Here is a 57049-nt window from a genome sequence, read left to right on the forward strand (position 1 = left end):
GGATGTTGGAGCGTTCTTCGAGACTGAGTTCGTGGTAAGACATGGCGACACCGTACAGGAAAGGTCAGGTGTTGCACTCAGTTTTTGCGGCCGCCCTTACTGAATGAGGTAGTGAGTATAGGAATCCTATACTGTTGCAAAATTTAAAAAGTCAATTATGGATTACAAAAAAATACAATTCATGGCTTTGCGCAATTATGGCTGGCGATTAACGTATATATTGACAACTGAGAGAGGGTTGTCGGCATGTCAATTTATCAAATAAAGGTTAATAGATGAGTACTGCTGTTTTAAGTCGTAATGAAGATTCTTGTGTTTACATTAGCGCTAAAGAGGCATCTATGCGGTTGGGTGTTTCTCAGAACACACTGAGGCACTGGCGGTATACGGGGCTACGTGATGATCTGTTGCCGTATAAATCGCGTATTGATCGCCGAGTTGTTTACAAAGAAGATGACGTAGAGAACTTCAAGAAGCACTATTTGTTCCAGTAATTTTTTGTTCACTGCCCGCTGGGCAGCTTAGTTCTCTTCCCCCCTTGGGAAGCTTGGCTCACTGTTTGAGCTCAAACTCGCACTACCCCGCCCCTGAGCTTGTGCTACACAACTGTTTCGGCAGATAGAGGTAGCACAATGACACTCGCCCCATCAGAGCTGAACGAACACGCTCGACAAGAGATCCAGGCTTACTCACGTGGCGAACAGTCTGCTGAAGCTACTGGATACAATCTCAGGAACCGCAAGCTGACACTGCCAGGCGAACCCAACCGGCGAGCTGGTGACGTGATACCTGAACCTTCAGACGAGGTCGTTCAGGCAGAGCTCAAGGCGCTGGATGAGCACAGAGAAAGGTATGGTCTTCCGCGTCCAGGCTTGGACTGAATAGCTGCGGTCAGCTGGGAAAAGATTCCAGGAGCTGCTGAAAATCAGGTCGAAAGTTTCCAAAAAGTTTCCAAGCAGCTTGGCGGCGCGATGAGAAAAAAATTTTTCGCCGTAACTTACTGATTTTGATGGAGAAATTTGGTGCCCGGAGCCGGGGTCGAACCGGCACGGATTGCAATCCGAGGGATTTTAAGTCCCTTGCGTCTACCAATTTCGCCATCCGGGCGAAAGTAAAGATGGAGGCCGAGGTCGGAATCGAACCGGCGTACACGGATTTGCAATCCGCTGCATGACCACTCTGCCACCCGGCCTCATAAGGGGACTATTCTGCTGTGGATGACGTCAACAGAATATGAATCTGGAGCGGGAAACGAGACTCGAACTCGCGACCCCGACCTTGGCAAGGTCGTGCTCTACCAACTGAGCTATTCCCGCAATATACATCTACTTCATCTGACCCATCGGGTCGCGAGACCTCGCGAGGCTATGCGCCCCACCCCGACCTCGTAAGGTCGTGCTCTACCAACTGAGCTATTCCCGCAATATACATCTACTTCATCTGACCCGTCGGGTCGCGAGACCTCGCGAGGCTGTGCGCCTCACCCCGACCTCGTAAGGTCAGTGCTCGATCAATCGAGCTGTTCTCGCAAAATCCTTGCCGGCGAAAACCACCGTTGTGGAGGTGTTGACCGCATCGGACGGCGCTCATTCTATCCTTCTGCGCCGACCTGTCAAGTTATTGATTCAAAAAAACTTATTTGGCGGGATTTTGATCACTGTCGGGGCGCAGGTGCGGCCAGGCAGCAATCAGGTAGACCACCATGGACCAGAGCGTCAGTACAGCCGACAACGCCAGCAGCACATAGCCCAGCATCACCCATAGCGTAAACTCGGGCGGGTTGGCCAAAAGGACCACCAGTGCCACCATCTGCAGCGCCGTTTTGTACTTGCCGAGCTGCGACACCGCAACGTGGGCGCGTGCGCCCATCTCGGCCATCCACTCGCGCAGAGCGGAGATGACGATCTCACGGCCGATGATGATGGCGGCCGGTGCGGTAATCCAGAAGTTGGCGTGATGCTGAACCAGCAGCACTAGTGCAATCACCACCATTAGCTTGTCGGCAACCGGGTCGAGAAAGGCGCCAAAAGGTGTGCTCTGCTGTAGCTTGCGGGCCAGGTATCCATCCAGCCAGTCGGTAATGCTCGCCAGGGTGAACACCACCGCAGCCGCCAGATAGCTCCAGTGGAACGGCATATAGAACAGCAGGATAAAAATCGGAATCAGGGCAACCCGGATAAGGGTCAGGATATTTGGGATGTTCATGGTCTCGACCATTGTTTGCAACAGGCCATTCTAATCGCTATGCAGGGCGGCATAAATCTGTTCTGCAAGTTTTTTACTGATACCCGGCGCCTTGGCTATTTCGGCGGCGCTGGCGCGCTTCAGTTCCTGCAGGCCGCCAAAATGGCGCAGCAGTTCACGCCGACGCTTGGGGCCAACGCCGGCAATGCCTTCCAGACTGGAGCTGGTGCGTGCCTTGCCGCGCCGCTGGCGATGTCCGGTGATGGCAAAACGGTGGGCTTCATCCCGGATATGCTGGATCAAATGCAGCGCAGGGGAATGACCGGGCAGCACCAGTTCATTATGCGGGTCGTTGAGATACAGGGTTTCCATGCCAGCCTTGCGGGTAACGCCCTTGGCGACGCCCAGCAGGGTCAGGTCATGAATGGCCAGCTCCTGCAGCACTTCGATCGCCATGTTCATCTGGCCTTTGCCGCCGTCAACCAGCAGCACATCGGGCATCTTGCCCTCCCCCTCTTTCAGTCTGCTGAAACGACGGTGCAGCGCCTGGCGCATGGCTGCGTAATCATCGCCGGCGGTAACGCCCTCGATATTGAAGCGGCGATAGTCGCTTTTCAACGGCCCCTCTGGTCCAAACACTACGCAGGACGCGACAGTCGCCTCACCGCTGGAGTGACTGATGTCGTAGCACTCGAGGCGGGTGGGCAGCTCGTCCAGTTGCAGCGCCTGCTGCAACGCCTCGAACCGCTGATGCACGTGCTGGCGGTTGCTCAGCAGGCTGGCCAGAGACTGCTCGGCGTTACCCGCAGCCAGGTCTAGCCAGCGCTTGCGGTTGCCGCGTACCCGGCTGGTAATGCTGAGATTGTAGCCACGCGCCTGAGCCAGGGCCTCGGCAATAATGGCAAAGTCGGCATGCTCGGCGTTGACGATCAGTTCAGGTGGCAGCTCGCGTTCGGCGGTGCCCAGATAGTATTGCGGCAAAAAGGCAGCCAAGACTTCGCCAGGCTGCTGCTCAATTGGCACGCGGGGAAAGTGGTTCTTGCTGCCCAGCACGCGGCCGTTGCGAACCATGACTACATGCACGCAGGCACCGCCTGGTGCCACCGACGCCGCGATGATGTCCACGTTGCCCTGCTCGGTATCCATGCTTTGTTGGTCTTGCACTCGCCTCAGTAGCGCAATCTGGTCGCGCAGCTCGGCGGCCCGCTCAAAGTCCAGATTCATGGAAGCCTGTTCCATCGCATTGGTCAGCTCCGTATTGAGGGCGTTGCTGCGGCCCTCCAGAAACATGACCGAATGACGCACGTCTTCGGCGTACTCGTCGGCGTCTACCAGGCCGACGCAGGGCGCTTTGCAGCGCTTGATCTGGTATTGCAGGCAAGGTCGAGTGCGATTGCGGTAGTAGCTGTCTTCGCACTGGCGTACCAGAAAGGCCTTTTGCAACAGGCCGAGGCTTTCACGAATGGCGCCGGCACTCGGATAGGGTCCGAAATAACGCCCTTTGGCGCGCTTGGTGCCGCGGTGCAGGCCCAGGCGCGGAAAGTCGTCATTGCTGGACAGGAAAACGTAAGGGTACGACTTGTCGTCGCGCAGCAGGATGTTGTACGGCGGGCGATTAGCCTTGATCAGGCTTTGCTCCAGCAGCAGCGCCTCGGTTTCGTTGGCGGTGATGGTGGTGTCAATCTGCTGGATGCGGCTGACCAGTGCCTCGGTCTTGGGGCTCAGGCCGGTTTTGCGGAAGTAGCTTGACAGGCGCTTTTTAAGGTTGCTGGCCTTGCCGACGTACAGCAATGCGCCGTCGGCATCGAACATGCGATAGACCCCGGGTTTGCTGCTGGCCGAGGCGAGAAAGGCGCGCGGATCGAAGGGTGTTGACTGACTCACTGTTGGCTGGCGTCGACCATGCCGTGGCGTACCGCCAGCAAGGTCAGCTCGACGTCACTGGTAATGCCAAGCTTCTCGAAGATGCGGTAGCGATAGGTGTTGACTGTTTTCGGGCTCAGGCACAACTTGTCGGAAATGCTTTGTACCTTTTCGCAGCCGACGATCATCAGTGCGATCTGGATTTCACGCTCGGAAAGGCAGTCAAATGGCGAGTCGCCACCGGGATTGAAGCGTTTCAGTGCCAGCTGTTGGGCGACGGTTGGGCTGAGATAGCGTTGTCCGGCGTGAACCTGGCGAATGGCCGATACCATTTCATCCAGGGCTGCGCCCTTGGTGACGTAACCGGCTGCGCCGGCCTGCATCAGGCGTGTGGGGAACGGTTCTTCATCACAGACAGTGACTGCGATGACCTTGAGGTTACGGTCATGCTGGACCAGCTTGCGGGTCGCTTCCAGGCCGCCAATGCCCGGCATACGCACGTCCATCAGGACGACGTCAGGCTTGAGCTCGCGTGCCCGGGTTACAGCGCTTTCGCCGCAATCGGCCTCGCCCACAACGGACAGGCCCGGGACATCGCCCAGCATACGACTGATGCCCATGCGTACCAGGTCATGGTCATCAACCACCAGCACCTTGATCAAGCACTACCCCTTGAACACACCGAACATTGTTATTCCTCCGCAACGGGAGGTGGCATCCCAGCACGCTGCCTTTCTTCTATACTCAAATCGGCCCGGTCAATTGCCCAACGTGCCGTTTGCGTCACAATACCAAAACGGCCTGCCAGATGAAATGACTTGTCTGCGTCTGGCGCGCCAACTTGCTGGTTGAAAGGGGGCGACATAGGTCGAATAGAGGGTTATGTGGCGGCGGCAGACAATCACCTCAAAACAACAGCTGTAGCGCCATGAGCAAAGACGACAAATTCGCCGAGGCGGGTAAAACCGCTGTCATGCAGAACGTTCAGGGGCTGATCGGCTTCCTGCAGAGCTACCCTCCTTTCAACCTGATGGAGCCGGCGCATCTTGCTTGGTTGGTCGAACATGCCCAGTTGCGCTTCTTTGCCGCAGGCGAACCAATTCTGCAGCCGCAGGATGGTCCGGTGCAGCGCTTTTTTATCCTCAAGCAAGGGCTGGTTCGCGGGGAACGTGTGGTTGCCGATGCTGACCGGCCGGATACCACGTTCGAGATCGGCACCGGCGAGTGCTTCCCCCTGGCCGCGCTGCTGGGCGAGCGAGCTACCCGCACCCTGCACCGCGCAGCGCAGGACAGCTTCTGCCTGACTATCGAGCGAGATACCTTTGTCACCCTGTTCAGCCGCTCGCTGCCGTTCCGTGATTTCGCCCTGCGTGGTGTCAGCAGCCTGCTGGATCAGGTTAATCAGCAAGCGCAAAAGCAGGCCAGTGAAACCCTCGGGGCTCATTATTCGCTGGATGCCCGGCTCGATGAACTGGTAGGTCACTCGCCCGTGCACTGCCTCCCGGATACCTCAATACGCAGCGCGGTGCGCCAGATGCATGAGGCCAGTGTCGGCAGCATTGTGATCACGGATGAAGGACTGGCGCCGCTTGGCATCTTCACCCTGCGTGACTTGCGCGCGCTGATTGCCAGCGATGAGGTTGACCTCACCCGCCCCCTGAGTACCGTTATGACGCCGGAGCCGGCCGCCCTGCCCTCCAGCGCCAGCGCCTTCGATGCGGCCATCGCCATGACGCAGCGGCATATTGCGCATATCTGCGTGGTGGACGGCGGCCGCCTGAGTGGCGTGGTTTCGGAGCGGGATCTGTTCTCCCTGCAGCGAGTCAACCTGGTGCACCTGGCGCGCACCCTGCGCCAGGCCGAGAGCGTTGAGCGTCTGGTAGCACTGCGCAGCCACATTCACCAACTGGTCGACAGCATGTTGGCCCACGGCGCATCGTCAGGGCAGATCACCCGAATCATCACCCTGTTCAATGATCACACCGTATGCCGTGTGATCGAACTGTGTATTGCCGAGCATGGTGACCCGGGTGTGCCGTTCAGTTGGCTGTGTTTTGGCAGTGAGGGGCGTCAGGAGCAGACGCTGCACACCGATCAGGATAACGGCATCATGTTCTCCGCTGCCTCCCCCGAGCAGGCCGAGGAACGGCGCGCGGTGTTGCTGCCGTTGGCCGAGAAGATCAACCAGGCGCTGGCCCAATGCGGCTTTACCCTGTGCAAGGGCAATATCATGGCCAGCAATCCTGAACTGTGCCTCTCGGCGCGTGAATGGCAGGCTCGGTTCGATCGCATTATCGCCAGTACCACGCCAGCCAATCTGCTCAAGTCGGCGATCTACTTTGATTTTCGGGTGGTCTGGGGCGATCGGCGTGCTGCGGATCAGGTATTCTCGGGCGTGCTGCGCAAGATCGGCAGCAATACCCTGTTTCAGCAGCAGATGGCGCAGAACGCGCTGCAACACAGGCCGCCTATTGGCCGGCTGCGCGACTTTGTTGTTGCTCGCAGTGGCGCCGAGAAGGACACGCTGGACATAAAGGTCCAAGGGCTTGGCCCCTTTGTCGATGGCGCCCGGCTGCTTGCGCTGGCCAACGGTATCGCTGCGAGCAATACCCAGGAGCGGCTACAGCAGTTGCGTCAGCGCGGCGTGCTGGATCCGCTGGATGCCGACGCCTACATCGAGGGCTACCAGTTCATTCAGCTGGTGCGCATGCAGCAGCACCAGCAGCAGGACCGCGAGCAGCGCCCGTTCAGCAATCGGCTTGACCCTGACAGTCTCAACCAGCTGGACCGCCGTATCCTGCGCGAGTCCTTCCGTCAGGCCAAACGCCTGCAGGGTAGTCTCGCCCTGAGGTACAACCTGTGAATCCGTTGAGCTGGCTGGGTGCCCGGCGTCAGGTGCTGAACAGTGAGCAGCAGGCGCGCCTGGCACGTTTGTCGGCCCCTCAGGCACTGGATGACACTCCGCTGGAGGGGTGTCGCCTGGTCGTGGTGGATCTGGAGACCAGCGGACTCAACGTCAACCGAGACCGTATTTTGTCCGTGGGTGCGGTGGTGGTCGAGAACGGCTGCATTGACCTGGGTAGTCAGTACGAGTGCACGCTGTTTCAGGAAAACCACCGGGTGACCGAGTCGGTACTGATTCACGGTATTGCCCCCAGTGAGGTCGCGCGCGGGGTCGCTCCGGCTGATGCGCTGCTGGACTTCATGTCCTTTGCCGACAACGCCGTGTTTGTTGCCTTTCATGCCGCCTTTGACCAGCGGATGTTGCAGCGCGGCCTGCGACAGACCCTCAATACCCGCCTGCGCCATGTCTTCCTCGACGTGGCCGAGCTGGCTCCGATGCTCTACCCGGAGGTCACGGGCAGGAAGACGCTGGATGACTGGCAAGACTACTTTCAGTTGCGCAACAGCCAGCGCCATCACGCCGCCGCCGACGCCCTGGCGACGGCGGAGATCCTGTTGATCCTGCTCAGCCGGGCCCGTGCCCAGGGGATTGCAACCCTGGCAGAGCTGAACGGCCGCCTGCGGCATTGGCGCCGCCTGCGCCAGGCAAGGATCGGCAGTCTGTAGGCGTTGTATTCCTGATCGCCGAAGATTAGAGCGTTTGCTCTACTTTTGTTGGTTTATTTCTCCAAACTGTACTGGATGATCGGCGCAGATGCTGTTAGCTTGCGCTCTCGTTTCATCACCTTCGAGTCATTGCCACCTTTTGTATCAAACTGCTGTGACGATCAACTTCGAACACCCTGACAGCCTCAGTGCAACCTATTCAATGAAGCTGCTGTCGACTGAATGAGACGTTTTCCCAAGACAGACACTCCGGAGCCTTCCATGAACAGACACGCCTGGCTGAAGTCATCCATTGCCCTAGCCGTCACCCTCGCCGCTTCTGGCGTTAACGCCAACGGTCTTAGCATCAACGAGCAAAGCGCTAGCGGCATGGGGACTGGATTTGCAGGACGCTCATCCTCCGCGGAGGACGCCAGCACCTTGTTTGGCAACCCCGCCGGTATGTCAAGGCTGGACAGAACTGAAATCAGCGGTGGTTTTGCGACCATCTTCGCCGAGACCGATATCGACAACGCGCAAGGCTTTGCCGCCGGCAGCAATGACGGCGATATGGTGCCGAACGCGGTAGTACCCTTTGGCTACCTGGTAACCCCGCTCAACGACCGCTGGCATGCCGGTATCGGTATCTACGCGCCCTTCGGTGTCATCAGCGATTATGAAGACGCGTTCCAGGGCCGTACGCACGGCCTGTACAGCAAGGTGCAGGTTGTCACCTTGCAGCCCACCCTGAGCTATCAGATCAATGACCGTGTCTCGGTCGGTTTTGGCCCCACCATCAACCGCATCAGCGGCAAACTGACCAGCCAGCCCTTGGCAGCGCTGGGAAGCAACGCGGAGGTCAATATCAAGGGTGATGACACTGGCTACGGTTTCAACGCCGGTGTGTTGGTGCAGGTTACTGACCAGGTTCGCTGGGGCCTGACCTATCACTCGGCGATCGAGTTTGGACTTGAGGGCCGTACACGCTTCAGCGGGTTTGGCACCTTCCCGGGGCTGGATGGCAGCTACGATGCTGCTCTGGATATCACCATGCCGGAATCGGTTGATACCTCAATTACCTGGGAAATGGACGACCGCTGGACGCTGTACGCGGGCGGTACCTGGACGCGCTGGAGCCGCCTGGATGCTATCGAGGTCGAGAACGGCGGCCTGCTTGCGCCCTATCAGCCTACCTTTGGCACTATTGAAGAAGATATGCAGTGGGATGATGTGGTTTCCTGGGCAGTTGGTGCGGCCTATCAGTTGAACCCGCAGTGGGTGCTGCGTGCAGGCTTTACCGTTGACCCGTCACCGACCAATGACACCCACCGTACCGTGCGTGTGCCGGTCTCGGACCGCAAGGTCTTCTCGCTGGGCGCAGGCTGGGATGTAACGCCGGACCTGACCCTGGACTTCGCCTATTCGTACCTGCGCGAGTCCGAAGGCGAAATCAACTATGCCGACTATTCGGCGGATTTCCGCAACTCGGCCCACGGTCTGGCTACCCAGGCAACCTGGCGCTTCTGATTTGTTGCCGGAATAAAAAACGCCCCGCAGATGCGGGGCGTTTTTATTTGCGCGGGTGCTTAGTGATCTACTGCTGCACCGGCGCCACGCGGGATACGGATATCCTCGATCAGGTGCTGGATCTTCTCCGGCGGCGCCTTGGTGACAGAGGCCACCAGAATCGCTGCGATGAAGTTGAAGATCATACCCAGGGTACCGATACCTTCCGGCGAGATACCGAACCACCAGTCATCAGCCGTTGCTGCCGGGTTGATGAACTTGTAGTAGACGATATAACTGAAGGTGAAGGTCAGACCGACGACCATGCCGGCGATCGCCCCCTCCTTGTTCATCTTCTTGGAGAAAATCCCCATGACGATGACCGGGAAGAAGGATGCCGCCGCAAGACCGAAGGCAAAGGCGACCACCTGCGCCACAAAGGCCGGTGGGTAAATCCCGAACAGACCCGCAATCGCAATGGCTACACCAGCCGCAATCCGCGCTGCCAGCAGCTCGTTCTTCTCGCTGATGTTCGGTGCCATGTTGCTCTTGAGCAAGTCATGGGATACCGAGGTCGAGATAACCAGCAGCAGACCCGCAGCAGTCGACAAGGCGGCAGCCAGACCACCGGCAGCAATCAGTGCCACTACCCAGCCCGGCAGTTGTGCGATTTCCGGGTTGGCCAGAACCATGATGTCACGGTCAACGTACAGCTCGGTGGCTGCGTCGGTCGGCTCGTTGCTCAGCAGACGCTCGCCATTGGCGCCGCGCTCGTCAGTGAACTTGGGTGCGCCAACAAAGGGTGCGCCCGGGCCGTACTGGATGATGCCGTCGTTGTTCTTATCCTGCCATGCAATCAGGCCTGCATTTTCCCAGGTGTTCAGCCATGCCGGTACTTCCTGGTAGGCGGTGTTGGGCACCGAGGTCAGCAGGTTGGTACGGGCAAAGGCCGCAACCGCCGGCGCAGTGGTGTACAGAATCGCAATGAACAGCAGCGCGTAACCTGCTGATTTACGAGCGTCACGTACGGTCGGGGTGGTGAAGAAGCGAACGATTACGTGGGGCAGACCTGCAGTACCCACCATCAGCGCCATGGTGATGAAGAACACATCAATGGTCGATTTGGAGCCGTCGGTATAGGCGCCAAAACCGAGTTCTGCTCCAAGCCCGTTCAAGCGCTCAAGCACCGATTGGCCCGTGCCTATGACTTCGCTGCCAAAGCCCAACTGCGGGATCGGGTTGCCGGTAATCAGCATGGAGATGTAGATGGCCGGAACCATGTAGGCGAAGATCATCACGCAGTATTGCGCCACCTGGGTGTAGGTGATGCCCTTCATGCCGCCGAGTACGGCGTAGAAGAACACGATAGCCATACCGATGACGACGCCGGTGTTGATGTCCACTTCCAGGTAACGTGAGAACACGATGCCGACACCGCGCATCTGGCCCGCTACGTAGGTAAAGGAAATGAAGATCACGCAGATCACCGCCACAACCCGGGCAGTCTGTGAGTAGTAACGCTCACCGACAAACTCCGGCACAGTGAACTTGCCGAACTTGCGCAGGTACGGAGCCAGACACATTGCCAGCAGCACGTAGCCACCGGTCCAGCCCATCAGGTACACAGAGCCGTCGTACCCGGTAAAGGAAATGATACCGGCCATGGAGATGAAGGATGCGGCAGACATCCAGTCAGCACCAGTAGCCATGCCGTTGGCAATCGGGTGTACGCCCTTGCTGGCCACGTAATACTCGCTGGTGCTGCCAGCTCGTGACCAGATTGCGATACCGATATACAGGGCAAACGTCGCCCCGACGAACAGATAGATCAGAGTTTGGGTATCCATCGCTGGACTCCTGTTCTTATTCTTCGTGGAAGTCGTATTTGCGATCGAGCTGGTTCATCTTCCAGACGTACACAAAGATGAGCACCACGAAGGCATAGATGGAGCCCTGCTGGGCGAACCAGAACCCCAACGGGAATCCGAAGAAGGTAATGGCGTTGAGTTGGTCGACAAACAGCACACCGGCACCGAATGAGACCACAAACCACACGACCAGCAGCATCATCATGAGTTTGAGGTTTTCACGCCAGTAACCGCGCGCCGCCTCTTCTTTTGACATGGACATTAGCGTCTCCATTGTTGTTGTTATTACGGCAGTAACGGTAGCACCGCCAATGCTGGCTGATTAGTAAGACTTTGGTAGAACGCGGCGCAGGAGCCTGTTTCTTTGGCTCTGGTTAATATTTGAATATTCTTGCAAGGCCTTGTTTTTATTGGGATTTATTTTTAAATAAAGCGTGGCCAGGCGGTGCATTAGACTAAGGAAGCACGGGTGGCAGTTTTAACCGCAGCCGGAGGGTAGTCATCGAGGTTTTCTTGAGTTTAAATCCCTGCTGCCCCATCCAGGGTGTTCCACTCTGAACGTTGTGCAGTACATGACGCCGGCTCGCAAACTTAACAAGCGAGCCTCCCCCGTTGAGACGGGGGCGGACCATTTTCTGCTGCTCAACCGTGCTGTGCTCGCCGGCAACCCCGCCGACTGTTAATACCCCGTCATTTGCATCATGGATTGGTGTCGCCCCTCTCATACGACTGTTTGGCACGCGGACCACGCCGCCCGGCGGCTGCGCTGTTATGTCGGTCCAACTGCTGACACGGCCGGTCACAAAGATTCACCGGCGATGAGCCGCAGCCAAGCCAATTGTCGATATGCTGAGGAGCGTGCGGTTAAGCATCAGGTGCGCCTGACAGCAGCCGGCATCTTCTAATAACAAGATATTCAGCAGGGGGTTGACCATGAGTGCCGTCATTGGCGGAGAAAACAGGGGCCAAGGCCAGTTGGCCGGTTATGGGTCCAAGGCGTATCGCAATTATGTACTTTTGGCGTTAACCCTGATCTACATCCTCAATTTCGTGGACCGTGCGCTGCTCGCAGTCGTCGGTCCGGACCTGGTACCGGATCTCAAAATCACCGACACCCAGTTCGGCCTTCTTACCGGCTTTGGTTTTGCCCTGCTCTACACCGCCGTGGGGATTCCGCTGGCGCGCTTTGCCGATGTTGGCCATCGTGTCTGGATCATGACCATCTGCGTTGCGCTCTGGTCGCTGATGACCGCAGCCTGCGGTCTTGCAACAGAAGTGACTATCGGCTCGATAACCATAGGGGCGTTCTGGATTCTGCTGATCTGCCGCGTTGGCGTGGGCATCGGCGAGGCAGGCTGTACGCCGCCGGCCAACTCCCTGATTGCGGATTACTTTATTCCGCGTGAGCGATCCCAGGCGCTGGGTTTCTATGCCATGGGCGTCACCTTGGGCACCATGGTTGCAAACCTGATTGGCGGCTGGGTCACCGACGTATTTGACTGGCGCACCGCCTTTTTTGTTGTCGGTTTGCCGGGCTTGCTGGTCGCCCTTGTCTTCAAATTGACGGTCAAGGAACCCCCGCGCGGCTACACAGACCCGCCGGAAACCGAGAAGAAGGAACGCGCAGGCCTGAAGGAGGCAATCCATGAGCTGATGGGCAAGCCGGCATTCTGGTTGATGACCGCTGGCGCCACCATTGCCGCGTTTTGCGGGTACGGTATCTCCTCGTTCCAGTCGCTCTTTCTCGTTCGTACCTACGAAATCACCGCTGGTCAGGCAGCTATCTGGATCAACACCCCGGTCGCGTTGTCGGCTGCGGTTGGCACCTTTGCCACCGGCTGGCTGGCGACCAGGATGTACAAAAAACATCCCGGTGCCATCGCCTGGGTGCCAGCGGCAGGTCTGACGCTGTCGGTGCCCTTCTATATTTATGCCTTTACCACTGACAACCTGCTCTATGCAGCAATCGGCCTGGTCATCGGCGGTTTCGTGAAGTACGGCTATCTGGCGGCTCAGTACACCATCGGCCAGGGTGTGGTCAGCATGCGCGTGCGTGCCATGGCCACGGCAGTGATGCTGCTGCTGGTCAACCTGCTTGGCTATGGCTTTGGTCCGCTGTTCATCGGTGCGGTGTCCGACATTTTCTTCAACTCCGGCGTTGCCGAGCTGGGTGTTGGCGCAGGTGAACTGGCGCGCAACCAATGTCACCCCGCCGTGGTCGGCCAGCTGAGCGAGAATCTGCAGCAAGTCTGTGGGCAGGTCTATGCGCAAAGCCTGCAGACCTCCATGGTCATCATGGCCTGCCTCTACGCAGCCAGCGGCCTGTGCTTCCTGTTGACCTGGCGCCGCCTGGACAAGGATATGGTGGACAGACAGGGTGAGACGCCAGCCACCGCGTAAATAACCAACCAGAGGGCGCATTGCGCCCTCTTTTGTATGCGGGTTAATTCGCGGCATGCGCGTAGCTGGACTACAGTGGTACAGATATCTATCACTGGAGAGCCCTGACCATGAAGCGCCTGCTAACCTTTGGTTCTGCCCTACTTATGGCCGGCAATGCGCTGGCGCTGTCCTTGTCGGACCTCAGCCAGCAGGACACCGCCCAGGCGCTGAAGGAAGCCCTGACTCAAGGTGCCAGGGTGGCGGTAACCGAGCTGGGCCAGCCCGGCGGCTTCAGCGATAACCCGGATGTGCGCATCGAGTTGCCGGGCAAGCTGGGCAGTGCTGCACGCACCCTCAAGATGATGGGAATGGGTAGTCAGATTACGGCGCTTGAGAACAGCATGAATCAGGCAGCGGAAGCTGCTGCACCCCAGGCAGAGACCATTCTGGTCAATGCGATCAGCTCCATGAGCCTCACCGACGCCAAGGACATCCTCACCGGCGGCAACGATTCGGCAACCCGCTACCTTGAGCGCAGCAGCCGGGATCAGATTCGGGCGTTGTTCATGCCTGTCGTCAAGCAGGCTACCGATCAGGTCGGTGTTGCTCAGCAGTACAACGCCTTTGCCGGACAGGCGGCGAGCTTTGGTGTGGTCGAGCCCAACGCCACCAATGTTGAAACCTACGTAACCGAGCAGGCACTGGATGGGTTGTTCGAGATGATTGCGCAACAGGAGGCGACTATCCGCGATGATCCAGCCGCTGCAGCCAGCAGCCTGGTGCAAAAGGTATTTGGGGCGCTCTGAGCCGGACTTATACTCGGTTGCCGCGCCCCACCTGTTTCATGTGCGATACCAGCCGCGCGGCCACGCCATCCAGTGGCAGCACTTCGCTCACGCCGCACAGCCGGATTACTTGCTTGGGCATGCCAAAGACCACGCAGCTAGCCTCATCCTGGGCAATGGTCAGGGCGCCGTGCTGTTGCATGGTTAGCATGCCCTGCCCGCCATCCTTACCCATGTCGGTCAGCAACACGCCTGTAGCACTGGCGCCGCACGTGGGCGCCACCGAATCAAACATCACATCGACTGCCGGCTAATGCCGGTTAACTGGTTCTGCATCGGATAGCTTGTACACCAGGTCTGCGCCGTAGCACTCCACCAGCAGGTGTTTGTCGTCAGGGGCAAGATAGGCATGGCCAGGCAGTATCCGCTCGCCGCCCTTGACCTCCTGCACTCGCAAGCGAGACAGCCGGTCCAGCCTGGCTGCATAGGACGTGGTAAAGCCCGGCGGTGACGCCGGATGCCGTCACCATGGCGACCCAGTCAGGCCAGACCAGTAGCACAAGGCGGCCACTGACAAGACCGATGTGAGCAGCGACCAGCACAGGTATCCGGAATGCAGGATTGGTTCTTGTACTCATGCAGCGCTCCCTGTTCTGGCGGATACACCAGGACTGTTGCGCCTGCATGCATCAAATATAGATAGACCAAGGTCCAAGACGGGAAGCGAACGATCTGGTCGGATAGTGGGCAGCTCAGGGGCCGCCCGGACCGGGGTTAGCGCGGGAGGTGTCTGGCCAGCGCTTCGAGTGCTGCGCGGGTCATTTCGTAGGTGAATTCGTTGCTGGCGATCGGGTGTGAGGCGGTGCGCACGACGGTCAGCTCGGCCGCCGGGTTGATATGAATCAGCTGCCCGTGCACGCCCATGGCCTCATAGACGCCGTCAGGGTTGTGACTGACCCACCACTGGTTGTGATAGGAATACCCTTCCATACCGCGCCGGCCAAAGTCGGCAAAGGCGGCTTTGTCTGCACCGCCGCGAATGTCGTCGATAATCGCCTCGGGAATGATCTGCTCTCCGTTCCATCGCCCGCCGCTGCGCAGCATCTCGGCAAAGCGCGCCAGATCACGCAGGGTCGCGTTCAGACCGGCGCCAGCCCACTCGGTTCCTGTCGGGTCGAGCAGCATAAGTGCGTCCTCCTCGGCGCCGAGCTTGCTCCAGATGCGCTCGCCGATAAGAGTGGCGACATCCTGTCCGCTGGTGCGACGAATCAGCCAGCCCAATACCTCGGTATGTACGGTGCGATAGGCGAAGTAGCGCCCGTGTTCGCGTGCTGCGCCAATGCTGGGCAAGTAGTCGTACAGGCTGGTGGGCCCGGTCCACTCCGGCGATTGGGTAATGCCCGCAGACAGCCCGTAATGGATAACGTCGGAGGTGCCGTCGGCGTAGACCTCGGAGTAGTTGATATCCGCGGTCATATCCAGCACCTGCTGCACGCTCGCGCCGCGCCAGCCCGAATCTGCCAGCTCGGGAATAATATCGGTTACCTGGGCCTGGGCATCCAGCTTGCCTTCTGCCACCAGCAGCGCTGCAATCAGCCCAGTAAAAGATTTGCTGACCGACCACAGCATGTGCGGGCTTAGTGGGTCCGGCTGGTTGGGGTAGTGCTCGAAGATGATCTTGCCGCGGTGCAGGATGATGCAGGCGTCGGTGTAGCTACGCAGCAAAAACTCGGCAAAGTCGATAGTACTGCCATCACGCAGCTCAACTGGCAGTGCATTGATAGCTGCGCTCTGATCTTCGCCTCCCTCAAGCACGCTGAGCGCAGCCGCGCCGCGCCGCACTTGCCGCGAGGGAATCAGCTCGCGCATGTGCTGGAAGGCCCAGCGCAGTTTGGGGTACTGCACCAGGTAGTCGCTACGCGTTACCTGCTTCTCCGGCGCTGGCGGAAAGCCGCGCATGTAACCGAGCTGCTCGTAGCGTACGCTGTCGGGTGCTGGCAAATCGGGCGCGTTATCGGCCGCTGCTTGCAGGCGGCGACTGGCGCGTGGTTGAAAGCCGTGCATCAGAGTCATTGGGCTGTCCTGTTCTTGTTGTTGTGCAATCTCACACGGTAGGGGCTGGCGCCCCGGGCGGCAAGCATGCTGCGCTCAACACTATGTTCCGTCATTCAGCGCTTGGCTGCCGCTGGTCTGCGCGGCTTGAATTAACGGGTGCAGGTGCGCACAATGCTGGACATTCAACCAGTGCCTTTTGTTTCTGATGCCCGAACTGCTCGCCACCGACTTCTACTACCTGCGCAACTTTGAGTTCGTTATGGACTGGGTTGGTGCGCGCTACGCGGACCTGCTGAGTGCAGAGGAGCACGCCTTTGTGCGGGCATTCATGCAGCAGCCAGAATGCTCGCGCGCGCTGCTGGTACGCCTGATCATGCGCAAGGGTGACCATTTTCGCGCCAGCCGTTTGGCCTATGCGGAAATCGGTGACATCGAACAGGCGGCCCTGCCCCTGCTTGAGCAGGGCTGGCTGGTAACAGACCAGCCCATCGAGGTTGACGCCCTCGCCCGCCTGCTGCTTAAAAGTGAGCTGGCCAGCCTGGACTTGGGTATCAGCCAGGCTGGCAAACTCGGCAAGCAGGCGCTGCTGGAGCAGATTGCCGCGCAAGGGCTAAGTGCACGGCCGTGGAGCGCGTGGCCCGGCATTCCGCCAGACGACTTGTATAGCCTAACTATCAGCCCGCTGTGCGAGCGTCTGCGCCTGCTGTTTTTTGGCAACCTGTCGCAGGACTGGACCGAGTTTGTGTTGTCCGAACTGGGCCTACAGCAGTACGAACAGGTGCCCTTCTGCACCGAATCTCGCAGTTTTCACCGCGCCGCAGACGTTGACGATTACATTTATCTGGGGCGTTGCCGCGACCGGCTGGACGCCGGGGATGATGTGGCCGAGGTGCTGGCCGTGTTCGCTGATTTTGCCACCGAGAACCCCTGGATCGAGCGCCGCCACCAGCGCCTGCGATTTCAACTTGGGCAACAGCTTGAGCGCGAGCAGCGGCTGGAAGAAGCGCTGGCGCTGTATCTGCAGTGCCAGCACAGCGAGGCGCGTCAACGTGCTGTGCGGCTGCACGAGCGGCTTGGTCAACCCGAGCAGGCATACGCACTGGCCAGCAGTGCACTGGCAGCGCCGCACAGCGCTGCTGAACAACAGTTGCTTGAGCGCGCGCTGAAGCGTCTGGGGCGCAAGTTATCGCAACCGCAGCCAGCCACTCAGCCAGAGACGGATACGCCTACTCGGCTGCTGACACTTCCGGGCCCAGACCCTCTGGGTGTTGAGCACGCTGTTGCTGAACACCTTGCGCAACCTGAGGCGCCGGTGTTTTTTGTTGAGAACGGTCTGATCTGCAGCCTGTTTGGGCTGCTCTGCTGGGACGCCCTTTTCGCGCCCCTGCCCGGCGCCTTTTTTCACCCCTTTCAGAGCGGGCCGGCTGATCTGCACGACGCGGAGTTTGCCAGCCGCCGGGCGTCGCTTTTTGCCGACGCGCTGGCCGCCATTGATGACGGCAGCTACCCGGCCATTATCAAACATCGCTGGCAGAGCAAATACGGCCTGCAGTCGCCGTTTGTGTTTTGGGGTCTGCTGGATGAGCCGCTGCTCGACCTTGCGCTGCGCTGCATTCCTGCCCGCCACCTGCGGCTATGGTGCGAGCGCATACTCAAGGATATTCGTGCCAACCGCGCCGGCATGCCTGATCTGATCCAGTTCTGGCCGGGTGAGCAGCGCTATTGCATGGTTGAGGTCAAGGGCCCGGGTGACCGCCTGCAAGATAACCAGCGCCGCTGGCTGGCGTTTTGCGCGGAGCACGACATGCCCGTTGAAGTAGTGCACGTGCAGTGGGAGGCCACCGCGTGAACTATCAGGTGGCTGTGCGTGCGTTGTGTGAATTCACTGCCAAGCAAGGTGATCTGGACTTGCGCTTTACCCCGGCGCCCACAGCCCAGGAAGGTATCGCCGGGCACCAAACGGTGGTGTCACGCCGTGGCGCCGGTTATCTCAGCGAACTGACGCTGGCGGGCAGCTATCCCGGGCTCATGGTGATTGGCCGCGCCGACGGCTATGACCCGGAGCTAAACCTGCTCGAAGAGATCAAGACCCACCGCGGCGATATCAGTCGCATCCCCGACAATCACCGGGTGCTGCACTGGGCGCAGGCCAAGGTCTACGGCTGGCTGTTATGCGCCGAGCTGCAGCTGGAAGAAATCGACCTGGCTGTCGTCTATTTCAACGTGGTTACCCAGAAAGAAACCAGCTTTCGCGAGACCTTTGCCGCGGATGAGCTACGGCAGTTTTTTGCCCGTCAATGTGACCGCTTTATCGCCTGGGCGCGGCAGGAAACCCACCACCGCGGTGCGCGTGACCAGCAGCTGCAGGAGTTGACCTTTCCTTACCCGAGCTTTCGCAGCGGCCAGCGCCAATTGGCCAAGGCGGTGTACCGCGCCGCCCGCGACGGCAAGACCTTGATGACCCAGGCCACCACCGGCATCGGCAAAACACTCGGCACCCTCTTTCCGCAGCTCAAGGCCATGCCCGAGCAGCAGGTAGATCGGCTGTTCTTTCTCACCGCCAAGACGCCGGGGCGGCAATTGGCGCTGGATGCCCTGCAGAGTCTGCGCAAGCACAGCGAAACGCCGCTGTCATTGCGGGTGCTGGAGCACATCGCCCGCGACAAGGCCTGTGAGCACCCCGACAAGGCGTGTCATGGAGAGTCCTGCCCGCTGGCCCAAGGCTTCTATGACCGCCTGCCCGCGGCCCGTGCCGAGGCCGTAGCCGAGCAGTGGCTGGACCAGGCGGCGGTACGCCGCATTGCGCTAAAGCACAGCGTCTGCCCTTATTACCTCAGTCAGGAACTGTGCCGCTGGAGCGATCTGGTGGTGGGCGACTACAACTACTACTTCGACATGAGCGCCCTGCTCTACGGCCTGACTGTATTCAACGACTGGCGGGTAACCGTGCTGGTGGATGAGGCGCATAACCTGATTGATCGTGCGCGCGGCATGTACACCGCCGAGCTGGATCAAGGCATATTCAACACCCTGCGCAAGCAGGCACCGGCAACGCTGAAAGCGCCACTCGACCGGGTTGCCCGGCACTGGAACGCGCTGCACCGTGATCAGACCGAGGACTATCAGATCTACCCGGCGATAGCGGATCTGTTCATTCTCAGCCTGCAAAAGGCGGTCAGCGCCATCACCGAACACCTGACCGATCAACCGGACGGCAATGCCAGCGCGCTCATCCTGTTTTACTTTGATGCCATGCTGTTCTGCCGCCTGGCCGAGGCTTATGGCCCCCATTCGTTGTTCGACATCACACGTCATCCGGGGACTGGGCGCCGTACCTTGTCTACCCTGTGTCTGCGCAATATCGTGCCCGCCCCCTTCTTGCAGCAGCGTTTTACCACTGCACACAGCACCACGCTGTTCTCTGCCACGCTAAGCCCGGCCCACTACTACCGCGACCTGCTTGGGCTACCAGAAGACAGTCAGTGGCTGGAGGTGGAGTCGCCCTTCCATGCCGATCAGCTGGGCGTGTCGATTGTTCGCAACCTGTCAACGCGCTATCAGCACCGCAGCGCCAGCTTGCAGCCCATCAGCGAGCTGATGGCCGAACAGTTCGCCCGTGAACCCGGCAACTATCTGGCGTTTTTCAGCAGTTATGCCTATCTGGAGCAGGTGCTGGAGCGTTTTCAGCGCAGCTTCCCGGATATTCCGGTGTGGTCCCAGTCGCGCAGTATGAATGAGGGTGAGCGCTGCGCCTTTCTTGCCCGCTTCAGTGAGCACGGCCGCGGTGTCGGCTTTGCCGTACTGGGGGGCGCCTTTGGCGAAGGGATCGACATGCCGGGGCGCCGCCTGATCGGCGCTTTTATCGCCACACTGGGGTTGCCGCAGATCAACCCCGTGAACGAGGAAATGCGTGAACGGCTAGAGGTGATGTTCAGTGACAGCGCAGGCAGCGGCTATGAGTACGCCTACCTGTATCCGGGGCTGCAAAAGGTGGTGCAGGCCGCTGGGCGCGTGATACGCACAACAGACGATCAAGGCGTGGTTTACCTGCTGGATGACCGCTTTGGCCAGCGCACGGTGCGCGACCTGCTACCCCGCTGGTGGGAAATCAGCTCTTGCGTATATAGCCCCGCAAACTGAAACACCGGAGTCGTCGCCAACAGGCAAAGCCGCGCGGCAAACAGACTGACGTGGAGCTCAAACAAATAGCCTACCTGTCCGATACGCTGGTGTTGAACAAAACAACAACCCAGAGATTGGCCCATGACGCTGCAAAAGAAGCTTGTTGCCACCCTGGCGGCGCTGCTGCTCGGTTTTATCGTGATAGGTGTGGTGGTCAGCTCCCTTAACCAGAACCGGCTGAGTCATCAGCGCGCCGAGACCGAGTCTGGCTATTTGCGCAACGAGGTAACCCGATTGCTTAAGGTGACCGACGCGATCATGGGTTAGCGTGTCAAAAGCAGCATGGCGCTGCTGATGGAACCCGGCATGGCGCTTGGTGAGCCGAGGCTGGGCCCGACCGTTGCCGCCGGCAACGAGCGCGCACCGCAGCTATTGCTCGGTGAGACAGCGCAAGCCAACGACTTTGCCCTGGTAGATGGGCTGACCGAAGTCATGGGTGGTACGGCCACCCTGTTCTCCCGTCAGGGCGACGACTATGTGCGTATATCGACCAATGTGATGCGTGACGGGCAGCGCGCCATCGGCACCAAGCTGGACCCGGCGGGCAACGCGATCAAGGCAATACGGGCCGGACAGGCCTTCGATGGTCAGGTGGATATCCTCGGACAGCCTTATCTGACCGGTTACGAGCCCATCAAGGACCGCAGCGGACAAACCCGCGGCATCTGGTACGTGGGTTATTCGGCCAACCTTGAGGTGCTGGCTGAGGCCATTGCTGGCGCATGTATCCTGCAGTATGGCTTTGTCGCGCTGCGCGACCCGACCGGCAAGATTCCCATGCACTCTGCGCACGTGAGCGGCGATGAGGTAATGGCTGCGCTGAATGACAGCGGCGATTGGCATGTTGAAACCACCTCCTTTGCACCCTGGGGCTACGATATTTTGCTCGGCTACTCAAAGGCTGAGGTCAATGGACTGATTTTGAGCAACTCGCTGTCGGTTGCCGCTCTCATTACCTTGGCGGGCATTATCCTGGCCATTGCCATCAGCTTGCTGATGAAAGCCATTGTCGGCCGTCCGCTGCAGGCAACGCTGCGCGCGGTGGAAGATATCGCTGATGGTGAAGGTGATCTCACCGTACGCTTTAACGCTAGCGGCCGGGATGAGTTCGCGATTCTGGCCCGCGCCTTCGACCGCCTGCTTGAACGCATTCAGCACACTATCCGCGAAGCTGTCGACTCCTCCGGCAGGCTGCTTGGCCAGGCTGCGCAGCTGGCGCGTATTGCCGAGCAGTCGGCCAGCTCGGTCAGCGTGCAGAACCGGGAAACCGAAATGATGGTCACCGCCATGCACGAGATAAGCCTGACCGCCCAGAGCGTGGCGCAAAGCGCGGCCGCTGGCGAGTCCTCGGCAAGTCAGGGCAGCTGTGAGGCAGAGGATGGCCGGGGCACCATGAACCGGACTGTCAGCAGTATCCAGCAGCAGGCAGGCGAGATTGCCAGTGCCGCTTAGGAGCAGAGCCAGGTCTCAGAGGAGATCAACCGCAACGTGGTGCGCATCAGCGATGAGGCACGCAAGAACGGCGAGCAGGTCGAGCAGACCCGCATCGCCAGCCAGGACTTGACCCAGCTGGCTGAGGAGCTGCGTACCCTGCTCGCCTATTACAAGGTCTGATTTACCGCACGGCGCCTGTTCACCTCATTACAGGCGTCAGGCCTCCGGTTGGCTGGCGGCGGTCGCAATCAATGCTTCCAAAGCGGCGGGCTTTTCTGCTCCAATCAGGCTTTTCCATGGCAGGAGCCCGAGCCCATGCAGGCCAAACTCGAACAACGTTCTTTTCTGTTGTTGCTGATTGTCGTCACCTTGCTGTTTCTCTATTTGCTCAAACCTTTCTTTGGCGCGGTGTTCTGGGCCTGCGTAATCGGCCTGTTGTTCCACCCTCTGCATCAGCGCCTGGTCAAACGCTGGAACGGCCATGAGAACATCGCGGCGCTGGCCACCCTGACGGTCTGCATGGCGCTGTGTATCCTGCCGGCGGTATTCGTCATCACCTCCTTCGTTCAGGAAGGCCATGCGCTCTACGAGCGGGTGCAAAGCGGCCAGCTTGACCCTGCCGCAATCATGGACAAGCTGCGGCATAGCTTTCCGATCGTCGAGAACGTCTTAAGTCGCCTGAACATCGACCTCGAAAGCATCAAGAGCATGGCAACCGATGCTGCCGTCACCTCCAGCCGATTCCTTGCGCAGAACGCGGTGGAGCTTGGCCAGGGCACATTGAGTTTCTTCGCCAGCCTGGCGCTGATGGTCTATCTGGCCTTCTTTCTGCTGCGTGACGGCCCCCAGCTGGTAGAGCTGCTGGTGCGCGCCCTGCCGCTGGGGGACGAGCGCGAGTACCAGCTGTTTGGCAAGTTTGCTGAAGTTACCCGCGCGACGGTGAAGGGCAACCTGGTTGTGGCTGCGGTACAGGGTGGTCTGGGCGGCCTCATTTTCTGGGCTCTGGGCATTCCCGGCGCTTTGCTGTGGGGTGTGGTGATGATGCTGTTGTCGCTGATTCCGGTGGTCGGCGCCAGCCTGATCTGGGGACCGGTCGCGATCTACCTGCTGGCTATTGGGCACTGGACCCAGGGCATCATCCTGATTGCCTTTGGCGCCCTAGTTATCGGGCTGGTAGACAATATCCTGCGCCCGTTGCTGGTTGGCCGCGACACCAAACTGCCGGATTATCTGGTGCTGCTCTCGACACTCGGCGGTTTTGCTTTGTTTGGCATCAACGGCTTTGTCATCGGACCGCTGATTGCGGCGCTGTTTATCGCCTTCTGGCAGATCTTTGCCGACGAGTTCAACCCCACCCACCAGCCGGTGGACTCTCAGAGCCCGGTGGAGCAAGGCGACTAATCTGCTGCGCTCTCAGGTTCGTCATCGGGCGACCGGATCAGGCACCCACTTGATTATCCGGTTTCGCCCTTGGGCCTTGGCTTGGTACAGCGCGTGGTCGGCCAGGTTGAACCAGTGGTCGACGTCGTGCAATCCATCAAACAAGTCGCAGTAGCCGATACTGACGGTGATGCTCAGCTCCGTTCCGTCCTTCAGGGTAATACGGGTGTTTTCCAGGGCTTTGCGAAAACGCTCAAGCACCTCAAACGCGTTGGTTTCATTGGTCTGGGCTAGCAGCCCGGCAAACTCCTCGCCGCCGACCCTTGCGTGTACATCTGAACTGCGAACCGCGTCGCTCAGTACCGCGCCGGCCTGCACCAATGCCTGGTCAGCTCTCAGGTGGCCCAGCCTGTCGTTACACAAGAGGTTATCTGGCGCGCTGGCCGGCACTATCCTGGCGGCGATATGCCGCAGCTAGACGCGTGCGTAATCTCGGGTGCGAGCACGATACCACTCGACCCCGTCGGCATCGCGCTCCATCTCTACCCTGCCCTCGGCTATCAAGCAGTTAAGATTGGCACGACTCTCGCCTGTGGCCAGCGACAGTACGATGCCGTCGCCCATGCCGATTGGTCGGCCGAACAGGCACTCGAAGACATCGACGCTGCGATGAGACTCGTGCAATTGATCTTGCAGCTTGCCGAGCAATCGCTGTTGTGTGTCGACCAGATCATTGATGCGCGCATGCAAGCCCACGAAGCACTCGTTATGCGACGGTAACACCAGCACGCTATCGCTGACCTTGTCACGGATGCGCAGCATTGAGGTCATCCACTCGCCCAACGGGTTGCCCTCCGGGTCGCGCGCCAGCACGGATACGTTGGATGAAATCAGCGGCAGCACCTGATCGCCAGAGATAAACAACCCCAGCTCCGCACAGTACAGACAAGCGTGCTCGGAGGTGTGGCCCTGGCCGACAATGACCTCCCAGTGATGCTCACCGATGGCGATGACATCGGCGTCGCTGATGCGCCGGAAGCTGTCGGGCAGCGGATGCACCAGGCTGGTTATGCCGCCGTAATTGTTGCGGAAATGCTCCAGCGCAGAGTCGTTCCACCCTGCCCGGCGATAGAACTCCAGCTCCGAGGCGGGCGCTTCCCTGCCCTGCAGACGCGAGGCGTTACAGGCGTGGTACTCAGTGTCGGGCATCCACAGCTCACAGCCAAAACGCTCTGTCAGCCAACCGGCCAGCCCGGCGTGATCAGCATGACGATGGGTACAAATCACGCGTGTAATGGGCAGTCCGCCAAGCATGCTGTCAAACAGGTGCTCCCACGTCGCCATAGCCTCTTTGGTCCAGACGCCTGTATCGACGACCGTCCAGCCGTCGCGATCACGTATAGCCCACAGGTTTACGTGATCCAGGCGAAACGGGAGCGGCATGCGAATCCACAGTACGCCGGGCTGAATCTCCAGCGCAGTTCCCAGCGCGGGTGTCGTCAGGGGGTAAATCAAGCCTTCAGTTGCCATAATGTGAGTACTTATTTAAATAGATTTTATAACTGGCTGATAAAGTTCATGTTTTATCGAGAAGACGCCGCGGGTGCATGCCGTTGACCATGCCCATGAAGGGTGGATGGATCGAGTAACCGAGCATGCGTTGAATGTGTGCGCTGCACTCCCGGGCGCGCTCCAGCGATACTGATAGGCTGAAGTTTTCCTGCTGCCGTGCCCAGGGTTCACAGTATTGAGCCGTTACCGCAAGGCGCGGAGCCGCGCTTTGATTCGCGCCGCCGCCGTGCCACAAGGTACCTAGGAACAGTACCATCGACCCCTTCGGCATGATCACCGGAATGGATTTGGCGCACTCATCTGGCGTCGGGGCATGTCCGTCCCAGGTGTGGCTACCAGGAATGACCACAGTGGCGCCGTTGTCGGCAGTGAAGTCATCCATGGCGATAATGGTGGCAGCGCCGTAATGCGGACGTGGACGCGGCACCGGGTAGAAGGCGTCGTCGTGATGCAGCGGCTGCGAGCGCTCGCCCGGCAAGATATTGATGACCTGCAGCTGCGACAGCAGGTAATTGGGGGCGAGTACGCGGTCCAGCAATCCAAGCACCAGCGGATGTTCGACTAGCGGGTTACACGCCAGGGTTTTGGAGATGACAGCATAGAGGCGCTGGGTCAGCGTCCCTTCAAAGCCGTTACGCCCGCAGTGTTCGGGCAGCAGCGCGCGTAACTCGGCGCTGATACGGTCGATCTGCTCCGGCGGCACGATTTGCTCAAGAATAACGTAGCCGTCGCGCAGTAAGGCGCTGTGCAGGTGCTCTAATTCGGCTGCGTCGACCGCATCCTGACTGCCTGCCGTTGAGGGAAACGTTTTGGCGTAGCCGCTCTTAAGATACTCGCTATTACCTGTCAGAACCCGCTGATTCATGCTCGCCCTCTCTTGTCATTGTGGGCCGAGCTGACGGGCGATAGAGCGCAGCAGCTCGGCGGACGTGAACGATGCAGTGGCCGCATGCAGTATCCTGCGTGCGGCTGAGTCCCATTGTAGAGCGCCTCTGGAGCCTGAAAACCAGCAGAGCACAGGCGATCCTGCCAAATACTGGACTCACCCGCGCACTTTTTGCGGCCTATTCAGCCAACAAATGATCAATCAGCGCCTGGGCAAACGGAGACAGCGGCGTCTTGCGGCGGGTGCAGATCTTGAGGTCACGCTGGGCCCAGCTGTCCTCCACTTCAATGATCGACAGTGGCTGACGCCTGGACAGTTTCACCGCCTCACGTGGTACCAGGCCAATCCCCACAGCAGCCGCGACCATGCGGCAGACCGCTTCAAAGCTATTCACCTGTACGCGCACATTGAGGTGCGTGCCCAGGCTGGAGGCGGTGTTCATCGTAAAGGTGTGGATGGCAGAGCCTGCGTGCAGCATGACAAACGGCTCGCTGATCACCTGCGCGAAAGAAAGCGAGTGCTGCTGTGCCAGCGGGTGAGCCGGCGCCGTAATCAGCACCAGGCGGTCTGCGCGGTATGGCAGCAGGTCGACCTCCTGATAGTCGTCATAACCCGCGACGATACCAATCTCCGCATCCCCACGGGCCACGCCCGCCAGAATGTCCGAGCTGGTGTGCTCCTCCAGGTTGACGCTCACCTGCGGATGGCGAGCGAGAAACGCTGCCAGATCGTTCGGCAGGTAACTGTGAATCGCGTGGGTATTGGCCCAAAGTCGCACATGCCCTTGCACGCCCTCGGCAAAGGGGGCGAGGTCCGAGTGCATCTGCTCCAAGCGGGCAAATACTTGCCGGGCATGACGCAGGAATATCTCGCCGGCACGGGGCAGCTCTACCCCGCGGGCGCGGCGGTGCAGTAGCGTGGTGCCTAGAGATCGACGGCCAGCAGTACAAGATTGAAGCTGTACTGCCGCAGAACATACCCGCGCTGATGACCATGATGGTCTCGCGCCCGGCTTAACCCGCAGCCCGTGCGGCCCTTCGGGGAGAGACGGGACGGGGATTAGTCGTGAGTGCCCCGTTCCAGCAAAACCGCGACAGCTTGCAGGCAGCCCTCCAGCCGGCACTTTGCTGGAGCCTTGGCAAGCAACCTGGCCCGCGTTTGGGCACCTAAAGCCCGCCTGGAGTGATTCAGCACGGGGTTTTTCTTTTCTCGTGGGGGAACGATTGGGGGGACTACAACCGCCAAAAACAACAAAGCCCCGTATAACGGGGCTTTGAGGTCGAATAGTGGCGGAGGGACAGGGATTCGAACCCTGGGAAGGCTTTCACCTTCGCCGGTTTTCAAGACCGGTGCATTCAACCGCTCTGCCATCCCTCCACGGGCGGCAATAGTACCGGAAATCCCTGTTGAGTCAATGGGGTACGCTGGCTAGTTGTTATTGAAGCGGAAAGTTGGGCTGCTGCACACGAATGGAAATACTTAGTGCGGCCTGGGCGCTTGATTCGGCAGCATCAACCCGTATTATCAAGCAGTATCTGAAGGATCCCGATTTTTAATACAGGAGCGGTGCATGAACATGCAGGAACACAACACTACCCTTCAACACGCCGGCGTAAGCGAGGCGGAAGTCAGCAAGCTGTTCCGCAACACCTACTCGCTGCTGGCTCTGACTCTGGCATTCAGCGCTATCGTGGCCTTTGTGTCCATGAGCCTGAACCTGCCCTACCCCGGCATCATCATTACCCTGGTTGGCTTCTACGGCCTGCTGTTTCTGACCACCAAACTGCGTAATTCCGGTTGGGGCCTGGTCAGCACTTTCGCTTTCACCGGCTTTTTGGGTTACAGCCTTGGCCCGATCCTCAACGCCTACCTGTCGCTGCCTAACGGCGGTCAGCTGGTCGCCATGGCGCTGGGCATGACGGCGCTGGTGTTCTTTGGCCTGTCGGCGTATGCCATTCTGAGCCGCAAGGACTTCAGCTTCCTGTCCGGCTTTATCATGGCAGGCTGTATCGTACTGATGTGCGCTGTTGTAGCGAGCTTCTTCATTCAGATGAGCGGCCTGCAACTGGCTATCTCCGCGGGCTTTGTACTGTTCTCCTCTGCGGTGATCCTGTACCAGACCAGCGCCATCATCCACGGTGGTGAAGACAACTACATCATGGCGACCATTACCCTGTTCGTCTCCATCTACAACCTGTTCCTCAGCCTGCTGCAACTGCTGGGTATCTTCAGCGACGACTGATCGAAAGCGCTGCGTTATACTCAATGGCCCACCTTTTGGTGGGCCATTTTCGTTTGTGAGTTCGACACCATGAAGTTTGCCATTGCCCTGCTGGCCGGTCCGCAGGATCCGGCGGCGCGTAGTGCCCTCAAATTCGCCGAGGCCGTGCTGGCTGGTGGACACCAGATCAGCCGCCTTTTCTTTTACCGTGATGCCGTGCACCTGGCCTCCACGCTGGGTGTGCAGCCGCAGGATGAGTGCGATTTGGCCCAGCGCTGGCGGGCCTTTATCGAAAATAACCAACTCGACGCCGTGGTCTGCATTGCCGCAGCGCTGCGCCGTGGCGTGCTGAATGAGGCCGAGGCGGATCGCTGGGAACGCCCTGTCGCCAATACCGGCGAGCCCTGGGCGTTGTCGGGGCTGGGACAATGGGTCGATGCGTTGCAAACCGCAGACCGGGCGGTGACCTTTGGCACCTGAGCTAAGAAGTTTGCTGGTTATCAGTCGCCAGCCTCCCACTGCACTGGCCGCGCGTGAAGCGCTGGACCTGGCGCTGGCGGCTGCCGCCTTCGGCGTACCGGTGAGCATGCTGTTCATGGATGCCGGCGTGCTGCAGCTGCTGCCGGGTCAGGAATCGGCGCTGATTGAGCAGAAGCCGCTGGCAGCGAATCTGCAAGCCTTGCCCATGTTCGGCGTTGAAGATGTCTACGTTTGCCACCACTCGCTGGCAGAACGCGGCTTGCAGCCCGGCCGCTTTCTGCTGACAGCCAAGGCGGTGGACAGTGCCGAGATTGCCAGCCTGCTGGAGCATCATGATCAGGTGGTGACCCTATGAGCTCAACCATGTTGCATATCCTGCGGCACGCGCCGCAGGACGACACCCACTTTGCCAGCAGCCTGCGCGTGATGGGGCCGCATCAGGGGCTGCTGCTGATTGAGGATGCCGTGTACGCCCTGCTGCCGCGCACCAGCTCGGCCAACGCAATGCAGCTGCTGCCGGGCAGTGTCGGCCTCTATGCGCTGGAGAGCGACGTGCAGGCGCGCGGGTTGCCGATTGATGACCTGCCGCGCCGGGTAATGCTGATCGACTATCCGCAGATGGTGGAGTTGTGCATCAGCCACGACAAGGTACTCAGCTGGTGAGCCAGTCAATGCAGGTAGACGGACGCGAAATCGCGCTGGATAAGGAAGGTTTTTTGCAGTCGCTGGACGACTGGTCCGAGGCGGTTGCAGCAGAGCTGGCCCTGCGCGAGGGTATCGAGCTGACACCGCAGCACATGGAGGTTATTCATCTGCTGCGCAGCTTCTATCAGACCTATCAGCTTTCCCCCGCCATGCGTCCGCTGGTCAAGTATGTTGGCCAGCATTTGGGCAAGGACAAGGGCTCCAGCATGTATCTGCTGGGCCTGTTTCCGGGCAGCCCGGCCAAACTGGGCAGCAAGCTGGCGGGCTTGCCCAAGCCCGACAACTGCCTGTAAGACAATTCAGTCGCTTTGCAGCGTTGCCAGCACCACCAGTTGATCTCCCTCGCCCAGGCGCATGGGCTTGTCCCGGGCCGGGTTTAGTTGCAGGCGACGCCCTTCTGCATCGGCCTTGGCGCGGTAGATGCCCAGCGCTGTGTCGCCCTGCAAGGCGACCACCGCTTCCAGATCCGCGAAGGTCGTGACGCTTTGCATCGGATAGTCCTGCATATCCCGGAATACCAGCTCGGGCCCGCCGGTTGTCAGCAGGTGCTCAAACATCAACCCCAGTTCTCTGCGTTGGGCTATCTGCGCCATCAAGTGGCTGAGAATGGTTGGGCCTACGATGGTCTCGCCACGTTTGCGCACCACCAGCGCCTCGTTGGCCGGATCGCTCAGCTCCAGCAGCAGTTGCGGCCGCTGGGTACGCTCACGCAGCAGTTCGTCCACGATCAGATAACCAACCATGGCTCGGGCGTCTGCCTCTTCTCCGGATTCCAGGCGGTCCGAGGAGATCAGCAGGATGGAGTCAAAGCGCTGCTCTATCAGCCCACGCAGGGCCCCTTCCACCATGTAGTCAGCCTGGCTGTGGTGGCACTCAACGCGCGCGGTATCCGGGCTGTAGGCTTGAATTGCGGCAATACGCTCGGCCGGGTCCAGCACCGACACCATGTGGACATCAAAGCGGAAGTCACTGTAACCGGCCAGCTCATGGATCAGGGCCGGCACGCGGCGGCTCCAGCCCAGGATCAGCAGGCGTCGCAAGCCGCCTGCCTGGCGCTGTGGGCTGACCGGCGGGCGCTGCAGTGGGCGCAAAGGCGTACTCGATTCAGCCACAGGTTCGGCATGAGCGTAATCCCTTGCCAGCATAACCACCTTGTCGCCGGCCCGGATGACCTCCGCGCTGGGGGCGTTCAGCCAGGTTTGCCAACTGCCGCCGTCAGGGCGCATGAGACCGCAGACGATGGCTTCCGGCGCACGGCTGCCGATATCGGCCAGGGTCATGCCCACGCAGTTGTCGGTAGAGCGAATGTAGAACTCGTTGCCGTCGTACACGGTCAGCACCTCACCGAACAGCTCGGGCAGACCGGGGTGGATGATCGATTGGGCAAATAGCCGGCTAACCAGCGCGTCGCTCGCCAGCACTTCCAGTGGGCCGGAATAGGCGCGCTGCATGACGGTAAGCTTGCGCCGATCATCCACCTCCGCAACCACATAGGGCGGTGTGATACCCCGCTGCTGAGCCTGGGCCTGCAGAGTCAGCAACGCCTTGATGGTTTCCACGTCGCTGCTGAGCAGCCCGCCGGCCGTCTGCATGCGCCCTGGAATGAGCACCACCGCAGCCTGCAGACAAGCTGCCCGGTCCAGATCCTCCGGTTGCAACGCAGTGCCCGAGCGCAGAATGATGTTGCCCATGTTGCGGCGAATTAGCGGGATGGCGCGCAGTTCATGCACGTGTTCGGCAGTAACCTCCTCGGCGAGGATGACCAGTCGCAAGCGCTTGGTCAGGCGCGCCTTGAGCAGGCGCTGGATGCCGCCGTTCACGTCGAGGATTTCCTGCACCAGCGGAATGGTACGGTTGGTCCAGCCCAGAATGACAATGTGATCGGTTACGGTGACCGGGGTCAGGCCCTGCTCCAGCTTGACCATCATGGCGATCAACCAGCGCGTCATGATCGCGACCAGCGCGCCGAGAAACACCACATAGCCGCTTAGAGTCAGGACGGTGGATACGATACGCCGCCAGGTGCCTTCATCATCGCCGAGGTAGCCCGGGTCGGTCAGGCGCAGAAACGCCCACCAGACCGAGTCGGCGAGATCGCCCTCACCACTGCTGGGGTACACCAGCCAGCCGCCGACCAGCGAGATCAGGGCGATAAAAGCCGCAACCACCAGCAGCTGATAATGCGCGCCCTTAATGAACTGACGCTCGACCACATACCGCAGGCGGTCAACAAAGGAGAATGGCAACATGAGGGCTAGGTCTCGCTGGCAATTTCTTAACGGTGGGTTTTCCTGCTAGATTGCGTCTTCGACCCAGCCAGCGCCTATCTGTTCACTGTCATGGACTATATCGAACACATTCTGGGCATCGCCCTGATCGTACTTTACTGGCTTTTTACTGCCGTGGTTACCTTGCGCGTGCTCGGTAAACGTACGCCGGTCAGCGTCACGCTGTCGTGGCTGCTGGTTATCTATATTCTGCCGGTTGTTGGCGCCGCCTTGTATCTGATGCTGGGTGAACTCAATCTCGGCCGTCAGCGAGCGCGTCGCGCGGAGGAGATGGTTGAGCCTTTCCTGAGCAGCATCGCTGAGGACTTTCAGGGCCCAAGGGGTTCGCTGCCCGGTGGCTCGCTGGTGCAGGGCATTCACCAGATGCTGCAGCAGCGTCTGGGGCTTGGGGCACTGGGTTACGAGCAGATGAGCTTGCTGGACAATCCAGACGCTATTTTCAGCCGCCTGTGTGACGATGTTGCCAGTGCCCAGAGTAGTGTTCACCTGGAAACTTACATCTGGTTTCCAGGCGGCCGTGTCGACACCCTGTCCGAGGCGCTGATTGCCGCCGCAGCGCGTGGCGTCAAGGTATCACTCTTGATTGATCATGCCGGTAGTCGCGCGTTTTTCCGCTCGCCTTGGCGAAAACGGCTGATTGATGCCGGTATCGAAGTCGTGCCCGCCCTGCCCGTTCGACTCTGGCGTGCACTGGCGCAGCGTATCGACCTGCGTCTGCATCGCAAGCTGGTGGTGATTGACGGGCGCATTGCCTACAGCGGCTCGATGAATATCGCCGACCCGCGCTTCTTCAAGAAAGAAGCCAAGGTTGGCGAATGGGTGGATATCATGCTGCGCCTTGAAGGGCCTGCTGCGCACGGCCTGGATAAGGTCTTCGCGTGGGACTGGGAGGTCGAAACCGGCCTGCGCCGCCTGGCGCCTGCTCCCGTCAGTCCGCCCGCTTGCTACAAGTGGCTGTCGGTATTGCCCTCTGGCCCCGGTACCGGTGGAGACCTGATCGGGCAGGCGGTGCTATCCAGCATCTACCGCGCCAACGACAGCATTACCATCAGCACGCCCTACTTTGTACCCTCGGAAGCCATCTTCGACGCGCTCTGCCAGGCCGCGCGCCGCGGCGTGCGCGTCAAGGTGCTGATACCGCAGCGTAACGACTCGCGCATGGTCAGCTGGGCCAGTCGCGCCTACTTCGAGCGGCTTTTGCAGTCAGGCGGTGAGATCTACCTCTTTGCGGGCGGCTTGCTGCACACCAAGGCGATGCTGATGGATGATCAGTTGGCGCTGGTGGGTAGCGTGAACCTGGACATTCGCAGCCTGCAGCTCAATTTTGAGCTGACTCTGACCCTGTTCTCACCCGAGGCCTGCGCCAGTATCCGCCGTCTGCTTGACGGCTACCTGCAAGACAGTACGCCGCTGGAGCTGGAACGCTGGAAGCAGCGCTCTCGGGCGGCTCGCGTGCTGGAGCGGGGCATGTTTTTCCTGAGTCCGTTGCTCTGAGCTGATTGGTTGCTGGCGTGGGTAGCGCCATTTGTCATTACAAAAAGAAAGGACTTGCAATCGGTGCTGCGATAGCTAAACTCAAATGAGTTTGATTATCACTTGCGAGATTGCAATGAAAGTCTACCTGGTCCCCGTCAGTCTCACTGTCAGCATGATGAGCCCCGCTGTGCTGGCAACCCAACACCCCGCTCCACAGCACACCCATGCGCGACAAAGCGCCGTGGTGCAACTGCAGGAACACAGTCGCTCACTTGCCGAGTTGCTGCAGCAGCCGGTAGACAGTCAGGCGTTGCATCAGCTTGAGGAGCTGAGTTACCAGCTCGAGGGCGACCTCCTGGCCCTGGGCAGCGCCTGGGCAAGAGTTGCTGAGCCGCTGGAGTCGCTGCATCAGGCGGTAGAACTGGGTGACCCGGACGCCGCCCAGCGCCATGCCCGGGGCTATCTTGAAGCGATGAACAACTGGCAGAGCGGTAGTCTGAGTTAATCAGTGCGCCCTGAAGCCCAGCCCGCCGGCAGCTGCAGGCGGGTGAGCGAAAGCGCCGCAGAACGCTAGAGCTGGCTGGCAATGGGCAGCCAGCCCAATGTCCAGCTCATGAACCGGCGGAACCGGCTGGCATCAGGTTCGGTGTCCCAGGTTTCACCCTCAGCCTGCCAGCGCATATCCCCCTGCTCGTCCAGGCTGAGCTCAAAGGCGTAGTCTTCGGACGTCCAGCGCTGGAACAGCTCAACCATTTCCTGGGCCAACTCTTCGTTTTCGATCAGAACGCCAACCTCGGTGTTGAGCTTGATCGAGCGTGGGTCCAGGTTGACCGAGCCAACAAAGGCCGATTTGCGATCAAAGACAAAGGTCTTGGCGTGCAAACTGGCCAAGGACTCGCCGAGGAACGGGCTGGCCCTTTCTTGCTGGCCGGCAATGGGCCGCAGCTCCCACATCTTCACTCCGCCTTCGAGCAGCGGCACCCGTGAGCGCGCGTAGCCGCTATGCACGGCGAGCACGTCGGTGGTGGCCAGCGAGTTGGTCAGCACAGAGATGTCCACTCCACGCTCGTGCAGCTTGAGCAGCAAGCGCTCGCCCGGCTCACGCGGCACGAAATAGGCTGAGGTCAGCAGCAGCTCTTCTTCGGTTTGCAGGATGGGTTCGGCCAATGCGCGGCCCAGAAACGCAACCTCATTGCCGTCGCCGTGCGGATCCGACTTGGACGGATCATCGTAGAACCAGGTCGCCTTGCCCCAGTGCCAATTCAAGCTGGAGCCATCCATTTTGGTGAGAAAGCGCGAGCGCTCGACGGCGCGCACGTAGGGGTTGCTTGCTGCAGCACGCATGCTTGAGCCCAGGCGTGCGCGTAGCGCCGCCAGATCATCGGCATGTGATGCGTCGGCCATAACGTTGATCGGAATCGCTATACCGCTGTTCCAGAAGTTATCAAAACTGTCCGAGGCATCGTTGCTGATCGGGCCTATGCCGATAACATCAACGTCCTGAAAGTCGACGTCGGTCAGTGCGAAGTATTCGTCACCGATGTTGCGCCCGCCGGTAATCAGCGCCTGGTTGTCGGCCACAATCAACTTGTTGTGCATACGATAGTTGATGCGCCCGAACTCGCCGAGCTTGCTGAACACTTTCAGCCACTCGCTGCGCAGGCTCAGCGGGTTGTAAAGGCGCACCTCGATATTGGGGTGAATATCCACCGTGGAAACCCTGCTATCTTCCAGCTCGGCGCCGACATCATCAATCAGCAAACGCACTCGCACGCCGCGATCGGCAGCCTTGAGCAGGTGCTCGGTAATCAGTCCACCCGTTACATCGGTGTTGTAGATATAGTACTGGATATCCAGGCTTTGCTCGGCCATGTCGATCAGCCGAATACGCGCGGCCAGCGCATCGGCGCCGTTGTGCAAAAGTATAAAGCCCGACTCCCCACCGCTGTCTGCCTGCCTGGCGCTGACATAACGACTCAGCGTCGTGTTGTCATCGCTTGGCAGGTGATAGCTCGGCAGTTCCTTGTGACTATGGCCTGCGGTGGCGCAGCCAACGATCAGTGTGGTCAAGCCGATCAGAAGTAGCGGTCGCAACATGCGTATGTCCTTATCGAGGGCCCGGTAGCCCGCTTCGCTACCGGGTCATGGCTTGGCCTGGCTACTCCGTGTACTGGTCTGTTACCACCAGTTGATAGCTGACTCGACGTACGCCTCGATTGTCGATGACAACGTATCCACTTTGCTCAGGCTTCAGCCCTTGAGTATAGGCAGCACTGTAGAGAGCACGCCATGCAGACTCCACACTGTGCTGCGTGCGATCAAAGTCAAGACTGAGTACCTGCTGCTCGGGTACCTGACGGGTCACGTATCCCGCTTGCGGTACCGGTGTTCCGTCGACCGGGAAGGCGACGGTAAAGTTCAGTTGCTCAGGCGTATTGCTGGCCAGGTCATCGAACACCAGATTGAGCGGCCCGGCAACGTCGACCCGGCCACGCCGCTGCGCGGTGATAGCAACATTCACCGCCATCGCACCCACCTCATCAAGTAGCTCGTTCGGGTGCAGGCGCGTTGCCCTGCCGAACAGTACGCTGGCCGGGCGCGTGAGCAGGCGGATCGGATAAACCTGCCCATCCTCACGTACCTGCAGTTCTTCGCCGGCGCGAATGTCTACCGCCTTCTGCGCGCTGACCGGCAATGGCGCATAGGTCGATGCGCAGAGTTCAGAGCCTTTGAAACTGTCGCGCTGGCTGGCCGACAGCTGCGCATTGCCCGTCACGGCCCGGCAGATCTGCTGATCATATCCGCGCCAGGCCTGGCGCAACGCGCCCGCTTCGGTCAGCGTGCGGATGCTGCCCTCTCCGCCCTTGGCGGCGGCTAACAGCAGCGCTGTCTGCCTGCCCTGTGTTGCCTCGCGCCGATCCGGGCCACCCACCCCGATGCCCGCTACGGACGTTGTTTCCGCATGCACATTGGCACCGGCGGCTAGCAGGCGACGCATGCTTTCGATCTGATTTTGCTCGGCAGCTACCATCAAGGGTGTTTTACCCCAGGCATTGGCGGCATTGGGGTCGAACCCGCGTTGCAGCAACAGGCTAACAGCATCGGGTTTGGCAACCGCTGCCATCAAGGCGGTATCGCCGTCTGGCCCCTGGCCGCGTGCAGGCCCGAGTACCTCGGTCTCGTAGTCGATAAAGTCACTGACCACGTTCAGTGGTGCACCATTGAGCAGCACACTGTGCAGGGTGGCAAACTGGCGCCCCTGCTCCAGCGCTCCGGGCTCGGGCGCAAAGGCATAACGCGGTTGGTATTGGGCAAAGGGCGCGGGCAGATCTTGCGGCAGTTGTTCCGGCTGTTGCAGGTTTTCCATGCTGTGGGCAAAAGTCTCGTGCAGCAGCAGGCTGGCAGCCAACTGCGCTTCCTCAGCGGTGAGACCCTGATCGGCAAACATGCCGCTCAGCTCCTGCTGGGCCGGCGCAAGCATGGGCATGATGCTGCGGTAGCGCTGCTTGTTGCCGAGGTTACGCTCTGACCACGCAAAAAAAGCGTCCATCGCCGCGTCGTGACGCTCGCGGATAGCGGCTTCACGGCCACTGCGGGTGTATTCATCCACCCCCAGCAACGGCAGATTCAGCAAGGTCCACTGATATTCTTTCCAGCGCTGATGCAGGTCGCGGCGATCTTGCTGCGAGTAGCCCGGTAGCGGGTCGCCGGCCAGGTTGTTCAGCTCTGCATCCAGCAACGCGAAGGTCGGCAAGCCGCGCAACGTGTCAGTACGCGGCGGCGTCAGGTAGCTTTGCATCAAACACAGCGGTTGCAGATCTGCGCCCAGGGCGTAGACGCCGGCGTAAGCTGACTCACCGCGCGCTGCCGGCGAATAAAAGCCCCAGGTTTCATTGACCAGTGCCAGCAATTCGCCCTGATAGCTGAACAGATCGATGCTGGCGTAGTCGCTGGTTTGTGACGAGGAGGCGTTGGCGCGGCCACCGTAGTTTGGCTGTTTGGCAACCCAGGCTGGCAGGGTGCGATGGTCCATGACCACGCGATCATCGATACGCAGGCCGCGTGCGCGCTGTTGATACCCGGCATACAGGCCCGCGTTGTAGAGCTCGACCCGGTAGCGATGGCCGTTGGCTGACACCTCAGCGTCCGCAGCCCGGTTGCCGGCCAGCAGCTCAGCGCCAGTCAACTGGTTGATCCCAGGGTCACCTTTGGCGGCCAGTGCGCTGTTGAGCGCCGTGGCGATCGGGCCACAAAACCCGGCGCGCTGCTCATCTGCTACCCGAAACTCCGCATAGCTTGCCCAGGCGTGCCGCTGGGATCGAGCACCGGTTTGTGGCTCGGGCCAGGCGCGTATCTGTTCGATACGGTCGCGGTAGAGCCCCTGCAGGCAGCGCTGGGCATCGGGGTTGTCTACCAGCGACCTGTCGGAGGCATTGCCAAGCCCGCAATAGGCGCCACGGGCCAGCAGCCACTGGCGCTGGCTGGCAGCGAGCACCAAGGCTCCGGGCAGGTCCAACTGGTCCAGCCGCTTATGCAGCAGCTCTGCCAGAGCACGGTCTTGGGCGGCCAGGGCATCGCTGGCACACACCTGGCGGTGTACTTCCGGCAAGGCGCCGCTGCAGTCGAAACTGGCACGGCCCGGTGTCGGCAAGGCGGACAGGCGCGGGGTTAAATCGGGCTTGGGTTTTGGGCCCGGAGGCGGATTACTGGCGCAGGCGCCAAGTAGTGCAGTCAGAGCGATCAATGCGCCGCGTGATGGGTTCAACATGCGTTCACTCCCTGATCAATCAATAAAAATGGCTGTGCCATAAATGGTGTACTGCCCTGCTCCGCCGCCCGGCGGTGGCGGGAACGGGCCGGCCTGGCGAATCGCTTGTTCGGCCGCCTGATCCAGTACTGCGTCGCCGCAGGGGTCAATCTCGAAGGCGACCATCTGGCCGCGCTCATCCACCGTTATCTCGTAGGGGATGTAGCACTGGCGTTTGAAGTCCTCCGGGTCGCCTCGATAACCTGGCGGTGGCTTGTAGACGGAGCCGGCGGGCCGCCGCAGCTGGGCTGTCACCCTGCCCTTGACGGTATCGGCATAACCCGAAGGCGCCATGCGGCCGCGACTGCTGGCCTGCGCGCTGGGTGGCGGGGTTGGCGGCGCCGCCCACTGCTGGTTCGCGCCAAAGCTATGCACCGGCGGCCCGCTCGGCTTGGGCGGGGTTGGCGGCGGTGCTGGGCGTGGTGCTGGCTGAGGCTTCGGCGGCTCCGGGAGCGGTTCAGGCACTGGTTCAGGCTCGGGCTCGGGCTCTGGTTCCGGTTCAGGTTCTGGCTCAGGTGGAGGCGGCGGTGGTGGCGGGACATACAGGTCTACCGCAATCGCCTCCGGGCCGCTCGGCAACGGCTGATGGCGGAACTGCGCGCCCATCAGCCAGGCCAGTAGCGCCAGGTGCAAGCCGATCGACACCGCCGCGACCAGCAGGCGAACAGGCCAGCGGCTGCGGTTTGCGTTTGTGTCCATCAGGGCTCCAGTTCTTCCGAGGCGACCAAGCTAATTTGGCTGTAACCGGCCTTCTGCAGGGTGTTCATCACCTGCATCAGGGTGCCGTATTCCACTGCCTTGTCGCCGCGCAGAAACAGCCGGGTACGCACATCGTTGTCGGTGATGGCGTGCACACCGGCGGCCAGTTGCTCAAGGCTCAATGCCTGTTCCTGAACAAAGAGTTTGCCGTCGGCCTGCACGCTGACGTACACCGGCTCTTCTGGCGGCGGGTTGGGCGCTGCCGCGTTGCTCGGCAGGTCAACCGGCACATCCACAGTTGCCAGTGGCGCCGCCACCATGAAGATAATCAGCAATACGAGCATCACATCCACAAAGGGCGTGATGTTCATCTCGGCGTTTTCCTGATAGTTGTGCCGTTTGACCAACGGCCCGGAATTCAGCTGAATGCCCATATCAGCGCCCTTCGTCCAGTTGGCGGGAGACACTGGCGATCATCTCTGCCGAGAAGTTGTCCAGCGCGCCGACAAAGCCGTTAATGTCGCGGGCAAACTTGTTAAAGATCATCACCGCCGGAATCGCCGCAAACAGACCTAGCGCGGTGGCCAACAGAGCTTCGGCGATACCGGGCGCGACCACGGCCAGGCTGGCTGACTTCAGCGTGGCAATGCTGGCAAAACTGTTGAGAATGCCCCAAACGGTGCCGAACAGCCCGATAAAGGGTGCGGTCGCGCCGATGGTGGCAAGCACGCCCATCATGCTGCCCATGCGCGCCAGGTCGCGCTCCTGAACGATGCCGGCGGTCAGCGCAATACGCTGCAGCAGGCGGTTGATGCGGTCAGGCTCGTCGTTGTCGGCCTTGAGGTTGCGGTAGTGACGCAGTTCTCCCTGAGCTACCTGCCACATGCGGCCCATTGCGCTGTGTTCCAGCTGGTCACCCAGCTGCTCTGGCTGGCCGGCACGGAAGGCTTTGAGAAAGCGTGCGTTGCGACGCCGGGCGCGGCCAAAAACAAAGATCTTCTCCAGCAGCACGGCCCAGGTCAGCAGCGAGCAGAACACCAGCAGGATCATCACCGACTTCACCAGCGGGTCGGCCTGCAGGTACATCTCCTTCACGCCAAAGCTGGTATGCGTCACCTCGGCGGGCACCTGTACGGGGGCTTCACTGCTGGCGGCTGGTGCCACTGTTGACACTTCTGTTGCTGGCGGCGTGGTGCTCTCTTCTACCTCGGCCTGCGCCAGGACCAGTCCGGCCGAGGTGCCACCGGCGCCCAGCAGAACCAGCAGAGAAAGGACGCGCAAACGCTGTTGCCAACGGCTGGCGGAGTGAGTGAAGGAACGAATGTGCATGGAAACCCCGGTTGTTGTGATTGTTGTTTGATCTGTTGCATGCGCTGGCTGGTTAGCCTTCGATGTTCTGTGGTGTCAGGATGGCGTGCAGTTCGGCCACATATTGGCCAAAAGCCTCACGCCCACCCGCCGTCAGGCAGACCCGCGTACGCGGTTTCTTGCCGACAAAGTCTTTTTTGATCTGTACATAGTTGGCGCCTTCCAGGGTGCCAAGATGCGCGCCAAGATTGCCGTCAGTGGTGTCGACTATGCTGCGCAGCGAGACAAAATCCAGCCACTGTCGCGAGCCAAGCGTATTCAGCGCGGCCATGATCTTCAGGCGTACCGGCTGGTGGATCAGGTCATTGGGAGATTGCATCAGCACCTCCGCAACCAGCAGCCTGCAACCAACAGGGTCCCACCCCAGCTGAGCGCCAGCCACCACCAGTAGTGGCTACCGGCAAACCAGTAAGCGCAGCAACACAGCAGCGCCAGCGTTGCGCCAAGCACGATGTAGCGTGGGCGCGACTGGGCACCGCGAATAACGTAAAGGGTGGCAATGAACAAGGGAACAATCATGGCGCCCTGGCGCGGGGTAATTGGCCAGAACAGCACATGCAAGATAACGTCGAACAGCAGAATGGACAGAACGATGAGCAGATAACGGGGAGCAACGCCGGCAGCGTCACTGCTGCGACAGGCCATACGGGTGCCCAGAATAACGCCGCTTAGGGCAATCGCACCCCAGATCAGTAACAGGTGCGCCTGCAACAGGGCACTGAGGATGCACCCAGCCATATTGAGACTGCCCCAGAGCATGAGCTGGCTGGCCTCAAAGCGGTAGTCCTGAAAGCCGGCGACACGAGCCTGCACGTTGCTGATTTCGCGCAGCGCCTGGGCGGCCTCCTCACGGGAAGGTGGCATAGTAAAGTCCGTTATTTTGTTTTTATCGTTGCAAAGTACTCTATTTGACAGAGTAGACAAAAACAAGATGCGTATCAGGAAAATTAGTTACCCGTATTTTGCATCGTCAGGATGCGCTTAACACCGGGTCCCAGGCCTCTACACGGTTGCGGCCGTTCTCCTTGGCGCGGTACAGCGCCTGATCAGCACGCTCGACCAGGGCATGCAGTGGCGCGTGCTCCCCTGCTGCGATCAGGGTGTAGCCGATAGAGACGGTGGCGCCGGAACGGTTTTCTCCCACGCCGATATCGGTGCTCTGCCATTGTGTCCGCAGGCGCTGGGTCAGCGCCTCTAGCTGGGCGTCATCAACGTTGCTGACCAGCAGCAGAAACTCTTCTCCGCCGAAGCGGCACGCCAGGTCCTGTTCACGCAGCTGGGCCTCCAGCAGGCGCGCAAAGCTCGCCAGCACGCGGTCGCCGGCCTGATGTCCCCAGGTATCGTTGATGCGTTTGAAGTGGTCCAGATCCAGCAGTAGCAAGGCGGCAGCAACGCCTTCGCGGGAGTTCGCCGCCAATTGCTGCTGCGCCGCCTGATCAAAGGCCCGGCGGTTTAGCAGGTTGGTGAGCGAGTCATGGCTGGCCTGCTGCTTGAGTTCCTCCTGCAGGCGACGCAGCAGGAACATGATGCACAGCATCGAAAATGCGTAGATGAAGACGATCCCTTCCAGGTAGTTGAGTACCTCGACCGGCTCCGCCTGCTCGAAGGTGGTGGCCTGGATATACACCGGGTCAATGCTGTAGAGCACGAAGCGGCGCAGGTAAAGCGCGGCGTGCAGGCCCCAGATTACACACCAGGCAATCGTCAGCGTGCGTTGTCGCCCCGGCGTCAGCACCAGCTCTCGGGCCATCAGCAGGCTGATGACCACGACCACCGCGCTGTGGGTAAGAATGCTGAAACGCAGAGAATCACGCAGAACGAAGAAAGCCAGTCCCTGGGCCAGCAGAAACAGCAATTGATAGCGCAGCAGGTGTGGCGGCAAGGCGCGCTCACGGTAGCAGCGTGCGCCCCACCAGAGCACGAGATAGCCCTGGGTGAGTGCTACTGCGCTGATCCACAGTGGCAGATATTCCCGGGCAGACTGCAACAGGGCCCCGGCGACGATCATGGTCAGGCCCAGCGCCCAAAAGCGCATGGCCGGTACTTGCGGGTTGAGCGCGGCGGCAACCAGCAGGCACAACACAGCGGTAGCCGTGGTCAGCGCTAGCACCAGCATGAGGGTCGTCATGTCGAGCACGGTCAATTGCCCTGCGGGTTATTGTTTGTGCTCAGAATACCCCGTATTCATGGCCTCCTGCCATGCCCAAATACGGGGCTTGTTCTTGCGGTCGTTCAAGGGCAGGCGCTATCGCCCTGCTGCACCCAGATCAGCTCTTCGACCGCAAAACCGCGCTCACGTGCTTCCTCAACAAAAGCCTCTTTAACCTCTGCGTCGGGGTTGGGGTCGCGCGCAAGCAGCCACAGGTAATCGTGGTTGGGCCCCGAAACATAGGCGTGCTGGTAATCCGCGTCGAGCCCGAATACAGCGTAGGTGCCATAGAAGGGGCCGAAGAATGACACTTTCAAATAACCGGTGTTGTCGTCGTCAACAAAGCGCGCGGTGCCCTCTGCCTGATCCCACTGTTTTTCCTCGGCGTTGCAGCCGCGGTTGATCACGCTGATGCTGCCGTCAGCCGCTTGTTTGTACTCGGCGGTGACCTGACTGAGGCCACGCTCAAAGCCGTGGTCCAGGCGCGCGACCTCGTACCAGGTACCCAGATAGCGCTCGGCGTCAAAGGGGCTGACCGGTTCCACGCCTGTTGGCAGACGCACGCAGCCGGCCGCTGCGCTAGCGGCCAGTGCGACCAGCGCAAGTGCGTGTTTTTTCATGGCTGCTCCTCCAGTAGGTAGTCAAGCAGGCGCTCCAGCAAGGCGGCTGTCGCATCCAGGGTGTCCTGCGGCACCGCCAGGATCTGCTCTGCGCTCTGCACCTGGCCGGCCGGCACCAGTGATGCGGCATCGGCGGTGACAAAGGCATCCAGCAGCGCACGGTTGGCTTCCAGGTGAAACTGCAGCCCGATGACCGAGCGGCCCAACTGAAATGCCTGGTGACGGCAGACCTCGCTTGAGGCCAGCAATACCGCGCCGGCGGGGAGATCAAAGGTCTCGCCATGCCAGTGCAGAACGTCAATCTGGTCGGGGAAATGAAAGGCCGCGCCGTTCAGGTGCGTATTGCCGTGAATCGGCAGCCAGCCGATTTCTTTCTCCGCGCCGGGGTAGACCCGCTGGCCCAGCGCGCTGGCGATCAGCTGCGCTCCCAGGCATACCCCCAGCACGCGCTTGTCGGCGGTTAACGCCTGGCGGATAAACGCCTTTTCCGCCGCCAGCCAAGGCAGCTCAGCCTCATCGTTGACGCTCATGGGGCCACCCATGACCACCAGCAGGTCGATGTCATCGAGCGCAGGCAAGCTGTCTCCTGCGTACAGGCGGGTGCCGCTGACCTCCACTCCCCTTGCCCGCAGGCTGTCCTCGATTATTCCCAGCCCTTCAAACTCGACGTGTTGCAGGTAATGCGCGCGCATGCCCGTGTTGCTCCTTCCTACTGCCTTGGCCATCGTTCAGTGCTTCCCTAGTGTGATGAGCCGAGTATGCAAAGGTTCCCCGTTCATGACATGGCCGTGACGCGGCTCTCAGACCGCCTTGAAGCGGAATACATCGGCCTGCTGATAGCGCTTCAGGCAGAGCGTCATCAGCAGAGTGCGGTGCGGCCTGAACAGGTCTCGGGCCTGATCTGCATCCAGCATCAGCGCGCCGATGTCGCTGTCGCGATAGGTGCGGTAGCCCACCTTGTTATCCACCAGTTCGGGACAGGCGGTAATGCTCACGTACAGGCGATCACCCGGGCGCTCGTACAGCGCCTGCAAGCGGTCGCAATTGATCAGCAGACTACGGTAATGCTTGGCTTGAGAGTACACGTGCACCGAGCTGATGACCTCTTCCTGCACCAGGCGAGTCAAACGCCGGTCTCGCCGGGTTTTGTCGTCATTGAAGTAAAACTCGATGATGTAGTCGGTAGCGGATGCGCCCTGGTCGTCCAGCACGCGGATGACTGTGTTCTGGTAGGCGTTATAGTGATCTCCGCCACGCTGGCTGGCAGCGCGGCTTACCTCAAGGGTGTGCTGCGCCAACCGCTCACGCCAGTCGGCGAAGCCAGTGTCCGGCACCATCAGCGCGCCGCAGATCAGGCTCCAGGTTATCGACTCCCGGGTACCGCGACCCTTGGCGGTGATGCTGCCGTGATCTTCCCCGTCGACTATGGCAAAGGCCAACCCTTGCGCCGGGGCTTCCTGGTAGTCGATACGAGGCGCGGCGTCCGGTTGATGGCTGAAGTCGATCAGCATGCGGGCGGCCTGCAGGTTGGCGGTTGATACCCGCACGGTGCCGTCGGTGCCGGGTTTGTTGGCAACGGCGGCGATCCCGCTGTAGCCGCTATTGCCGACCAGTACGGTACACAGCAGGCTGCCATCGCCCAGCGGCGCGTCGGCGCTGAACAGATCCTGCTCGGCCAGTTCCCAGCTGTAGCTGCTGGCCAGCTCCAGACCCTTGAGAATCTGCGCGCCGGTTTCAAATAGCCGCGTGCCCTTCCAGCCCTTAACCGCGCGGCCAATGACCGAGCGCCCGGTGTGCGCCAGCGGGGAGCCGAAGTTTGCAGGAGCCAGCATCAGCAAATGGTGAATGGGGCGGCAATCGGGGGCAAAGCGCCTTAGCCAGTCACGAATGACCAGGCCACCGGTACTGTGCACAATCGCATCAACGCTCTTGGGCGCGCGAGGCAATCCGCGGTCGTCCCAGGCGCGATCAAGGGCGGCAACCAGATCGGCAAAGGTGACTTGATCGTCCAGCGAGATGTAGTCACCCAGGTGGATGTCCGCTACCTCGGCAGCGATGCCGTCAGGTGGTGGGTTGGCAAGGCGTTTGGCGAGGTCACGAAAGGAGCTGTAGCTGTCGCTCCAGCCGTGCAGAATTACCAGCATAGGTCGTCTCCGCGTTAAACGTGGGTTTCGGCGCGAATGACGACTGCTGGACGGCTTCCTGCCGGGTTTGGTTATTAACCTTAGACGCTGCAGCGATCCTTGCACAGCGCCCGCTGAATCTGTGCTGACCAGCCGGGCTGGTCACGTGGCTTTGGACTAGCTGCCCTCGACGCGAAAGCCCACTTTCATCACCACCTGGAAGTGCGCGACCTTGCCATCGACGATATGGCCACGGGTTTCCTGCACCTCAAACCATTCCAGGTTTTTTACCGTCTTGGCGCACTCGGCGATACCGCTGCTGATGGCATCGTCGATGCTGGTGGGTGAAGAGCCGACAATCTCGATGCGTTTGTACAGGTGGTGATCCGACATGTATTACCTCCATTGATGTATGCAACCCGACGCACACAACAGGCGCCCGATACTTAGTCGACGGCAGCGACGGGTCAGAGTTCCTGTTCAATCGGGACGACAGCATATTCGGCACTACCGCAACGGGGTTCCAGGATGCTGACAGCTGGCTGCCAGAGTCAGTCGGTTGGCCATCCAGGGCCGCAGCCCGGGCAGCTGCAAACGAGGATACTGGCGGCTATCAATAGAACAACAAGGATACCCTCATGCAGCGCATGCTTCCCTTTGCCCTGCTGCTTGCTTTCGGCAGCCCCCTGACCTGCGTTGTGGCGGCGGAACGGCCCAATATTCTGCTGATCGTCGCCGATGACCTGGGCTTCAGTGACGCCGGCGCCTACGGCGGTGAAATCAGCACGCCGAACATTGATCAGCTTGCTGCCGAAGGGCTGCAGTTCACCAACTTCCATGTTGCCGCCACCTGCTCACCCACCCGCTCGATGCTGATGACCGGCGTAGACAACCATCTGGTGGGCATGGGCAACATGAAGGAAATCATGGCCGACAACCAAAAGGGGCAACCCGGTTACGAGGGCTGGTTGAACGACAGCGTGGTTACCCTGCCCAGCCTGTTGCAGGACGCGGGCTACAGCACCTACATGGCGGGCAAGTGGCACCTGGGCGCACGCCCGCAGAGTCAGCCGGTGGCGCGCGGTTTTGACCGCTCTTTTGCCCTGATGGAAAGCGGAGCCGACAACTGGGAAGCCAAGCACTACCTGCCAGGCGGCAGCGCCACCTGGCTTGAGGATGGCGCGCCGGTGGAGCTGCCTGACACCTTCTACTCCTCGTTTACCTACGCGGACAAACTGATCAGCTACATTGATGGCGGCCGCGCGCAGGGTAAACCGTTTTTCGGCTACCTGGCCTTTCAGGCTGTGCATGCGCCCCACCAGGTGCCCGAAGAGTACATAGAGGGCTACCAGTCGCTGTATGACGCCGGCTGGGATCAGATTCGCGCGGATCGCTACCAGCGCCAACTGGCCAGCGGGTTGTTGCCAGACAGCGGTGAAAACCCGGTGACCGACGACTGGGGCACCTTTTACCAGCGCACCCACATCGACTGGGACACGCTGGGCGACGATGAGAAGGCCTATCGCAGCCGTCAGATGGCCGTTTTTGCCGGCATGGCCGAGGCGATGGATCAGAGCATCGGCAAGGTCATTCGCTATCTCAAGGACAGCGGGCAGTATGACAACACGCTGATTCTGTTCATGAGCGACAACGGCGGTGAGTCCACGGTGCTGCGTGAGGTGGCGCCGCTGTTCTACCGCCTGCGCTACAACACTGATTACGACGCCTTGGGCGCGCCCGGCAGCTACAGCGAATACGGCCCGGGCTGGGCTTACGCCTCCAATACGCCGTTCTACTCGTTCAAGGGCTCACCGTTCAGCGGTGGCATGCGGGTGCCCTTGATTGTCAGCCAGCCTGGCCGTATCGCGGCCGGCACGCGAACTCACAGCTTTGGTTACGTTACCGACATCACGCCTACCCTGTTGGATATCGCCGGCGTCGCACAGCCCGATGGCGAGTATCGCGGCCAGGCAGTGCACGACATTATGGGCACCAGCATGCGCGCGCTGCTTGAAGGGCGCGCCGAGCGGATCCATGCCCCGGACCAGCCTACGGTATATGAACTGGCCGGTGGCATTGCCGTGTGGCTGGGTGACTACAAGCTTGTGACCTCCAAGACCAGCTCGATTCCGGCTCGCAGCGGCCCGCAGCTGTTCAACGTGACCGAAGACCCACTGGAGCGACACAACCTGGCAGAACAGCATCCAGAGAAGGTCGAGCAGATGATGCAGATCTACCGCGATTATGTGGTTCGCAACCAGGTGATTGAAGTGCCCGATGACTACCGAGCCTGGGAGCAGGTGAAGAAAAATGGCCGCGAGCAGTTCATTGCCAACCACCGTCTGAGCTTGCTGCTGTTCGGCTTGGCAGTGATTGCCCTTGTGGTGCTGGGTGGCTGGTTGCTGGTGCGTCGCCAGCGCCACTGACGGGCGCCGATAAGCGGACGCAATGATTGAAAATTTGTCTGCTGATTCGATCTGGCTCTACCTGCGGCAGGCGAACTAGGCTTGTACCCTGCTCCACCATCAGTGCACCTGAGGTGGTTATCTGCGGGGTCCCGCCCCGCCCACTGCCGGGAGAGCCCTGTGAGTCTGGCCAAAGGCTATTTCGATGTTGGATTGTTCACCAATCAGTATGAGGCGCAGCAGCGTTTCTGGTCTGAGCAGGTAGGCCTGCCTTTCGACCATACGCTCAAGCTGGGTGGTGGCGTACGCCAGCACCGCTATCAGGCAGGCGATGCGGTGCTGAAACTCAATGATGCACGCGACGCCCTGCCGATGGCTGAACGTCAGCCAATTGCCGCATTGCTGGTGGCGGTTGCCGGCCTTAGCGCACCGCGCGAGCTGCAAGACCCGGACGGCAACGCCATTACCCTGGTACCGGCCGGCCATGAGGGTATCAACGGCCTGGCCGTTCGCCTGCAGGTTACCGATGTGGCCCAGAGCAGCCAGTTCTACCAACAGGTGCTTGCCTGTACCGAGGTGTCGCCGGGCGTGCTGCGCTGCGGCGAGGCGTTGCTACTGCTTGAGCAGGCAAGCGCGAGGTGCGCCCCTGACACTGCCCCGCTGGTGGCCAAAGGACTGCGCTATCTCACGCTGCAGGTTTTTGATTGCGACGCGGCCTATGCCAGCGCTCTGGCGGCTGGAGCCGAGGGAACAAAGGCGCCGGTAAACATGGGCAGCACCGCCCGAATCGCCTTTATCCGCGACCCGGACGGCATCTGGATCGAGCTGTCAGAGCGCGCCTCGGTCACGGGCAAGACGATCGGCTAGCCGCACAGGTAGGTGCCCGTTCCGACTGCGATCAGGTTGCCGTCATCGGCGTGCAGCTCGGAGCGCACCACCCCGACCTTATTGCCGGAGCGCAGCGGAACAGAGGTGCAGACAAACTGCTCGCCGCGGCCCGGGCGCAGGTAATCGACCCGCAGATCAATGGTACCCAGCTTGGACAGCCGTACCATGCGCTCCTGCAGACTTAGATGTGCGTGCCTTTCAAATGCCCCGATCATCGCCATAGCCCCACCGCAGACGTCGATCAGCGAGGAAATGGCGCCGCCGTGCAGGATGCCCTGGGTGTAGTTGCCGATCAGGTCAGGTCGCATACGGATGCTCATCGCCACGCAGTCAGGGCGAATCTCGTCGATTTCGATACCCAGCAGCTGGTTATAAGGGATGCGATTGAAGAATCCGTGAACGGTCTTGATCAAATCGTCCGGCAACAGCACCGGATGGTCGTCTGATGCCGGGGGCGTGAGAGCAGATGTAGTCATGGGTAACTCCTGAAACAGTGGGTTACACCCTGCCCTATTAGCTCGCGGCGTACCAGAGCTGGACGGCTCTGCGTCCAGCATTTGGCAGTTTAGCCCTGATCGGTACCGAGTACGCCCCGCGTGCCGGCCTGCGCCTCAAACCACTTGAGTTTGTCGTGCAACTGAACCACTTCGCCGACAATCAGCAGCGTCGGCGGCTTGATCGCCTCTCCGGCCACCCGCTCGGCCATGTCGGCCAGGGTGCCGATCAGCACTTTCTGGTTATGCGTTGTACCCTGCTGTACCAGCGCAATGGGCGTCTGCGCATCGCGCCCGTGGGCTATCAGCTGGCTGCAAATATCGGGCAGACCGACCAGGCCCATGTAGAACACCAGCGTCTGCCCCGGCGAGACCAGGTCACGCCATGGCAGGTTGGTGCTGCCGTCTTTCAGATGACCAGTGACAAAGCGCACAGACTGCGCGTAGTCACGGTGGGTCAGCGGGATGCCCGCGTAGGCCGAGCAGCCATTGGCAGCGGTAATGCCGGGTACAACCTGAAACGGCACGCCGTGGGTTGCCAGCTCTTCGATTTCTTCGCCGCCACGGCCAAAAATGAAGGGGTCACCGCCTTTGAGCCTCAGCACACGCTTGCCTTGCTGGGCCAGACGCACCAGCAACTGGTTGATTTCCTCCTGCGGCACTGCATGGTCGCTGCGCGCCTTGCCAACGTAGATGCGATCAGCGTCGCGGCGGCACAGGTCAATGATCGCCGGTGCTACCAGGCGGTCATGCAGTACCACGTCGGCCTGCTGCATCAGGCGCAGTGCACGGAATGTCAGCAGGTCCGGGTCGCCCGGGCCGGCCCCCACCAGGTAGACCTCGCCTTGATAGACCTTGTCGCGCTGGCCGCGCAGCTCGGCTTCCAGCATGACCGCCGCCTCCGCGTCACGGCCGGCGAAGACACGCTCAGCCACCTCGCCCTGGAAGATGTTCTCCCAGAAGGCGCGGCGCTGGTTGATGGTCGGAAACGCGTCCTTCACCTGCTGGCGGAAGCGTTTGGCCAGCTGTGCCAGGCGGCCATAGGCAGCGGGGAACAGGGTCTCGATACGGGCCCGTGTGAGGCGTGCCAGTACAGGTGCATGGCTGCCGCTAGAAACGGCGATGAGCAACGGGGAGCGGTCGACAATGGCGGGGAAAATCACCGTGCACAGGTGAGGCGCGTCCACGGCATTGACCGGGATGCGCAGCGCCTGGGCATCGGCCGATACCCGCGCATTGAGGCTCTCATCGTCGGTAGCGGCGATCACCAGAACAGCATGATCCAGGTCCGAGGGCTGATAGCCACCCTCCCGGACGCTGCCGTGGCCGTTGGCGACCAGCTCGCGCAGGGCGGGTTCGATCTGTGGCGCAACCACGTACAGACAAGCTTTTGCTTCACTCAAAAGCCGCGCTTTGCGCAGCGCGATTTCGCCACCGCCGACAACCAGTACACGACGCCCGGCAAGATTGTGAAACAGCGGCAGAAATTCCATACAGGTGCGTCTCGTCTACAAGGTCATAACGGCAAAGCGGGAGCCATCGGCTCCCGCTGAGGTGAAGGGTTCTGTCAGCTTAGCCGATGCGGTCGGCGCCACCCATGTAGCTGCGCAGGGCCTGCGGCACTTCGATGCTGCCGTCAGCCTGCTGGTAGTTCTCCAGCACGGCAACCAGCGTGCGGCCTACCGCCAGGCCTGAGCCGTTCAGTGTGTGCACCAGCTCCGGCTTGCCGGTTTCAGGGTTACGCCAGCGAGCCTGCATGCGGCGGGCCTGAAAGTCGCCGCAGTTGGAGCAGGAGGAAATCTCGCGGTACTTGCCCTGACTCGGAATCCAGACTTCCAGATCGTAGGTTTGCTGGGCGCTGAAGCCCATGTCTCCAGTGCACAGCGCCATGGTGCGGTACGGCAGCTCCAGACGCTTGAGTACGTCCTCGGCGTGGCCGGTCAGCTCTTCGAGTGCGGCGGTGGACTGCGCCGGGCGAACGATCTGCACCATCTCAACCTTGTCGAACTGGTGCTGGCGAATCATGCCGCGGGTATCACGACCAGCCGAGCCGGCTTCGCTGCGGAAGCACGGGGTATGGGCGGTCAGTTTCAGCGGCAACTCTTCTGCGCCGAGGATGCTCTGGCTGACGATGTTGGTCAGCGAGACCTCGGCGGTCGGGATCAGGTACAGGTCCCGTTGATCTTCACCACGGCTGATCTTGAACAGGTCTTCGTCAAACTTCGGCAGCTGACCGGTGCCCTGCAGCGCCTCGGCCTGAACCAGGTAAGGCGTATAGGCTTCTTCATAACCGTGTTCGTTGACGTGCAGATCGAGCATGAACTGGGCGAGCGCGCGGTGCAGCCGGGCAATAGGCCCGCGCATCAGAGCAAAGCGCGCGCCGGACAGCTTGGCAGCCGTCTCAAAATCCAGGTAACCGTGTTGCTCGCCCAGCGCCACGTGGTCTTTGACATCAAAGTCGAAGCTGCGCGGCGTGCCCCAGCGGCGCACTTCAACGTTCTCGTCTTCGCTCTCACCGACCGGAACGGATTCGGCCGGCAGGTTGGGCATGCTCAGTAGCAGCGCGTCCAGCTCCTGCTGGATGCCCTCAAGTTCCTGCTTGGCCTCAGCCAGTTCGTTACCCATACGGTCGACATCGGCCAGCAGCGGTTGGATATCCTCACCGCGTGCCTTGGCTTGCCCGATCGACTTGGAGCGACTGTTGCGTTCGGCCTGCAGGGTTTCGGTGCGGGTCTGGACGGCCTTGCGGCGTGACTCCAGGGCATCGAGCTGGGCCAGGTCCAGCGCAAAGCCACGGGTGGCCAGGCGCTCGGCGAGCAGTTGCGGTTGAGTACGAACGAGTTTGGCATCAAGCATGGGTGATCATCATCTTTTGCAGTTTCAGGTGACGGCTGGTCAGCGTGTCAGCGACAGCCCAGCCCAGGTGGCGAGCAGGCCGAGACAGACACTGAGCAAAACATAGCCCAGAGCCAACAGGCCCTCGCCGTTCTCCAGCAGCCTCAGCGTATCCAGAGAAAAGGTCGAAAAGGTGGTAAAGGCGCCAAGCAAACCGGTCACCAGCAATTGACGCAGTACCGGCGAAAGCTCGGGGCGCTCCAGCCAAAGGCCGTATAGTACACCGATCAGCAGGCATCCGAGCAGATTCACCAACAAGGTGGGTAACGGAAACAGCTTGGGCCAGTGCGCCATGGACCACTGCGCCACGCCAAAGCGCGCCAGGGCACCCAGCGCCCCGCCCAGCATGACCGCCATACACAGCTTAATCATCCGACCTCCGTTGCCTGCTGCTCGCGGCATCCAGGGCGCGCAGGTGTTGCAGTTTCTGGGCAATCTTCAATTCCAGGCCCCGTGGTACCGGCTGGTAATACTGACGCGGCTCAATCACTTCAGGGAAGTAATCTTCACCGGCGGCGTAGGCCTCCGGTTCATCGTGAGCATAGCGATAGCCATCGCTGTAGCCCAACTCCTTCATCAGCTTGGTCGGCGCGTTACGCAGATGCAGCGGTACCTCCAGCGAGCCCTGGCCGGCAACATCGCGCATTGCGCTGTTGAACGCGTTGTATACCGCGTTGCTCTTGGGTGCACAGGCCAGATAGGTGATTGCCTGGGCAACGGCCAGCTCACCCTCGGGACTGCCGAGACGCTCTTGTACGTCCCAGGCATTAAGGCACAACGTCAGCGCTCTGGGATCAGCATTGCCGATATCTTCGCTGGCCATTCTTACCACGCGCCGGGCGATGTAGAGCGGGTCGCAGCCGCCGTCGAGCATGCGGGCAAACCAGTAAAGCGCCGCATCAGGGTTGGAGCCGCGCACAGATTTGTGCAAGGCCGAGATCTGATCGTAAAAGGCTTCGCCGCCCTTGTCGAAACGTCGGCGGTTGTCGCTGAGCAGCTCGCCGAGCAACTCCACCTCGATGACACCGCCCTGCTCCACCAGGTCGGCGGCAATCTCCAGCAAGTTCAGCAATCGCCGCGCGTCTCCGTCACTGGCATCGAGCAGCAACTGGCGCGCTTGCGGACTGAGCTGCAACTGCAGTGCACCAAGGCCGCGCTCCATGTCCTCCAGGGCACGGTCCAGCAGCCCGCTCAAGGCTTCTTCGTCCAGGCCCTTGAGTACGTAGACCCGAGCGCGGGACAACAAGGCGTTGTTCAGCTCAAAGGACGGGTTTTCGGTGGTGGCGCCAATAAACAGCAGGGTGCCGTCTTCAACATAGGGCAGAAAGGCATCCTGCTGCGCCTTGTTGAAGCGGTGCACTTCATCAACAAACAGGATGGTCCGCCGCCCGTTGGCTGCGTAGTTCTGCCGTGCGATATCCACTGCCTGGCGAATGTCCTTAACCCCGGCCAGGACTGCAGAGAGGGTTTCAAAGTGAGCGTCGGTAACGGTGGCGATCAGGCGGGCCAAGGTTGTCTTACCGACGCCGGGTGGCCCCCAGAAAATCATTGAGTGCAGTGCGCCCTGCTCCAGCGCCGTGCGCAGCGGGCGGCCGGCGCCCAGCAGATGCGACTGGCCCGCGTATTCATCCAGATTGCGCGGGCGCATGCGCGCAGCCAGCGGCTCGCGCGGCGCCGGCGGCGCGAATAGACCGTCGTTATTCACTGATCACGTCGACCCCGTCCGGCACCTCGAACTGGAAGGTGTCGGCAGCAACCGGCTCATTCAGCACCACGTTCTGGAACAGAATATTGGTGCGCTGGCCAATCGGGTCGTTGAGCTGCATGTCGTTGATCAGCCTATCACGGAAGGACAGGCGCAGGGTTTCAAACATGGTGTCATTGGCCTTGGGCGTCAGCACAAAATCATCCACGGTGCCACCCTGGGTCCAGCGGATGCTGAAGTTGTCGGTCAGGGTGCTGACGTCGCCAGACAGCAGCAGCGCAGGGGTATGCGTCAGGCGCTGGTCCAGCTTCTGGATGGTGACCTGCATCAGGTCAGGATCATACAGCCAGACCTGCTCGCCATCGGAGATCAGTACCTGCTCCAGCGGCGGATCGGTGTGCCAGCGAAACTTGCCCGGGCGCTGCAGGGTCACCTGACCGCTGGTTTCCTGCAGGTTGGAGCCGTTGGAGCTGAGCGTCATCTGCGAGAAATTACCGGTCAGCGTGTTGGCCGCCGACAGCAGCTCGTTCAGGCGCTCGGCGGCCGCTGCTTCGTCCTCAGCCATGGCCGGCGCTGCCAGCAGTGCAGCGCACAGCGCAATCCAGCGCCAACCAGTGATGCGATTCAACATAACAGGGTTACTCCCCTCAATCCCGGACCGGCGGCGGTGCAATCACCTCGCGCGAGCCGTTGGTGTTCATTGCGGTAACTACACCGGCCATTTCCATCGCTTCAATCATGCGCGCGGCCCGGTTGTAGCCAATCTTGAGTTTGCGCTGTACCGCAGAAATAGACGCGCGGCGGCTTTCGGTGACAAAGCGCACGGCTTCGTCGTACAGCGCGTCTTCTTCGCTGTCGTCTCCACCACCGCTGCCGCCGTCGAAGCTGCCACCACCGGCCGAGTCGTCAGCACCATCGAGAATATCCTGGATGTAATCCGGCTCGCCCCGCTGCTTCCACTCATCCACCAGGCGGTGTACTTCTTCGTCCGATACAAACGCGCCGTGGACCCGCACCGGCAAGCTGGTACCCGGCGGCATGTAGAGCATGTCGCCATTGCCCAGCAGCTGCTCTGCCCCACCCTGATCAAGGATGGTGCGCGAGTCGATCTTGCTGGAGACCTGGAAGGCCATACGGGTTGGAATATTTGCCTTGATCAGACCGGTAATCACGTCCACAGACGGGCGCTGGGTAGCCAGAATCAGGTGGATGCCGGCGGCCCGCGCTTTCTGGGCGATACGCGCAATCAGTTCCTCGACCTTCTTGCCGACGATCATCATCATGTCGGCAAACTCGTCGATTACCACTACGATCACCGGCAGCGATTCGAGTTCCGGTGCTTCGTCTTCCATGCTTTCGCGGCGGTACAGCGGATCGGTCAGCGGCGTGCCGGCCTTGGCGGCGTCTTTCACCTTGCGGTTGAAGCCCGCCAGGTTGCGCACACCCATTGCGGCCATCAGTTTATAGCGGCGCTCCATCTCGGCCACACACCAGCGCAGCGCGTTGGAGGCTTCCTTCATATCGGTCACAACCGGCGCGAGCAGGTGCGGAATACCCTCGTAGATCGACAGCTCCAGCATCTTCGGGTCGACCATGATCAGGCGAACCTCGGCAGGCGTGGCCTTGAACAGGATGCTCAGCAGCATGGCGTTGACGCCGACCGACTTACCCGAGCCAGTGGTACCCGCCACCAGCAGGTGGGGCATCTTGGCCAGATCAGCCATCACCGGGTGCCCGCCGATGTCGTGCCCCAGCGCCAGGGTTACCGGAGACTGGGCCTCATCGAATTCGCGGGTTTCCAATACTTCGGACAGACGCACGATCTCGCGGTCTTCATTGGGAATCTCGATACCCACGGTGGTCTTGCCCGGAATAACCTCAACCACCCGCACGCTGATCACCGCCAGCGAGCGCGCCAAATCCTTGGCCAGGTTGGAAATCTTGCTGACCTTGACGCCCGGGGCCGGTTGAATCTCAAAACGGGTGATCACCGGGCCTGGCTGTACCTTCTCAACCTCGGCTTCAACACCAAAGTCCTTGAGCTTGATCTCCAGCAGGCGCGACATGCCTTCCAGCGATTCGGCAGAAAACCCCTTGGTCTTCTTGCTCGGCGGATCCAGCAGGCCAATCGGTGGCAGGGAGCCCGGGTCAGTGGTATTGCTGAACAGCGTGGACTGCTTTTCTTTCTGGCTGCGCACGCTGGCCTCGGCGGGCTTGGTATCCAGCGGGACAATCTCCGGTGGCGTGCGGGTTTCCTGCGCGGCGACATGGCGAGCCAAGGCTTCCTGGCGCTGGGCTTTTGAGGCATCGGCGCGGCGCTGTTCTTCAACGCTGAAAGCCGGTTCCTTGCGTGGGGCCGGGGCGCGGCTTTCACGCGGCGCTGGCGTGTCTACGCGGCCGTCGGCGCGGCGCGCACGCCAGCTGTGCCAGCCGCGCTTGAGCAAATCCAGCAGGTCCAGCGTCAGCTTGCCGGTCAGGTCCATGACTTTGAGCCACGACAGGTTGGTGAACACCGTGAGACCGAACAGAAACAGAGTCAGAAACAGTAGCGTGCTGCCTTGCAGGTTGAGCACTGGCCGGCTCAGGCCGCTCAGCAGCTCGCCAAGAATGCCGCCTGCGCCCGCCCCCTCAGGGAAGTGCGCGCCGGGTGTGCCATGCAGCGCTGCCAGCGCAGTGCCCGCCAGCAGCGTCAAGACAAAGCCGATCAGGCGCCAGGAGAACAGCCAGCCGTTCCAGATCATCGGCTGATGGCGCCGGCGGAACATCTGATACACCTTGACCGCGACGATCAGGGGGAACAGAAAGGCCAGATAACCCAGGGTCAGCAGCAGGACGTCAGCGATCCATGCGCCCATGCGGCCGCCGGCATTCTGCACATCGGCAACACTGCCGCTGCGCGTCCAGCCCGGGTCGGTCGCATCAAAGGTGAACAGCGCCATGCACAAGTACAGGCACAGGGCGATCATGGCCAGCAAGGCGCCCTCGCGCAGACGCAGTGCCAGCTGTTCACGCCAGACCAACGGGGTTTTCGGGGCTGCGGTATCCTTCAAAACAAAGCTTCCATCACAGGTGAGGCGGTCATTGTACGGCCTGAGTCGACCGTTTTCACAACCAGAGTGCACAATACAGCACAAGCAGACCGGGTATCGCCACAAATGTTCCCGGTTGCCGGGTTACTTTATTGATTGGCGACAATAACTTATAACCGGTATCTGACAAAACGTTTGAATTTTTTATGAGTACTCCTGCACATGCCGCAACTGACCTGGCTGACCGCTGACAGCGCCACCTTTCCGCCGCCCGAGCGCGCCATGGCTGAGCCGAACGGCCTGCTGGCGGCTGGCGGCGATCTGACGCCAGCCCGTTTGCTGCAAGCCTATCGCCAGGGCATCTTCCCCTGGTTCGCCCCGGGCCAGCCGATCCTCTGGTGGTGTCCGGACCCACGCACCGTTGTGCGCCCGGCAGACCTGCATGTGTCACGCAGCATGCGCAAGGTGTTGAAGCAGGGTCGACTGCGCGTCGCGTTTGATCGCAACTTTCCAGCAGTGATCAGCGCCTGTGCAGCGCCCCGGGCAGGCGCATCCGGCACATGGATCACGCCAAAGATGCAGGACGCCTATATCGAGCTGCACCGTCTGGGGCACGCCCACTCTGTTGAGGTCTATCAGGATGACGAGTTGGTGGGTGGCCTTTACGGTATCGCGCTGGGGCGGGTGTTTTTTGGCGAATCCATGTTCAGCCGCGTAGATAATGCCTCTAAAGTGGCTTTTATTAGCCTGGTACGCCAACTGGAGGCGTGGGGCTTTGCGCTGATCGACTGCCAGATGCCTACCGAGCACCTGTTCAGCTTGGGTGCCAGCAGCATGCCGCGTGCCGAATTTTGTGCCGAGCTGGCCCGCCTGTGCCCACCAAACAGCTCGTCCGCCTGGGGCGCAGAGCAACCGTAACGTCTCGGGCTGCGTGCTTAAAGGCGCTTAGCGGGTCTGTGGTATTGGCCGGCGCTTCCTTTATACTCGGTGCATTGTTGACCGGGAGATGTCATGACTGACCTGTCGCAGCTCAAGTTCTACGCCACGCACC

General features: G+C 60.6%; 53 protein-coding genes, 4 tRNA genes and 1 pseudogene (1 of these 58 cut by a window edge). 23 read left to right on the forward strand and 35 right to left on the reverse strand.

The window, feature by feature from the left end; all coding sequences use genetic code 11:
* The first annotated feature begins 275 nt into the window (after positions 1–275).
* A complete protein-coding gene (locus BM116_RS16470) occupies positions 276–494 on the forward strand; it encodes a MerR family transcriptional regulator (RefSeq protein WP_083727840.1) in 219 nt (72 codons plus the stop codon).
* A 526-nt stretch (positions 495–1020) separates the two neighbouring features.
* Here the strand turns inward: BM116_RS16470 and BM116_RS16475 are convergent.
* The 6 genes from BM116_RS16475 to gacA form a co-directional block, all read right to left on the reverse strand.
* A tRNA-Leu gene (locus tag BM116_RS16475) sits at positions 1021–1107 on the reverse strand.
* 11 nt (positions 1108–1118) lie between these two features.
* Positions 1119–1192: transfer RNA gene (locus BM116_RS16480), tRNA-Cys, on the reverse strand.
* A gap of 48 nt (positions 1193–1240) precedes the next feature.
* Positions 1241–1316 (reverse strand) — tRNA-Gly (locus tag BM116_RS16485).
* A gap of 319 nt (positions 1317–1635) precedes the next feature.
* Positions 1636–2205, reverse strand: a complete 570-nt coding sequence (pgsA, locus tag BM116_RS16490) for a CDP-diacylglycerol--glycerol-3-phosphate 3-phosphatidyltransferase (RefSeq protein ID WP_083727845.1) — start codon at positions 2203–2205, stop codon at positions 1636–1638.
* A 30-nt stretch (positions 2206–2235) separates the two neighbouring features.
* Positions 2236–4068, reverse strand: a complete 1833-nt coding sequence (uvrC, locus tag BM116_RS16495; protein WP_083727839.1) for an excinuclease ABC subunit UvrC — start codon at positions 4066–4068, stop codon at positions 2236–2238.
* Positions 4065–4709 (reverse strand): response regulator transcription factor GacA, encoded by a 645-nt coding sequence (gene gacA / locus BM116_RS16500; protein WP_083727838.1) that lies wholly within the window; start codon positions 4707–4709, stop codon positions 4065–4067. Before gacA ends, uvrC begins: the two co-directional genes overlap by 4 nt.
* 266 nt (positions 4710–4975) lie before the next feature.
* On the opposite strand from gacA, the gene BM116_RS16505 reads away from it, so the two are divergent.
* The 3 genes from BM116_RS16505 (at position 4976) to BM116_RS16515 (ending at position 9123) form a co-directional block, all read left to right on the forward strand.
* On the forward strand, positions 4976–6910 hold the full coding sequence (locus tag BM116_RS16505) for a DUF294 nucleotidyltransferase-like domain-containing protein (RefSeq protein WP_083727837.1): 1935 nt from the start codon (positions 4976–4978) through the stop codon (positions 6908–6910).
* Positions 6907–7617: a 3'-5' exonuclease gene (locus tag BM116_RS16510; protein WP_083727836.1), complete on the forward strand. Its 711-nt coding sequence runs from the start codon at positions 6907–6909 to the stop codon at positions 7615–7617. The genes BM116_RS16505 and BM116_RS16510 overlap by 4 nt, the downstream gene beginning before the upstream one ends.
* A gap of 261 nt (positions 7618–7878) precedes the next feature.
* A complete protein-coding gene (locus BM116_RS16515; protein WP_083727835.1) occupies positions 7879–9123 on the forward strand; it encodes an OmpP1/FadL family transporter in 1245 nt (414 codons plus the stop codon).
* Between the two features lie 59 nt (positions 9124–9182).
* On the opposite strand, the gene BM116_RS16520 is transcribed toward BM116_RS16515, so the two are convergent.
* Positions 9183–10949 carry a sodium:solute symporter family protein gene (locus BM116_RS16520; RefSeq protein WP_083727834.1) on the reverse strand — a complete coding sequence of 589 codons (1767 nt, stop codon included), beginning with the start codon at positions 10947–10949 and terminating at the stop codon, positions 9183–9185.
* Between the two features lie 16 nt (positions 10950–10965).
* Positions 10966–11232: a DUF4212 domain-containing protein gene (locus tag BM116_RS16525; protein WP_083727833.1), complete on the reverse strand. Its 267-nt coding sequence runs from the start codon at positions 11230–11232 to the stop codon at positions 10966–10968.
* A gap of 671 nt (positions 11233–11903) precedes the next feature.
* On the opposite strand from BM116_RS16525, the gene BM116_RS16530 reads away from it, so the two are divergent.
* Positions 11904–13370, forward strand: coding sequence for a spinster family MFS transporter (locus BM116_RS16530; protein WP_083727832.1), 1467 nt, complete (start codon positions 11904–11906; stop codon positions 13368–13370).
* Between the two features lie 110 nt (positions 13371–13480).
* Complete coding sequence (locus BM116_RS16535; protein WP_083727831.1) at positions 13481–14158, forward strand: DUF4197 domain-containing protein; 678 nt, start codon at positions 13481–13483, stop codon at positions 14156–14158.
* A gap of 7 nt (positions 14159–14165) precedes the next feature.
* Here BM116_RS16535 and BM116_RS19215 read toward each other — a convergent pair.
* Positions 14166–14633, reverse strand: a pseudogene (locus BM116_RS19215) (CheB methylesterase domain-containing protein); the annotation flags it as partial.
* Positions 14634–14911: 278 nt separating this feature from the next.
* Positions 14912–16210 carry a serine hydrolase domain-containing protein gene (locus BM116_RS16550; protein ID WP_083727828.1) on the reverse strand — a complete coding sequence of 433 codons (1299 nt, stop codon included), beginning with the start codon at positions 16208–16210 and terminating at the stop codon, positions 14912–14914.
* Positions 16211–16397: 187 nt separating this feature from the next.
* On the opposite strand from BM116_RS16550, the gene BM116_RS16555 reads away from it, so the two are divergent.
* From BM116_RS16555 to BM116_RS16575, 6 genes are all read left to right on the forward strand, one after another.
* Positions 16398–18041 (forward strand): VRR-NUC domain-containing protein, encoded by a 1644-nt coding sequence (locus BM116_RS16555; protein ID WP_083727827.1) that lies wholly within the window; start codon positions 16398–16400, stop codon positions 18039–18041.
* On the forward strand, positions 18038–20332 hold the full coding sequence (locus tag BM116_RS16560) for an ATP-dependent DNA helicase (protein ID WP_083727826.1): 2295 nt from the start codon (positions 18038–18040) through the stop codon (positions 20330–20332). The genes BM116_RS16555 and BM116_RS16560 overlap by 4 nt, the downstream gene beginning before the upstream one ends.
* Before the next feature lie 123 nt (positions 20333–20455).
* A complete protein-coding gene (locus BM116_RS16565; protein WP_083727824.1) occupies positions 20456–20641 on the forward strand; it encodes a hypothetical protein in 186 nt (61 codons plus the stop codon).
* Between the two features lie 15 nt (positions 20642–20656).
* Positions 20657–21826: a methyl-accepting chemotaxis protein gene (locus BM116_RS16570; protein ID WP_083727822.1), complete on the forward strand. Its 1170-nt coding sequence runs from the start codon at positions 20657–20659 to the stop codon at positions 21824–21826.
* Positions 21827–21862: 36 nt separating this feature from the next.
* Positions 21863–21988 (forward strand): hypothetical protein, encoded by a 126-nt coding sequence (locus tag BM116_RS19275; protein ID WP_268874577.1) that lies wholly within the window; start codon positions 21863–21865, stop codon positions 21986–21988.
* A gap of 135 nt (positions 21989–22123) precedes the next feature.
* On the forward strand, positions 22124–23209 hold the full coding sequence (locus BM116_RS16575; RefSeq protein ID WP_083727820.1) for an AI-2E family transporter: 1086 nt from the start codon (positions 22124–22126) through the stop codon (positions 23207–23209).
* A gap of 21 nt (positions 23210–23230) precedes the next feature.
* On the opposite strand, the gene BM116_RS16580 is transcribed toward BM116_RS16575, so the two are convergent.
* The 5 genes from BM116_RS16580 to BM116_RS16600 all read right to left on the reverse strand — a co-directional run bounded on the left by BM116_RS16580 (position 23231) and on the right by BM116_RS16600 (position 27023).
* On the reverse strand, positions 23231–23611 hold the full coding sequence (locus BM116_RS16580; RefSeq protein ID WP_169847281.1) for a GGDEF domain-containing protein: 381 nt from the start codon (positions 23609–23611) through the stop codon (positions 23231–23233).
* Between the two features lie 51 nt (positions 23612–23662).
* Positions 23663–24718, reverse strand: coding sequence for an MBL fold metallo-hydrolase (locus tag BM116_RS16585; protein WP_083727816.1), 1056 nt, complete (start codon positions 24716–24718; stop codon positions 23663–23665).
* 46 nt (positions 24719–24764) lie between these two features.
* Entirely contained in the window at positions 24765–25625 is an 861-nt protein-coding gene (locus tag BM116_RS16590; RefSeq protein WP_083727814.1) for a phytanoyl-CoA dioxygenase family protein, read from the reverse strand.
* 199 nt (positions 25626–25824) lie between these two features.
* Complete coding sequence (locus tag BM116_RS16595; RefSeq protein ID WP_211276283.1) at positions 25825–26469, reverse strand: LysR substrate-binding domain-containing protein; 645 nt, start codon at positions 26467–26469, stop codon at positions 25825–25827.
* 464 nt (positions 26470–26933) lie between these two features.
* Positions 26934–27023 (reverse strand) — tRNA-Ser (locus BM116_RS16600).
* 199 nt (positions 27024–27222) lie between these two features.
* On the opposite strand from BM116_RS16600, the gene BM116_RS16605 reads away from it, so the two are divergent.
* From BM116_RS16605 to BM116_RS16625, 5 genes are all read left to right on the forward strand, one after another.
* Entirely contained in the window at positions 27223–27888 is a 666-nt protein-coding gene (locus BM116_RS16605; RefSeq protein WP_083727843.1) for a Bax inhibitor-1/YccA family protein, read from the forward strand.
* A 69-nt stretch (positions 27889–27957) separates the two neighbouring features.
* Positions 27958–28347: a sulfurtransferase complex subunit TusD gene (gene tusD, locus BM116_RS16610; protein ID WP_083727812.1), complete on the forward strand. Its 390-nt coding sequence runs from the start codon at positions 27958–27960 to the stop codon at positions 28345–28347.
* Between the two features lie 10 nt (positions 28348–28357).
* Positions 28358–28702, forward strand: coding sequence for a sulfurtransferase complex subunit TusC (gene tusC, locus BM116_RS16615; RefSeq protein ID WP_235846784.1), 345 nt, complete (start codon positions 28358–28360; stop codon positions 28700–28702).
* 8 nt (positions 28703–28710) lie between these two features.
* A complete protein-coding gene (gene tusB / locus BM116_RS16620; protein ID WP_083727842.1) occupies positions 28711–29010 on the forward strand; it encodes a sulfurtransferase complex subunit TusB in 300 nt (99 codons plus the stop codon).
* 8 nt (positions 29011–29018) lie between these two features.
* A complete protein-coding gene (locus tag BM116_RS16625; protein ID WP_083727808.1) occupies positions 29019–29345 on the forward strand; it encodes a TusE/DsrC/DsvC family sulfur relay protein in 327 nt (108 codons plus the stop codon).
* 6 nt (positions 29346–29351) lie between these two features.
* Here BM116_RS16625 and BM116_RS16630 read toward each other — a convergent pair whose 3' ends face one another.
* Positions 29352–31301: a CASTOR/POLLUX-related putative ion channel gene (locus BM116_RS16630; RefSeq protein ID WP_083727806.1), complete on the reverse strand. Its 1950-nt coding sequence runs from the start codon at positions 31299–31301 to the stop codon at positions 29352–29354.
* 90 nt (positions 31302–31391) lie between these two features.
* Between BM116_RS16630 and cls the strand changes: the two genes are divergently transcribed.
* Together cls and BM116_RS16640 are read left to right on the forward strand one after the other, a co-directional pair.
* Entirely contained in the window at positions 31392–32834 is a 1443-nt protein-coding gene (gene cls / locus BM116_RS16635) for a cardiolipin synthase (RefSeq protein WP_083727804.1), read from the forward strand.
* Positions 32835–32949: 115 nt separating this feature from the next.
* Positions 32950–33321 carry a DUF6746 family protein gene (locus BM116_RS16640; protein ID WP_083727802.1) on the forward strand — a complete coding sequence of 124 codons (372 nt, stop codon included), beginning with the start codon at positions 32950–32952 and terminating at the stop codon, positions 33319–33321.
* Between the two features lie 65 nt (positions 33322–33386).
* Here the strand turns inward: BM116_RS16640 and BM116_RS16645 are convergent, their stop codons facing one another.
* The 12 genes from BM116_RS16645 to BM116_RS16705 all read right to left on the reverse strand — a co-directional run bounded on the left by BM116_RS16645 (position 33387) and on the right by BM116_RS16705 (position 44975).
* The gene (locus BM116_RS16645) at positions 33387–34913 is read right to left on the reverse strand and encodes a phospholipase D family protein (protein WP_083727800.1); all 1527 of its coding nucleotides are present in this window, start codon (positions 34911–34913) and stop codon (positions 33387–33389) included.
* Positions 34914–34974: 61 nt separating this feature from the next.
* Positions 34975–37584: an ankyrin repeat domain-containing protein gene (locus BM116_RS16650; protein WP_083727798.1), complete on the reverse strand. Its 2610-nt coding sequence runs from the start codon at positions 37582–37584 to the stop codon at positions 34975–34977.
* 15 nt (positions 37585–37599) lie between these two features.
* A complete protein-coding gene (locus BM116_RS18905; RefSeq protein WP_175494051.1) occupies positions 37600–38322 on the reverse strand; it encodes a TonB family protein in 723 nt (240 codons plus the stop codon).
* Positions 38322–38756 carry a TonB system transport protein ExbD gene (gene exbD / locus BM116_RS16665; RefSeq protein WP_083727794.1) on the reverse strand — a complete coding sequence of 145 codons (435 nt, stop codon included), beginning with the start codon at positions 38754–38756 and terminating at the stop codon, positions 38322–38324. Before exbD ends, BM116_RS18905 begins: the two co-directional genes overlap by 1 nt.
* Position 38757: 1 nt before the next feature.
* A complete protein-coding gene (locus BM116_RS16670) occupies positions 38758–39651 on the reverse strand; it encodes a MotA/TolQ/ExbB proton channel family protein (RefSeq protein ID WP_083727792.1) in 894 nt (297 codons plus the stop codon).
* 52 nt (positions 39652–39703) lie between these two features.
* A complete protein-coding gene (locus BM116_RS16675; protein WP_083727790.1) occupies positions 39704–40009 on the reverse strand; it encodes a winged helix-turn-helix domain-containing protein in 306 nt (101 codons plus the stop codon).
* Positions 40009–40554, reverse strand: a complete 546-nt coding sequence (locus BM116_RS16680) for a hypothetical protein (protein WP_083727788.1) — start codon at positions 40552–40554, stop codon at positions 40009–40011. The genes BM116_RS16675 and BM116_RS16680 overlap by 1 nt, the downstream gene beginning before the upstream one ends.
* 106 nt (positions 40555–40660) lie before the next feature.
* Positions 40661–41818: a GGDEF domain-containing protein gene (locus tag BM116_RS16685; RefSeq protein ID WP_139056979.1), complete on the reverse strand. Its 1158-nt coding sequence runs from the start codon at positions 41816–41818 to the stop codon at positions 40661–40663.
* 104 nt (positions 41819–41922) lie between these two features.
* Entirely contained in the window at positions 41923–42459 is a 537-nt protein-coding gene (locus BM116_RS16690; protein WP_083727784.1) for a lipocalin family protein, read from the reverse strand.
* A complete protein-coding gene (locus BM116_RS16695; RefSeq protein WP_083727782.1) occupies positions 42456–43151 on the reverse strand; it encodes a glutamine amidotransferase-related protein in 696 nt (231 codons plus the stop codon). Before BM116_RS16695 ends, BM116_RS16690 begins: the two co-directional genes overlap by 4 nt.
* 108 nt (positions 43152–43259) lie before the next feature.
* On the reverse strand, positions 43260–44603 hold the full coding sequence (locus BM116_RS16700) for an esterase/lipase family protein (protein WP_083727780.1): 1344 nt from the start codon (positions 44601–44603) through the stop codon (positions 43260–43262).
* 156 nt (positions 44604–44759) lie between these two features.
* Complete coding sequence (locus BM116_RS16705) at positions 44760–44975, reverse strand: dodecin (RefSeq protein WP_083727778.1); 216 nt, start codon at positions 44973–44975, stop codon at positions 44760–44762.
* Between the two features lie 245 nt (positions 44976–45220).
* On the opposite strand from BM116_RS16705, the gene BM116_RS16710 reads away from it, so the two are divergent.
* Positions 45221–47008 carry an arylsulfatase gene (locus BM116_RS16710; RefSeq protein ID WP_083727775.1) on the forward strand — a complete coding sequence of 596 codons (1788 nt, stop codon included), beginning with the start codon at positions 45221–45223 and terminating at the stop codon, positions 47006–47008.
* A 159-nt stretch (positions 47009–47167) separates the two neighbouring features.
* The gene (locus BM116_RS16715) at positions 47168–47854 is read left to right on the forward strand and encodes a VOC family protein (RefSeq protein WP_083727773.1); all 687 of its coding nucleotides are present in this window, start codon (positions 47168–47170) and stop codon (positions 47852–47854) included.
* Here BM116_RS16715 and BM116_RS16720 read toward each other — a convergent pair.
* The 7 genes from BM116_RS16720 to BM116_RS16750 all read right to left on the reverse strand — a co-directional run bounded on the left by BM116_RS16720 (position 47851) and on the right by BM116_RS16750 (position 56019).
* Complete coding sequence (locus tag BM116_RS16720; protein ID WP_083727771.1) at positions 47851–48351, reverse strand: thioesterase family protein; 501 nt, start codon at positions 48349–48351, stop codon at positions 47851–47853. The genes BM116_RS16715 and BM116_RS16720 overlap by 4 nt on opposite strands.
* An 89-nt stretch (positions 48352–48440) precedes the next feature.
* Entirely contained in the window at positions 48441–49862 is a 1422-nt protein-coding gene (gene cysG / locus BM116_RS16725) for a siroheme synthase CysG (protein ID WP_083727769.1), read from the reverse strand.
* A gap of 79 nt (positions 49863–49941) precedes the next feature.
* Positions 49942–51225, reverse strand: a complete 1284-nt coding sequence (gene serS / locus BM116_RS16730; RefSeq protein ID WP_083727767.1) for a serine--tRNA ligase — start codon at positions 51223–51225, stop codon at positions 49942–49944.
* Between the two features lie 39 nt (positions 51226–51264).
* The gene (crcB, locus tag BM116_RS16735) at positions 51265–51636 is read right to left on the reverse strand and encodes a fluoride efflux transporter CrcB (protein ID WP_083727764.1); all 372 of its coding nucleotides are present in this window, start codon (positions 51634–51636) and stop codon (positions 51265–51267) included.
* Complete coding sequence (locus BM116_RS16740) at positions 51629–52912, reverse strand: replication-associated recombination protein A (RefSeq protein ID WP_083727841.1); 1284 nt, start codon at positions 52910–52912, stop codon at positions 51629–51631. The genes crcB and BM116_RS16740 overlap by 8 nt, the downstream gene beginning before the upstream one ends.
* A gap of 49 nt (positions 52913–52961) precedes the next feature.
* Positions 52962–53600, reverse strand: a complete 639-nt coding sequence (gene lolA, locus BM116_RS16745; protein ID WP_083727762.1) for an outer membrane lipoprotein periplasmic chaperone LolA — start codon at positions 53598–53600, stop codon at positions 52962–52964.
* Positions 53601–53616: 16 nt separating this feature from the next.
* Complete coding sequence (locus BM116_RS16750) at positions 53617–56019, reverse strand: DNA translocase FtsK (protein ID WP_083727760.1); 2403 nt, start codon at positions 56017–56019, stop codon at positions 53617–53619.
* A 201-nt stretch (positions 56020–56220) separates the two neighbouring features.
* Here BM116_RS16750 and aat point away from each other — a divergent pair, with 201 nt between their 5' ends.
* Together aat and BM116_RS16760 are read left to right on the forward strand one after the other, a co-directional pair.
* Entirely contained in the window at positions 56221–56916 is a 696-nt protein-coding gene (gene aat, locus BM116_RS16755) for a leucyl/phenylalanyl-tRNA--protein transferase (RefSeq protein WP_083727758.1), read from the forward strand.
* A 93-nt stretch (positions 56917–57009) separates the two neighbouring features.
* Positions 57010–57049, forward strand: the beginning of a protein-coding gene (locus BM116_RS16760; protein ID WP_083727756.1) for an arginyltransferase. The gene runs 668 nt beyond the window's last position; the window shows 40 of its 708 coding nt (coding positions 1–40); its start codon is at positions 57010–57012; its stop codon lies beyond the right edge, outside the window.

Origin of the sequence: Halopseudomonas pachastrellae (assembly GCF_900114765.1) — a bacterium.
In the GTDB taxonomy this organism is placed as follows: Bacteria; Pseudomonadota; Gammaproteobacteria; order Pseudomonadales; family Pseudomonadaceae; genus Halopseudomonas; species Halopseudomonas pachastrellae.

Excerpts from the sequence above, each read along its gene's own strand:
- BM116_RS16470 (WP_083727840.1), top strand. The coding sequence starts at position 276 with ATGAGTACTGCTGTTTTAAGTCGTAATGAAGATTCTTGTGTTTACATT.
- pgsA (WP_083727845.1), bottom strand. The coding sequence starts at position 2,205 with ATGAACATCCCAAATATCCTGACCCTTATCCGGGTTGCCCTGATTCCG.
- BM116_RS16505 (WP_083727837.1), top strand. The coding sequence starts at position 4,976 with ATGAGCAAAGACGACAAATTCGCCGAGGCGGGTAAAACCGCTGTCATG.
- BM116_RS16515 (WP_083727835.1), top strand. The coding sequence starts at position 7,879 with ATGAACAGACACGCCTGGCTGAAGTCATCCATTGCCCTAGCCGTCACC.
- BM116_RS16520 (WP_083727834.1), bottom strand. The coding sequence starts at position 10,949 with ATGGATACCCAAACTCTGATCTATCTGTTCGTCGGGGCGACGTTTGCC.
- BM116_RS16525 (WP_083727833.1), bottom strand. The coding sequence starts at position 11,232 with ATGTCCATGTCAAAAGAAGAGGCGGCGCGCGGTTACTGGCGTGAAAAC.
- BM116_RS16530 (WP_083727832.1), top strand. The coding sequence starts at position 11,904 with ATGAGTGCCGTCATTGGCGGAGAAAACAGGGGCCAAGGCCAGTTGGCC.
- BM116_RS16535 (WP_083727831.1), top strand. The coding sequence starts at position 13,481 with ATGAAGCGCCTGCTAACCTTTGGTTCTGCCCTACTTATGGCCGGCAAT.
- BM116_RS16550 (WP_083727828.1), bottom strand. The coding sequence starts at position 16,210 with ATGACTCTGATGCACGGCTTTCAACCACGCGCCAGTCGCCGCCTGCAA.
- BM116_RS16555 (WP_083727827.1), top strand. The coding sequence starts at position 16,398 with ATGCCCGAACTGCTCGCCACCGACTTCTACTACCTGCGCAACTTTGAG.
- BM116_RS16565 (WP_083727824.1), top strand. The coding sequence starts at position 20,456 with ATGACGCTGCAAAAGAAGCTTGTTGCCACCCTGGCGGCGCTGCTGCTC.
- BM116_RS16570 (WP_083727822.1), top strand. The coding sequence starts at position 20,657 with ATGGCGCTGCTGATGGAACCCGGCATGGCGCTTGGTGAGCCGAGGCTG.
- BM116_RS16575 (WP_083727820.1), top strand. The coding sequence starts at position 22,124 with ATGCAGGCCAAACTCGAACAACGTTCTTTTCTGTTGTTGCTGATTGTC.
- BM116_RS16585 (WP_083727816.1), bottom strand. The coding sequence starts at position 24,718 with ATGGCAACTGAAGGCTTGATTTACCCCCTGACGACACCCGCGCTGGGA.
- BM116_RS16590 (WP_083727814.1), bottom strand. The coding sequence starts at position 25,625 with ATGAATCAGCGGGTTCTGACAGGTAATAGCGAGTATCTTAAGAGCGGC.
- BM116_RS16595 (WP_211276283.1), bottom strand. The coding sequence starts at position 26,469 with ATGCACTCGGACCTCGCCCCCTTTGCCGAGGGCGTGCAAGGGCATGTG.
- BM116_RS16605 (WP_083727843.1), top strand. The coding sequence starts at position 27,223 with ATGCAGGAACACAACACTACCCTTCAACACGCCGGCGTAAGCGAGGCG.
- tusD (WP_083727812.1), top strand. The coding sequence starts at position 27,958 with ATGAAGTTTGCCATTGCCCTGCTGGCCGGTCCGCAGGATCCGGCGGCG.
- tusB (WP_083727842.1), top strand. The coding sequence starts at position 28,711 with ATGTTGCATATCCTGCGGCACGCGCCGCAGGACGACACCCACTTTGCC.
- BM116_RS16625 (WP_083727808.1), top strand. The coding sequence starts at position 29,019 with ATGCAGGTAGACGGACGCGAAATCGCGCTGGATAAGGAAGGTTTTTTG.
- BM116_RS16630 (WP_083727806.1), bottom strand. The coding sequence starts at position 31,301 with ATGTTGCCATTCTCCTTTGTTGACCGCCTGCGGTATGTGGTCGAGCGT.
- cls (WP_083727804.1), top strand. The coding sequence starts at position 31,392 with ATGGACTATATCGAACACATTCTGGGCATCGCCCTGATCGTACTTTAC.
- BM116_RS16640 (WP_083727802.1), top strand. The coding sequence starts at position 32,950 with ATGAAAGTCTACCTGGTCCCCGTCAGTCTCACTGTCAGCATGATGAGC.
- BM116_RS16645 (WP_083727800.1), bottom strand. The coding sequence starts at position 34,913 with ATGTTGCGACCGCTACTTCTGATCGGCTTGACCACACTGATCGTTGGC.
- BM116_RS16650 (WP_083727798.1), bottom strand. The coding sequence starts at position 37,584 with ATGTTGAACCCATCACGCGGCGCATTGATCGCTCTGACTGCACTACTT.
- BM116_RS18905 (WP_175494051.1), bottom strand. The coding sequence starts at position 38,322 with ATGGACACAAACGCAAACCGCAGCCGCTGGCCTGTTCGCCTGCTGGTC.
- exbD (WP_083727794.1), bottom strand. The coding sequence starts at position 38,756 with ATGGGCATTCAGCTGAATTCCGGGCCGTTGGTCAAACGGCACAACTAT.
- BM116_RS16670 (WP_083727792.1), bottom strand. The coding sequence starts at position 39,651 with ATGCACATTCGTTCCTTCACTCACTCCGCCAGCCGTTGGCAACAGCGT.
- BM116_RS16675 (WP_083727790.1), bottom strand. The coding sequence starts at position 40,009 with ATGCAATCTCCCAATGACCTGATCCACCAGCCGGTACGCCTGAAGATC.
- BM116_RS16680 (WP_083727788.1), bottom strand. The coding sequence starts at position 40,554 with ATGCCACCTTCCCGTGAGGAGGCCGCCCAGGCGCTGCGCGAAATCAGC.
- BM116_RS16685 (WP_139056979.1), bottom strand. The coding sequence starts at position 41,818 with ATGACGACCCTCATGCTGGTGCTAGCGCTGACCACGGCTACCGCTGTG.
- BM116_RS16690 (WP_083727784.1), bottom strand. The coding sequence starts at position 42,459 with ATGAAAAAACACGCACTTGCGCTGGTCGCACTGGCCGCTAGCGCAGCG.
- BM116_RS16695 (WP_083727782.1), bottom strand. The coding sequence starts at position 43,151 with ATGCGCGCGCATTACCTGCAACACGTCGAGTTTGAAGGGCTGGGAATA.
- BM116_RS16700 (WP_083727780.1), bottom strand. The coding sequence starts at position 44,603 with ATGCTGGTAATTCTGCACGGCTGGAGCGACAGCTACAGCTCCTTTCGT.
- BM116_RS16705 (WP_083727778.1), bottom strand. The coding sequence starts at position 44,975 with ATGTCGGATCACCACCTGTACAAACGCATCGAGATTGTCGGCTCTTCA.
- BM116_RS16710 (WP_083727775.1), top strand. The coding sequence starts at position 45,221 with ATGCAGCGCATGCTTCCCTTTGCCCTGCTGCTTGCTTTCGGCAGCCCC.
- BM116_RS16720 (WP_083727771.1), bottom strand. The coding sequence starts at position 48,351 with ATGACTACATCTGCTCTCACGCCCCCGGCATCAGACGACCATCCGGTG.
- cysG (WP_083727769.1), bottom strand. The coding sequence starts at position 49,862 with ATGGAATTTCTGCCGCTGTTTCACAATCTTGCCGGGCGTCGTGTACTG.
- serS (WP_083727767.1), bottom strand. The coding sequence starts at position 51,225 with ATGCTTGATGCCAAACTCGTTCGTACTCAACCGCAACTGCTCGCCGAG.
- crcB (WP_083727764.1), bottom strand. The coding sequence starts at position 51,636 with ATGATTAAGCTGTGTATGGCGGTCATGCTGGGCGGGGCGCTGGGTGCC.
- BM116_RS16740 (WP_083727841.1), bottom strand. The coding sequence starts at position 52,912 with ATGCGCCCGCGCAATCTGGATGAATACGCGGGCCAGTCGCATCTGCTG.
- lolA (WP_083727762.1), bottom strand. The coding sequence starts at position 53,600 with ATGTTGAATCGCATCACTGGTTGGCGCTGGATTGCGCTGTGCGCTGCA.
- aat (WP_083727758.1), top strand. The coding sequence starts at position 56,221 with ATGCCGCAACTGACCTGGCTGACCGCTGACAGCGCCACCTTTCCGCCG.